Here is a 55899-nt window from a genome sequence, read left to right on the forward strand (position 1 = left end):
TATGTGGAAATTTGGGAAGCGACAAATGGCAACCGAAAAGTGTTAAATTTTAGAATATGCTGGTAATTAAAGATTTACACTCGGATATTTCTGATTAGTTTTGGTTGTTCTATGGTTATAAATACAAGTGTATTATTTATTAATAGGTAGTAGTCTGATTTTTCGGAAGTGTTATATACTTTAAAAGAATATATTGCAAAATTAGTAATTTATTGGATGTCTTTTGGATATATTTGCTACATTTATCATCTGTATTGTAATCTGAATAATATTTTAAGTATGAAAAAGTGGCTTTATTTAGTGTTTACTACATTGTTTTTCTTTTCTTGCTCTGAGATAGATGATAATATTCCAGACAATAATGATGGAGATAATAATGGCGATAAAGATAATATAGAAAATGAAAACGATATGCCTGTATTGAATCTGTATGTGAATACGGATCAGAAGAACATATTTGATTTAATGGAGTTTCAGATACAGACAGAAGGGATTATTATGCTTTCGGACTTACGTGCGCATTATGATTCTGTAGTCTGGAAGGTTTCAGGCTTGGATGGTAGTTATAAAATTTTTGAAAGAACAGATTTTAGTTCTAGTTTTAGTTTTAAATGGTCTCATAACTTTTTCTTCCCAGGTGAATATGAAACTTTCCTGTTAGGATACAAGGAGGATAAACTTATTTACAAAAGTGATACATTACTTATAAAAATAACAGATGATAAAGACTTTTTAGGATACAATTGGAAAGATATAAAAGGTTCTATCGGACATGGCACTGGATATGTAGATGTTCTTTTTAAGGATAGGGATATTGTGACCTTTCAAGATATGCATCAGGATACTCCATCTGTGGGATTGTCTCTTTTGTTAAACGGTAATCTGGATGAACAGGCATTTATATTGAAAAGTGAGAAAATACTTTTCGATTATATAAGTTCTTTATATTCATCTCCCATTTATGATTTTACGGATGATACTCTTGTAGAAAAATATAATAAAATATTTACTTACAAAAAAGAGAATGCATATCCTCAATGTATTTGGTTGACTCCAAAGTCAAAAATAGTATTACTAAAATGCTATGACAAATATTTTAAAGATTATTTTAAGTATGAGATTTATGCAGAGCCGGGAGATGAAATTTAAGTTGTATAACTTTGTTCCAAACATTAAAGAAAATAAGTAAGATATGGATTTCTTAGAACTTTCTAAAAAACGTTTTTCTGCAAGAAATTATAGTGCAGATAAGATCGAACAGTCTAAAATAGATTATATCATTGAATGTGCGCGATTGGCTCCTTCTGCAGTTAATTATCAACCATGGCATTTTATGGTTATCATTAGTGAAGAGCAGAAACAGAAGCTCCGTCAGTGCTATGATAGAGAGTGGTTTGCAAATGCGCCTGCTTATATTGTTATCTGTACTGATGAAACGAAGGCTTGGGTACGCAAATCGGATAATAAGAATCATGCTGATATTGATGCTGCCATTGCTACGGAACATATTTGTCTGGCAGCAACAGCAGTGGGACTAGGCAGCTGCTGGGTCTGTAACTTTGACTTGAATTTATTTAAAACGAACTTCCGGTTATCATCAGGAGAATATCCGGTAGCTATAATCTCCTTAGGGTATATTAAAGAACAACCGGAACGCTTTACGACTCGAAAAGATAAGAATGAAATTGTAACTATCTTGTAAGTTTTAAATAAAAGATCTGTGAGGCTGGAATGAAAAAAGCAGTTACAAATAAATGTAACTGCTTGATTTTCAGTGGTGCCACCAGCAAGAGAACTATTATCTTCTCTCTTTTGATTATCACCGTTTTATAGTTTCTTCCATTCGGAAATCCACATGATTTAGCACACGATTATGTTTTATCGTTTTGCTCGCTATAAGAACGATTTTTTTTCAAATATCTCATTGTTTATATATCGCTTGGGATTCTCCTTGCAGAGTTACCATGCTGATATTTAAAACTTTATATTTTTAGCTTCAAGCATATCCCATGATTTATCCCACTAATTTGCTACGTACTTTTGCGGTAGTTTGCTCATGGAGAATACGGGGACAAAGATAGTTATTTTTTTAATTACGTATAATCTTATCTATCTACTAATTGAATTTTTATTGTATAAAGCGAAAACTCTTTGCTCATAATATATGCTGTTGATACTATTTCTATTTTTCTCATACCAATCAATAAATTCCAAATTACTCTGTAGCTTATTTATATAAGCTAATTCTTCTTCTGTTGCGTTACATAATCTCCAAACGAAAGATGAATATCTAAATAAGTTAAGCAATTGATCAAATTGATTTTGTTTGTCCCAATATTGCCAAACTAATTTGTGACATTTATTCAATAAGGGTTTCAGACGTTGATAGAATGTGTAGCTATATGCAATATTTAATCCTAACAAATCACTTTCTGTAATTTCTTCAATTTTTTTTGTTTGTAATATAATTTCAGACTTTAAAACTATTGCTCTGATTTTATTGTACACATCTTTTCGGGATTCAGTGATAACTTTATCTAATTGCCTTAGCTGATTTTCATCTTTACTTAACCTACAAATTTCTAATATTATATTTGCTTTCAAAGTGGAATAACCCAATTTCTCAGCTTTAGACTTGATCGAGTTTAATTTATTTATTCTAAGATTTTTATCCACAATAAAACCAGCTATTACAGATTCTGCTGCCAAATATATGCTACTATTTTTATCCGTTTCATTTTTCTTTATAAGATTGGCATATTTTATAGCCTCTTCCTCATTATCCTCAGAATCATAAGCATATGCTATAGAAAGTCTTATGTCATTTCTTTCTTTCTTGTTCAAACTGTTCTTTTCATCATCGCATATTGATTTTAATATTGAAACAGCTTTGCTACGGAATGAACTCATTCTAAGATTCTCACCTAAACTTTTAGTAAGATGCACTTCAATGGTATCTAACCCCTCAAATGCAAGATTCTTGATTGATAACAAGGTTTCTTCTGCTAATAATATTGCATCTTTATACGCTCCTCTTCTTGAATAATATTCAATAAGAGACAAGGATACTCCTGCGATTCTTTGAGTTTCTAGTTCATTATTATCTTCTATACTATAAGATAAGATAAATTTAATCGCGATTTGAATATTCTGATAGATTATAATATCTAACTCTATATCTTTAGATGGAATTAATTTGACAGAACTTCTCCAATTATGCCCTAAATACAAATTACATGCCATTTTGTAGATCTCATTTTTATCAGAGTCTGTTAGCAAGGAAGATATGTAGTCTCTTATAGTTCTAGAAACTTTTATTATTTTTACAAGATCGCTATCTTCTTGTTTGTTCTCAAATATAGAATTAACTTGTATTGTTTCAATTAACTTGTTTTTTAATAGATATGATATATCATCAGGGTAAAAAGGTCTAGTTGGATCAAATCGTCTAATACGTTCAAATGTTTCTCCATTATGCAATAAAGATATAATCGACAACAATGCAAACCTGCGATTATCTTGTTTATCATCATTTTGACATAAATAGTTGATCGTATTTTTTACTGATTCTGGGAGAAAATTATCACTGTCACTATTAGGTAGCAATTCGAATTCCATATCACTAATATCGGATAATGGACGAAACATTAATTGCTCAATAACCCTGTCTATATAAAATGGTATACCGCTTGAAATTCTATGTATTTTCTCATATTCAAGGAATGTAAATGAACTATGTATTTCTTGAGAATGTTCAATGTACTGTTTTAAAGCTGGGATATCCAAAGAATATAACTCAACGTAATCAAAAGAGCGAATATTAGGAATAATATCAGAAATGATAATAATTTTAAGTGCTGGACAGAAATCAAATATTGTCTGCAAAAAACTCTTTAAATCAGCAGCATTATGTGCTAAATTTTCGTTTATCTTATTGAAAACTAATAGTGGACGATCAATTTCATTTATAACATCAAAGAAATTAGTAGCTTTTAAAGAAAATATTTTTGGAAATAATTCTATCAAATCTTCTATATTTGCAACTTCATCACAATTAATTGAAAAGCAGTTTGCTGAATTAATATCAGATTGACTTAAAATAGATCCAATGAATTCATCTTCTCCTAATCCAAATTTTGTTGTTATCCAACAGAAGTTATGAGATGTTAAATAACAAATTGCCTTATTTCTTTCTTGCGACCTAATATTGAAATGAGAATGAAGTTCCTTGTATATAGTTCTAGACAAACAACTATTTTTTAATATCTTATTACCGAAAAGATTTCCGGATTTTTCTTCAATTTTGCTTACAGAAGCCACAGGTAATTCATTAGTTTTTTCAACTAAAATAGAATTTGTTGACTTTAGAGAATCTCGAAGTATTTCTTTTAGTGAAGCAGTATCTTTATCCAAGTTAAATTCATCATTTTGTACAATTTTTAAAGTTCCATTTTTGGTACGTATAGAAATTCTAGGCCAAGTCGTTTTTGTTATTTTTTCCTGTTCAATATTATATATTCCAGCAGTGTAACCGTGAATTCTATTTTCTTGCTCGCCAAAATATTCTAATCCAAATAATGATGGAGAAATCCAATATTTTTTAGCTGGAAAACCATTTATTGAGGTTGAATTATATAAAGGTTCATGCATGTGGCCACACAAGTGTTCAATATAACTATTATCGCAAAAAATTTCTTGATTAAAATCATCAAAGGATTTTTTTTCAAACCAATCTGAAGAATGATGCGTTAGCAAAATTGAAATATCATGCATGCCTATCCATTCTAAATAATGTTCTTCAAATAAGCTATTTATTTGCTTATTATATATTCCAATCTTATTTCTTGCATCTCCTGCATAGAGTTGTAAAAATGAAGAATTAAGTCCGACCAATCCTAGTTTTAGACCATCCACAGTAATAGAACAGTAATGATCTCCTGGTACATATCCCCAATGGATATCTTCTGCCTTTTTGATAGAGGTGTTTTTGTACCAATTTAAATAATTTTGAAATCTTTGATTGATAAATTCTATATAATCATTAGGATTATTCCAGAAATATTCTTCCTTTATTTCTTTTTCATTAAGCCAATTTGATAAAACTTTTTGAATTGGATTATAACCATTACCAACTCGCTCTAAATCATGATTTCCTGGCACACAAACCAAATATGGATTTTGATTATTTTGCCTAAACAAATCCCATAAATCTATTAGAAACGACTCCAATAATTCAAATTCATCACAGCTTCCTTTTTGTACTAAATCACCAGTAAAAAATACAATATCAATTTTCCCTATTTTAGGAATTATATAACTTATATCATCAAACAGAATTCTTTTTGCTTGAGATATTAATCCTTTTTGATGTTTTTCACCGATATGTAAATCAGACAAATGTAAATAACCAATTTCTGCCATTTTTCAGTTTCTTAATTGATGAAGTGTATGAATATTGCAAATATAACAAAAAAGCTGTGAACCATGATATTGTTAGGTTTTCTTTTTTATGTATCTTTATTGGAATTGACTATTAACGCTTGTATCTTCTTTTGAATTTGATTTTCTGTTTCTTTGTTGCATCTGCTTTTTGTAAGTAACGTGCGCTTTGTGAAGCCAAAGAAATAAATAAATCAGCTTCTTGATATTTTTTTTGACTGAGGGTTAGATCACTTGCTTTCGTGTTTTTAAGATTAACCGATAGTAGATTTTGTTGATTGATTTTCACTTTCCTTTCACAGACTTGAATTCCTCGTACATGTGTATAAAGTTGTTCGGATGTAGAGCCATTCTTCATTATGTTGTGGTAATCGAATGATTCTGAAAGTTGGCGGTTGTAATTGAATAGCTTATCAAACCCCTGTTCTATCTGCTGGAACAGATTCACACGGTCGAAGCCACCTTTTATTATTCCGTTCTTTGTATTCTTATGATTGGTTAGTGGTGATAGTTTCTTTTTATTAGTTTGGTCTTTTCGGCTCACAATCAAATGGCAGTGCATATTAAGTTCGTTGTCGGAACGGCTACGGTCAAAATGAATCTTGCCGAAAAACTTTATATCCACCTCGGATAACCCTTTGTTGAAGTTCTTAGCGTATTCAGGTATAAACACCTCCCGAATATATCGTTTCATGGCTTCGGCTTTTTCCTGTTCGGTACTTCCCATCGCTTGCAGTTCCTTTTCCGATGGACTGACATGAATAGCGAAAAACTTAGCATCTGTTTTCAGCAGTTGCCCGATATTGTTATCTATACTATTAATAACTTTTGATTTGTAGATGTTATCATCTGTCAGATTGAAAAAGCTTTCGGTATAGATACCCTTTTCCATCCGTTCTAAATCTTCATGTTCTAAATAATTAGCTAGCTGTCGGCTACTGCCAGCATTATTATATGTTCCGTTGGATGGTGGGGCAAAATCGATGTGCATGGCTCTATGTATTCATCAGATTGATGATTTCTGATTTTAGGCTCTCTTTTCGTTTACTATCCATCACGCCACAAGCGGAAAGTTCAGAATAGAGTTGTATTAGGTAGAGTAGTTTCTTATAGTCCCGTTGGTGTATCTGATAAAGTGCATTTATCTGTTTGGATTGGTTGTTTATCACATCGGCATGATTGCAGAACTGTTCACTCAACTTTTTCAATACGGCTGTTTGCTTCTCCTGACTGATTTCTATTTGTGAGAGAATAAGAGTTTCCAGAGTTTTGCCGATAACATCGAAACGCAAAGCGATAGAGTTTGTTGCCCGTATCATGGGATTCAGTTGTTCTTCTTCATAGTGACGGATGAAGCGAATAATATCATCCTGTCTCTTATTTATTTTCGCCAGTTCCGATTTTACGGATTCAGGTGCTTCGGATGGGTTGATATGTGCCTTATCTATATACCCGAACGCCAACTTTACAACTTCACTCTTTTTCAGTGAATAGCGTTTGCATATCTTTTCTACCAAAGCTGCCGTTTCCTTGTCTATAGAAATGGTAGTGAATATCGTTTTCCGACTGTTATTTGGCATGGTAATTACTTTTTTATAGAAATATGAATGGCTAAATACTTGATAATAAGCGTTGCAAAGAAAATGCTTATTACAGGTGTCATTACAGCGTGTTCTTGTAACACGCTAAAGCCGAAGGCTTTGCCTCGCAGAGCAAGAGGGAAGAACAGGACTTGTCCAGTTCCCTCTTGCTCAATTTTGCGAAACGTGCGAAGCCGGAAGGCGTAGCTGTTTCAGCTAAATTAGGGTGGTAGCATAAAGTAGGAATAGTAATGCTTCATTCCTTAATTTGCTACCTTTTGCTTTCAGGGCTGATTCTCTAATTGATTGGCTTTTTCAAACTGTTTGTAGGTTTGGAAATCGGCACGTTCACGAACGAAAGATCGAATATCACCAGTACGATAATAAGTTTTCTTTCCGATGGTAAAGAAAGGTAGTTGCCCGCTTACTCTATAACGTTGAAGGGTTCGGAAAGATACTTTCAGAAGAAAGGCTAAATCCTGATTGTCAAGTATCTTTTCATTATCATCTAATACTTTATCGGTATTGATTAGGGATTTTAAATCTTTCCCTATTTCATTAAGTTTCTTGGATAGCTTCTCCATCCATTTTTCAAAGTTCTCGTTGTCTATATACATTTTGCTTCATTTTTTAGTGATACATTATGAATGTCAATCGATTGATGATGCAAAAATCGGCAGAATAGAGAATCAGAAAAAGAGGAGTAGTTACCTACTCCCCTGAAAGTGAAATTCAAATATCTGTAAATAAGAGATTTATAAGACCATTTTGTCTAATGTTTATTAGCACGTTTACGGGCTTCTTTGTTAATTGCATTCTTTAGAGCATCTAATGTTTTGGTTAGATTGAATGGTTTACGAATAAAGATAGCATCCAGTTTATCATATATACTTCCAAATTTTAAATTGAAAAGTACTTCAAAGCCGTGAGCCAAACGTACTAATGGGACGGGCTTTCCGTCTTTTCCGACTATTTCACCTAAATAAAATAAACCTATTACTATTTCAGCAATACCAATAATCCCCAAGTCATTTGACTTAGGGATTACATACAGTTCTGATTCGAATGTTGGTGAGGTGAGAGACTCAAATGATTCGGGATGCTTAATTTTTAGACTTAATAGTTCTAATTCTACATTGATAATAGCCAACACTTTGTAGATGTAAGAATTTTTAAGGGCATTTTTCCCCCTGCTCGCACTGATATAGCTCTTTTAAGGGTGCTATCTCAATACGAGTGAGATTCAGCATCCGAAAGATGTTGGAGTAATCTTTTGAACTGCTAATAGTTACTATGCACCTGATAAATTCGTCATAAGCATCTTGCATTTCTGTGTTAGTTACTTTTTGTGAGGCATCAGTCAATAAGATGATAATCCTCGTTTTTGATAAATCATTCATAGGCATGAAGTTTTTAATAATTAATGAGTATTAATAATCAGACCAAAGCCTGTTACATGTTGCTGAATGATTTCTATATACCTTTAAAAAATGAATCCAATCTTTACTGAAATAGCGTTATGGCTTAATTTTTCTGCAAACTCGGCTGTGTACAATGGTTGTTCTTTTGCTTTCACTCGTTCGAGTTTTTGCGATTCATACCCTAATGCAAAGAATAACTTCTTATCTCCGCAAACAGAATATTGTATCCCAATAGATGGATTCAGATAAAAACCTCCATTCGCATTTTTGTCTGGTGCAAAACTATATCCAACGCCACATTCTATATAAGGAGTGAATTTTCTTGGTTTTGTGATTGTGAATTTCGCATTAGCAAATAGCGGGATCAGTGCTTTCTCATAAATAGATAATCCTGTACCGATACCGACAGAGAACCGTTTGTTGATGGCATAATAACCCAGAACCTGCCATGTAAAAGGGGTAGCTGCTGGCTCGCTCATGTCAATCCCTGTTCCTACACTTGTCGCAAAAGTGAAGTGTTCTCTCTTTTGTGCTGTTGCCATTGCAACAGTACAGCTTGCTATAATTAATAGAATAATCTTTTTCATTGGATCGTTACAGTTATGCGTTTTACAATGTGTAAAGCTGTTGTCAGTTCGGATGTATCTTCATTGATCTCTCTCGAACTTCCATCAGGACTACTATGTCCAATCAAATTTGCTTCAAATGACTTTTCCCCTGACAGTAAATCGACATTGGCAGTATATACAATTGCTGGTTGTCCACTTCCTTCTTTACCACCAGAATAATTGGCTTCTCCTTCTTTGGCTGATTTGGGAAAGGCTTCATTGAAATCGGTAGAGTGATTGATTTCTATTTTTACTACGAATTTCTTTAAAGCTGCTGTCGGACTTAATTTAATATCAAAACTCCCATGTGGCGTTGCTCCTGATATGCCATCTGTTAATGGTTCTTTCTTTGTGGGCAAATAAAGTCCATCATCGTATTTTATCCCACGTGAATGACACCAATGAGGTAGAGCTTCTTTCCGTCGGTTTCCTCCCGATGCTTGCCATGATTGAGTGGCAATCTTGTGAGTTACATAAACTGTTGAAAGATAATTCCCTTGTGTATCTTCCAACCAGATAGCAATTTGAGGTGGGTTCTTCTTGTTGATACCTAAGAACAAAGGAAAATCATGTAACCATTGTTCACCCTGTTCGATGTATACTTTTACATCTCCTTTCTCATACTCAATCAATTCCTGTTGGCAGGAACAAAGGCTGATAAGCCATAAATAAATCAATGTCAATCCCATTTTCTTCATGTTAGTTTTATTAAATTGTTATTTTATTGTTGTTACTAATCGGGAACATGATAAGTAAAAAAATATTAGATTAATAATGTTTTAATCTCCTGACGGGGAGAATAGGGGATTTGCTTTGCATAACCAATTCTCATTATTAATGTCGGGTATTCCTTATTAACAGGTAATTTCTCTCGTAAGTCAGAAGCTAATGCTGCAACTTCGCACGGCTGATTAAGGAAAGCATAAGAAATCCCGATCTCAGTTGCTTTTAATAGAAAGCGTTGGAGAGTTCGCCCCAAGTTAATCCACTCTTTGAATGTATCTTGTTGCGTGGTGTATACAATAAAATGCGAAGAAGAATCTATTTTCTTTCTATCCGATTTGTTTTGCACATTGGGCTTTAAGAATAAGCTAACTATGGGACGTGCTAATATTCCGGGAAGTGGCGGATTCCCGAAAACTAAATAACTTAGTCCGTTATGTGTAGCTTCAACTTGTTTTTTATTAAACCTCATCCACGAAAGCAATTCATTCTTGAAAGCAATATCAGCCATTTGAATTTCATTTCCTTTCATTATGTACTCGGTTATTGTATCTGCAAATGGCGTATCTATTTCAGTGAAGTAGAATTGAATGCCATTTTCCTTTGGAATGGATTGAAGTTGTTGTAGAATTTCATTTGACATTTTATTCCCATTATAGATATTGCGGTTTGTTTGCCGCTTCTCAATTTGATGGAATAGAGAATCTTCAATTGTGAGGTCATTCTTTCTTAATTCAATAATAATCGCTTCTATGCTGCATTCTATTATATAAGTAGTGTAACCAAAATAGCTGGCAGCGATGCATAAGTTTTCGACAGCACAGCCTAAACTGATAAATAACTCCCGATTGTTTCCATCAACGACAGGTAATGCTACCTCTAAGTTGGGGACAATCGTAATAGTATCATCCGTAATGTGAAACTTCCAAGGCTGTGTGTTATGTCCCGAAGGAGCTTTGGAAGCATAACTGGCTATTTGTATGAAATCAGTTCTCATTTTGAAATACCTTATTTATAAAGACTTCAATTCCTTCGTTTATCTGTTCCCATCCCGAATTCTCATTCAGAGGAATGCCATTATAGACCGGACAAAAATCTTCCAGCATCACTAGATAAGTAATAGATGCAGTCAGCATAGAAGCCATTACTGCAATCTCCTTTTGTGGATGTCCTGTTAGCTCGCTTACTTTCTCTACAAGGTCTGTTCCTACTTTTTCCCGTTGCTCTCTTAGCTTTACAATCATATCATTGTTGCAAGATAGTTCCCAGCGATATAGTCTTTTCAAAGTAGGATTATTCCTTAGTTGCTCAATCTGTCCTTGGAACATACCTTTCACGAATGCAGGTAGTTCTTCACGACTGGGATATTCAAGTGGAAAATTGATCCAAAAATCATGTTGCCGTATGTAAGCAGCCATAAGTCCCTCTACCGAACCAAAATAACGGTATATCAATATCTTTGAAACACCTGATTGGGCTGCTATGGCATTAATGCCGATTTTCTCAAAGCCATCTTCGGCAATCATCTTGCCGATGGTGTCTAATAATCGCTTTTCGGTGGCTTCCCGATCTCTTTCTCCAGTTATGCTTTTCTCTTTCATTTTACATGGTGTTACTATTCGGGAACAAATATATGTTACTTATTGGAAACATGCAAAGTTTTCTTCTTTTATTTTCTTTGTTTTACTCAATAATAAGTAAATGAAGTCGGTAATTAGGTGATAATTGAAGACGTTGATAGACAGTTTAATCTTTCACTTGTTTTTCTCTATACATTTGCCGTCATGAAAATATCAAACATTGATTTATATATGGATATAGTAGCAATAGAAAGAGTTTCCTTTGATTCTTTTAGAAAGAAACTGGAACAGATTATATCATTGGCAGATAGTGGCTCTTTATCTTCCTTTGATATGTGTATTGAGAAAGAATGGATAGAGGGTAAGACATTGGCAGCTTCCTTAAATATTTCTCTGCGAACCTTACAGACTTTACGGGAGAGGGGCAAACTTTCTTTTTCGACCGTTGGCAAGAAAGTATATTATAAAATTGCTGAAGTAAAAAGTCTGTTAGAATTAGGCAGAATAAAAGTAACCACTAAAGAATAATTGCTTATGGATTTGTACACGAATGAAGATAGCCAAAAATTATTGCAATCGTTAGATAGGGCTTTATCTTATATTGAATATGCATTGAAAAATAATAAGCCTGTCTTTGAAGGGGAACGATATCTGACAAGTGAAGAACTTTGTTCTATCCTAAAAATTAGCCGTAGAACTTTGCAGTATTATCGGGATGATGGTATCTTCCCTTTTATTCAGCTTCCTGGTAAAGTGCTGTTCCGTGAATCGGATATTAGGAAGGTTTTAGAAGATAGGTTATGTTTAGCCTATGGTATAGAGTAATTTTATATTTATTGTATTTGCTAAATATTAAATGGATATAATACTCCGTTAAACAGTGAGTTATCTGCTTTGCTTGTTTATTAGTTTAGGTAAATCCATATCAACGATTTGCAGATTTAGTATATCTGCTTCTAATATTGTATATGATGGTATGTGTTCTAACAATAATTCAAAATCAACTTGCAATATAAATTCGTTTTTTGGTCTGACGACAAAGTGATATTTATTATCAAAAATATTTCCTAGATTGGTTCTATCAAATGAAGAAAACCCTTTTTTAGCCATTGATATAAAGGAATTTAAGTAGTTACTTTCTTGCTCTTGTCTATTTTCAGAGTTGTTGAATCTAGAATATAAGAATGATTCATTGAATAGTAGCTGTTCAACATCAAAAATATCAGGCAACTGACTTACAAGATATTGGATACGCGGTAAACTCTTATTGTTGTTAACTTTGTTGGGGAGTTCTCCACCTGCTGATGCTGCATGAATCCAAATATTATTTATGCGACAAAACCAATCAATATCTCTTGTTGTTGTATACTCTTTGCGAAGTTTCATAAGCTGGGAAATGTCGATTTACAGTTATTACAGTATTCAATTATCTCACGAGTCCTAGGACGCATGGCTACGCTAAAATAAATGTTTGCTAGATCCTTGCAACCAGTTTTCTTGATTATTTTATTGGCTGCATGTGGCTCTGCGCATCTACCAATTATGAAATTACAAATATTACTCTTTTCTCCAATTGTTCCCAGTAAACGTAGTTTGTTGGCTAATATTAGAGCTAAGTGCGAAGATTTTACACCACGTGAATAATCTTTTTCAATAAGAACAGGATTGTCATAACAACTACATGCCACAGCTGTGGCAGGATAATCCCAACGATATTTATTGAAATTACCATTTTGGTTCCACTTTACAGTTTTACGTTGCAATATATTTTGGTTTACAACTTCTCCGCAATAATGATAAACAGCCCTATCAAGTGTCTTCTTATTAACCATATCTTATTATTTGTTTTGGTAAAGATATAAAAGATGAATGGATAATGCAATGATTACATGATAATTATTGAGCAAGATACAATGGCTATCTATCTTCAATTTTCTAGATAGCCATATGTATGTATTTAGTTTGTTTTAGTAGAGAAATTTTCTCGTACATTCTGCATATCCCGAAGAATACTTTGATCCAATACTTTGGCATATCGCTGTGTCATTTTTGTATTGGTATGACCGAGCATTTTAGCTACATTTTCCAGTGATACATTATTCGCTAAGGCAATAACGGTCGAAAATGTGTGCCGTCCGGTGTGCGTGCTCAAACTCTTTTTAATTCCGCAGAAATCAGCAATTTCTTTCAGGTAACTATTCATTTTTTGGTTGCATGGCACGGGCAATAATGTATCTTTCTTTTTCGCCAGTGGATGCCCTTTGTATTTATCTAATATCTTTAAAGGAATATCTAATAGAGGAATGTTACACATGATCTTCGTTTTCTGTCTGGCTTTCCTTATCCACAAATTTCCCTGATTGTCCGGTACAAGGTGTTCGGGTTTTAATTCAGATACATCAATGAAAGCTAAACCAGTCCAGCATTGGAATAGAAAAATATCACGTACTAAATCCAATCGGGGAATATCAAATACTTTATTTTGCATGATCTCTAATTCCTCTTTGGTCAGGAACTCCTTGTGTACTTCCTGCTCATGAAAACGGATGTTGATAAATGGGTCTTTCTCCATCCAGTCATTAGCTAATGCCATATTGGTGATTTTCTTCACCACTTTCATATAACGAATTACCGTATTTTCCTGCAAGTCCTTTTGAGCTTTCAGGAAGTGAATATAGTCCTGAATGATGGCATGGCTTATTTCTTTCATGGGAATATCCTTTAGATGATACTTTTTCAAAGCCATTTCTTTGAAATACCTTAGACAAGTATCAAAGCGGGAGATCGTTACTTTGGCGTAATCCTTGCCAATCAGTTCACGGCATTTGTCATTATGTTCTTGAAAAACTTCAAAGAACATCAGGTGCTTTTCATCCAGTCCAAGAAAACGCCTTTTAATCTCCATAGGATTGATTAGTTTATTTTCATCTTCCAAAGTTCGATGAATATCGTACAAGCGTAGTTTTACCGATTCAAGATAGCGGTTTACCTCTACAGATTTAGCGTCTTTACCTGTACACCGTTCTTTAGCTTGCGACCAAAGTTCAGGCTTAACGGTTCTTTTTAGCTGCATTTCAGCTAATTGACCTTGAATTGTTATCCGCAACATGATAGGTGTCTCACCTGACTTTACTGTTCTTGTTTTGCGGATGAAGAACAGCACGTTGAAAGTCTGTCGTTTCATACTTCAAAAATTAATGTTTAAAGTTACTGAATCGTGCAGAATAGCAAGATTTAAACGATAAGACAATCAACGACTTAGAGTACAATTCGTGGACATTTCTTTCAAGACTAAAATTGTCCACGATTTAGCACTACGGAAGTGCGTAATTCTGCCAAAAATATGCGGATTAGGGGAAAAAGAAAATCCCTGAAATGTTTCATTTTCAGGGATTTCGCAAAACTATACTGAGTTTTGAGTGGTGCCACCAGGAATCGAACCTTTTGCTTTGGTTTATTCTAATTCCTTGAATGACTGCACATTCTTGCTTTATCTTTTATGAAAGCCATTGAATTAGCCTTACACTAAATTCATTGCTTTTCTTTATCAATTCAACAATCATTATCTCTTTGACGCCGCAAAGATAAGCAAAAGGTTCGATTGCCGCAAATCTTTATTGATTTTTTTTAAAGAGGCAATATGAAATTTTGCTGTATATATTTATAATTTTAGGAAATTTCGCTAGTTTTGTTGCAGGAAGACATGAAGGGTATAAAGTGATGTCGGTGCTTGTAATTTAATGAATTAAGCATTTATTGCAAATGACAAGACGAATCGTATCACAACACGTTGATTGTATCGCTCATTACATAATTTGAATAACAAGAAAGTATATGAAAACATTTAAAATCATTGGTGTACGACCATTGAAAGGATGTAATAAACATGTAATAAAGAACTTAAAGTCTGATACTTTTTATACATTTTACAATAATTATGAATTTAAAGATGAGAAAGTGATAAAAAGTGAACAGCAAGTTCCGGATAATTTATATGCATCCAATATTAGTCTGCATGCTATTGTCGGAATGAACGGTAGTGGAAAAAGTACAATCGTAGAATTAATTATCCGGATTATAAATAATTTGTCTTTTTATATATTAGGAGAACAATCCGGAACATACGCTGCTGAGTCATTGGTTCCCGTAAGACGCTTGAATGCTGAATTATATTATGAAAAGGACAATGTCATTTATAAAATTACAATTTCTAACGATAGCTTTTCATGGACAGATGAACGTGGCAATATAATGGGAAAAAATAGTGAGGATTTACAATCTCTATTTTATACGATTGTCATTAATTACTCACATTATGCCTATAACTCACAGGAATATCAGTCTGAAATCATGGGTAGATATAAGAAAAAGTTTTGGATAGAAGCCCTTTTCCATAAAAATGACGGTTACAGAACGCCTATTGTTTTGAATCCTTTCAGAGAACGAGGTAATATTGATATCAATGTAGAAACCGAACTGGCAGAACAACGTTCCATAGCCTTTTTTTCTTATTTCAAGCTTTACCACTCTATTCGTTTTCATCCTGATTATGACATTAAATCTTTTGCAATCAAATTGGATAAAGATGGTGTATCGCAAAAAATCAAACATGCGATAAAAGACTATTATCCCTATTTGGCTGAAATAAAGGATATGAGCTGGGAGGATATGGAAAAATCAATCAAGGAGGCTTGGGTAAAAAGATTTTCGTTTCTTAACAAAAACAATGAATATTCAGAATATTGCTATCAATACCTTGTCTATAAAACAATGTCCATCCTTGTTAAATACTCCTTCTTCCAAGTCTATTTCAAGGACAACTCTAAAAAAGAAAACCCATTTGATGAAGTTGTGACTATGTTAATAAAGGATGAAAGTCATATAACATTGAAGATTCATCAGATTCTTTATTATTTGGATGACCCTTATTATCGTGAAGGGAGATATTATTGGAGCGATTTGGAACCTTTCTTAAAGAAAAGGTCGGATTCATCTGTTCAGATAGATAAAATTATGTATTTGTTACCTCCGCCAATCTTCAAGACCAGTTTTTATTTATCTTATAGAACGGATAAAGGGCGACATGGAGTTGTTAATATAACTGATTTGAGTTCAGGAGAAAGACAATTGGTTTACTCAATGAGCTCGATATTGTATCATGTGCATAATATATATACCATAAAATATGCTGAAAATCGAAAGCCGTATAATTGTGTACAGATAATTTTGGAAGAAATAGAACAGTATTATCATCCTGAATATCAGCGTGTTTTAATAGCTACTTTAATTGAGTATTTGAACAAACTTAATATTGATAAGAATTTTAGGATAGACATATTGCTTGTTACCCATTCACCATTTGTGCTTAGTGATATTCCAATGGAAAATATTCTTTTTTTAGAACAAGGCAAGTCTGTCACGTCAGAAGTAAAAGAGAAACTGAAAGAATCTTTTGGAGCCAATATGTATGACCTCCTTCGTTTCAGTTTTTTCCTAAAGGAAAGTGCTATTGGAAAAGTGTCCTATGAGGTTATTAATAGTTTAATGGATAAGATAATGAACGATGCCTCTTTTGATATGTCCGTTTGTTACGGACAAACTCAAATTAATCAGAGGAATCTTAATAAATACGTCAAATTGGTTGGTGATACCTTTCTTAAAAATATTCTTGATAAAAAATTGGGAAATAATGTATCCACTGAAAATAACTAAAAATACAGAAAGATTAGCGTTGCAGCATTTCAATGATGTAAAAGAACGTTTATTGGCTGATATTCATCATTTTCTATCGGGTAAGCATAGAATAATGAGGAAAGTAAAAATAGCTATTCATGGAGATAAACTTTGCGAAGATTTATTGAGGCATTTGTCTAATGAAGAAAACTTGAAGGAGCTTATAGTATCCCATCCGGATAAATTAAGAGATATAATCTCACAACTGCATCCGGATGCTTTTAACCCTGAAAAGAAATTGAACCGTATCCTTTATCATATCTTCATTATTTTTGGATATGAAGATGATATATTTAATAAGGATGGTTTTTACCGACAAAGCCAAGTGGGAACCTGTCCTTATTGCAATATGGCAGATATCCATTATACTCCTGCAACAGCGTTGTCTCAGACAGAAAAAGGAGTATTGGATCATTTTTACCCCAAAGAAATTTACCCAATGTTGGGATTATCTTTTTATAATTTGATACCAAGCTGTCCTTCTTGTAACGATGTTCAGCATAAGAGTAATAAAGATGTTACATCAAATAAAGGGGATGCAAGCTTAACCTCAATGCGTATAATCAATCCATACGAGTATCAAGATAGGAATTTTTTCTTTGATTACAACTTAAAGTCCCACTGGGAAAATGCGGAAAACAGCGATGTGGATATATTAACAGCTGGAGATAAAGAAGTTGGTTATAATGCATTGTTAAACCTGAATGGTCGATATAATACAATACAGAATCGGGAGACTGTAATTTCCATAATTCGAAAATTAAACAGGTATCCTGACACTTATTTTGATTATTTGAATATGTTATCCATACCAGCCAGTTTAATAAAAAAAGAATTTGATGATTGGGGATTTCATTTGAGAAGAGATGAGATTTATAAATATCCTTTCAATAAATTCAAATTGGATATATTGGAAAAAGCGAGGGCTAATATGTAACTAAAAGTATCTTTTTATCCTTAATTAATAAATTCACTCATAATTTTGTTATAAATATAGAATATAAAAAGGAAAAGAAGATATTTGTCTTCCAAGCATCCGCGTAAAAAAATGGATTTGGAGGGATAAGCAACAGGAGGGCTGCGTACTGTGTGATAAAGTTGTGCGGTTGGTCATTTTTAGAGGTAATGTAGCCTGTCGGTTCTATTGCCACATGTTATCTGACGACTTTTGATGACATCTGACGACTTTGTTTTTCTCATTCCAGGTATTAATCTGTTCTTTGTCTTGTGTAGTAACAGTGAGTCGGTTCATGAAAAATGTCATGCTATGAACATACAGGAAGCAAAGAAAATCAGGCTTGTTGATTTTTTAGGAGGACTGGGGCATCACCCGGTCATACAACGCGGGAACAGTGTGTGGTACAAGTCTTCTTTCCGGACAGAAAAAGAGGCATCCTTCAAAGTTGACTTTCGGAAAGAATTGTGGTATGATTTCGGTCTGGGGAAGGGCGGGGATATTATTACCCTGGCTAAGGAAATTTACCGGACAGATGATATAAGTCATGTACTGCGGTGTATTGAAGATAAAAGGGCGGTTTTGAAACCGATTACAATTTCCTGTCCTGCTGAAGAGGCGATGCCCGCCTTTCAGGAGTTGAGAATCAGGCCACTTGCCAACCGCATATTGCTTGCTTATCTGAAGGAACGGTGCATTGATGTGGAAACGGCGGGGAAAATATGCCGGGAGGCTTCTTTCAAGCGGAACGGAAAAAATTATTTTGCCATTGCCTTTCCCAATATTTCCGGTGGGTATGAGGTGCGGAACAGGTTTTTTAAGGCTTGTATCTCCCCCAAGGATATTACTTGCGTCACGAATGGACAGGAAACGGGCAGGTGTTATGTGTTCGAGGGATTTATGGACTATCTGTCTTTTGAGCCGGCCTTTCCTCTTTGGCCGAAGGGGGATTGCCTGGTGCTGAACTCCGTCAGCAACTTGCCGAAGGCTTTTCCCTTTCTTTCACGATATGATGACATTTACAGTTGTCTGGATAATGATACTGCTGGAAATAGTACGATGATGGCGATGAAAGAAAAATATGGCGGCCACGTACATGACCTTTCACAGGAATATGCCGGTTATAAGGATTTGAATGAATATCTGTGCCGTAAGCGATGAAACGTATGATTGTTGGAAGGATTATGTGAAAGGGGAATTGAATGTCATTTTGAATAATAAAACTACAGAATCATTTTCATTCTTGATTATTTTCGTTATTTTTGTACCGATTATTAATTAAATAAAGATTTATATGAACGAATTGTTGACTCAAATACAGGATGTATATGCCGCATTTTCTACAGATGCTGCGCTTCAGATTGAAAAGAATAACAAGGCCGCAGGTACTCGTGCCCGCAAAGCTTCGTTGGAATTGGAAAAATTGATGAAGGAGTTCCGCAAGCTCTCTCTGGAAGAGTCCAAAAAATAATTTCTTCTTTTCTGATTATCTTTACTTGCAGTTGCGGGATGTCGGTTTGTGAAAAGCCGCTTGCCGCCACTCTTTTGATATTTTTTTGACAGTACAACCAAAACGGATATATCCAATAGGCTTGGATTATACCGGTTGCAGTCCGTAATGGTTGTATTGTCCTGTAAATATGGGTTAGGGATGTTCCCTGTCTTGTTCGTTTCCCGCCCACAATGTCCGGTAGTCTTGGCAAATCCTTTCGTAATCTTCCGGCTTCAAGTGCGGGAAATTAGTGGCATACATATATTGAAGGTCTTCCGGCGTCAGTGTCGGATCTTGTCTTAGGATGTCATGGATTTCATCCTCGCATTCATAGCGGTCATTGAATATGCCCGTATGCGGATAGGCAGCGGTACAATCCTCAATGATATGCTCTACAAACAACAGGCCTTTCATCAGGTCTTTCTTGACCGTTATCTCCTGGTCTGAATGGGCGTTGTAATAACCGCAACTCAGATTGATACAGCTGACATCCAGCCCGTTCCCTTTCAGGACCATTACATCGGTCAACAGCCCGTTGTTCTCCTTATAGCCCCATTCTTCAGGCTTTACCGCTTCTATGAACTCATCCGAACAAAGTTCCGAGAAACCGATGCTTGTAATCAGGTCGGAATTGCCTTTCCGGTCGGGCTGGATGACAAACCGTACGTCGTTGAAAAAGGGCATGTATGCGTTGGAACTGCCCGCGCATCCGGTTTCCTCCTCTTTGAAGAAGGCTATTTTAATGGTATCGTATTTTTTCAGGCATTCCAGACAGATGAATATTCCGTTCTTGTCATCCGCCCCCGGATTCTCAAACCGCCGTTTGCCCGGGGAATAGCCGAAAATGATGTCCTTTGTCTCTATCGCCTTGAAATCCTTGGAGTGGTGGCAGTGTGCCACCTGGTCGATATGGCTGACCAGGCAGGGATAGTTTTCCCCCGTCCCTTTTATCACATAAAGATTTCCGTATCGGTCCTGTGAGACGGATATGTCACCGGGGAGTGTTCCGATATAGGAACGGAGGAAACGTATCATATCCTGTTCCTTTCCGCTCGGGCTGTGAATGCTATACAGCTTTTTTAGCAATTGTGTATTCATGTTCTTTTTCATTAAGTTTGTAACCATAGGGAAGGTCGGTGCCGGGATTGAGCGTATCAAACGCCTCTTTGCCAAATATCCATGCCTTTCCGTCCTTTACCAATTTGTCCAATGTCCCGGCGGTGATGCTTGTATCCTTATACTTGTTTTCCGCATCCGTCCATACCTGAATCCGGGTGATGTCGTCCTCCTTTTCAAACCATTCATCGTCGTATTCGGAATAATACCAGTTCTTCCGCTTGAATTCCTTCTCCGCTTTTTCCATGCACTTGCCACAACAGTACTTCTCGCCGGTCAGGTGCGATTGCAGGGCATCCCTGTGCAATATCCATTCCTGACATTCATCACAAGTTGTACAGTCATCATCATGGTGGTATTCGTATATTGATTCTATCCATACAAAATCGTTCAGGTTTTCCGTATCCACATGGGTTTGCGTACCGTTCCTGTAGCACAGCCGGGTTTCTTCACAATAATATCCATGATAGTCATCCCATTCATCCCCGTCCTCATCCCCATTGAGGTTGATGTCTGTGGTGTCAAGGTCGTGAGAATATTCTTCCGGTTCATAATTATAGGCTTTTTTCTTACTATGATTATACCATTTGAAGGAATCCTGATAAGAGAGCGTGTCGTGTATATCCAATCGGCAATCGATTTCAAACTTCTTATTTTTAAGGGAGTTTCCGGAAATGTCCACAAAAGCATCCGCATCACGGCATGATGCGCCGATAACCTTATATCCGTCTATATATTCTCCATGAATCAGCTTGTCAATCAGCAGCCTTTTCAGCGTGTCGTCCTTATTGGAGGCGTATTGCCTTTCCAACAACCTCCATTTTTTACCGTGCTGGTCTGTCACGTCTGTAAACAGGATTGCCCTTGCTATGATATAATCATGTTCGTCTGTGATATAGGCGGCCTTGGCATTCACAGAATAGGCATAAAACTCATCCCTGTTCCTGCCCGTCATACAGGAACCGAAATCACCCTTGCATTTCCAATAGTCATATATCTTGTCAAACCGGTTGTCCACATGCAGTTTCAGACCGGAATCATGCCTATAGGCATAGGTGTACCATTGCCGGGTGAAGACATCTCCGGAAAGCCAGTTCAGGATTCCCGGGGAAAGCAGCTTTCCAATCTCCGTTTCAAGGATAAGCGTCCTCATGAATTTTCCGGATTTCATTTTGAAGGTCCGGTTCCGTTCAACATTGATATAACAGACTGAAAACCTGTCCATATCTTCGCAAATCCCTTTGGATTCATTTGTCCTGTACAATCCGGAGTGATAGGTTTCCCCTATCAGTTCCACCTTGTTTGTAAGCTTTCCGTCGTTCCTTCCGGACTCCTTGACAGCCTCGGTAACTTTTTTCTGCAAGTCTGCCATATCGGATATGTGCAACAGGCTGTAATCGTTGTGTTTCAAACAATACCGGAGCAACAGGGGATTCTTTAAATGTCCGAGCAATATTTTGTTCTTTCTGGATATCACTCCGTTTTCCCTTGTTGTAAGTCCGAACCGTTTTTTGAAATCTTCGTAGTTTTTAATTTGGTAGTATAACATATTTTCCAGTTTTGATATTGTCCATGAATAAAAAAGAGATATCCCTCCCGGGACATCTCTTTGGGGTGTTTTAAACCGTATATTCCCTCACGTTGGAGTAAGGGTCTGTATTTCCTGTTCAGGCAGGCATATACATCCGGACTGTTTTTTCATCCAGCCTAAGCAGTTCCTTTTCGGGCAGGAAACAGTCTGTTTCTTCCATCAACTCAAATCCTTCCGGTGAGTTCGGGTGGTTCCGTATGGCATACTCCAGTTCGTCAGAGGCAATTTTCATTCCGTCAATTTCGATGAACGGGTACTTTATTCCGAAAAAGTGGAGATATTCAATCCGGTTGTTGTCCGCCACTTCCGTTTTGTAATTTTTCATTTCTTTCGTTTGAACCATAATCTTTCTTTTTTGATTAAACATGACCGGCTTGGCAAAAGCCGGTATTTCCATTTCTTATATGCCCCGGTTTGCTTTTTGCCGTGATTGCGCAAGGCTTGGAAGGAAAAAATACCGGAGCGAAGCGAGGATGATTTTTTCCTTCCAACCAGTCCGAAGGACCGCCTTGCCCAATCGAAGGCAAAAGGCGACCTTTGCAGGTAAGAATTGAAATACGATATGAATGGCGGTCTGCCATGGAGAAGAGAAGCCGTCCGGTAGGCAGAGGCGGTACAGGATTCAGTCGAACGCTTCCATCCGGTTGCTTTCCAGCAATGCCAGGACATCTTTCTCCTTGTACAATAATTTGCCTCCTATCTTGTAATAGGGTATTTTTCCGTTCAGGCGGTAGTCCGCCAGTGTCCTTCGTGTCAGTTTCAGTTTTCCGGCAAGCTCGCTGTCCGTCATGTAACGGTCGCCGTTCAGTAGCGGACGGAACTTTTCTGCCCGTATGTCCAGAAGGTGGGACAATGTGTCAATGTTCCGGAAAAACTGCCTGATTTCCGGACTTTCCTTGGTCAATAGGGATTGTGCCATTGTATCTTGCCGATTAAAGGATTACCTGACGAATCGTATTTTCCATAAAGCGGATGATGTCCTGACGCCTGTAATATACTTTACGGTCTATATGGCTGTAAGGGACTGCCCTGCGTCTTCGGAGCTGTAACAGTTTTCCGGGGGAGACTCCCATCAGCATACATGCTTCCTGGTTGTCTATCCAGTCATCCATACTCTGGGAATTTTCCCCGCATATTTCCCGCACTTTTTTTGCAAGGGCTTCCAAGGCCCTGTTCATTTCCAAAAATGTCTGCGCTTCAATGGTTACGATTTCCATAGGTTTCTCTTTTTTGTCCGGTACGAAAATAGGGATGGAATCCCTTTCCTCCAAAAAGGTGTCTGTAAATGTCATCAGACGGCATCAGATGGCAAGGGGAACGAAAATGTGAAATATTTAAATGCCCCCGAGAAAGTAGCAAGCAGGAATTGAACAGGATTTTAGTCCCTGTTTAAATTTTCTTCAAAAGGGAATGACTTGCAGGTCTTTTCCGATAAAAACAACTATATTTATCCGCCATCAGGATTTTAACCTTTGAAACGTTTATATTATTATGGAATTGATTGTGAATTTGTCGGTAAGTATTCGATAAACTCCCTCGTATATTGGGTAACGTATGTTCATAATGTCGTTTATTCATTTTATCGTTCTATGATTTATTGTTACATCAATTCAACCCAAAGATGTGCGGGTTCTATAGTAATTGATATTATCCCTACTAATGGAGCGGATAAAAGGAAGTTTTTCCCCTTTGCCCCTTATTTTCCTGTGACAAATGTGATAAAGCGATATTTTTATCCCTACTTTCCCGCCATAATTGGTATAAAAGGGTATTCTTTCCCTTATTTTCCCTATTTATCGGGGATAATGAAGATAAAAACGGCACTTTATTCCCTTTTTTCCCGTCTTGATTGGCATAAAACGGTAGTTTTCCCGTGTTTAGGCGAGATTTACGAAGGTATCAGGAGTCTTTCTTGGGAGATTCCGGTGACGTAACGGATAATATCTTGCCCTTGGATAACAGATTGTCAGGTAACAATTCGGCCAGATCCATCGAGTAGTCATCGTCATAATCATGTATATGTTCAAGGAAGTAGATCAGCCACGTGCGGAAGTCAGCCCCGGCAGCCTTGCAGCAGCCGAAGAACGAGTAGAGCACCGCCGCATCTTCAGCGGCATCATTATTGCCACAGAACAGGTAATTACGTCTGCCGCACGCGACAGGCCGCACTTTATTTTCTATCTCGTTATTATCCGGTCTGTAACGACCGTCCAGATGGTACCTGGAGAGTTTGTCGAACCTTCCGTATGTATATTTTATGGCTTTTCCGATCGGACTGTCTTTCATTACTTTGGGATATTCATTGACCAGCCATTTCTCGAAGCGCACAAGTATGGGATATGCAAGACGTGCCCTAAGTTCAGCCCTCTGTTCGTAAGTCAGGCGTTCATCGTCAGCCTTACGCTCCACGTCATAAAGCAACTGTATCTGTGCGAGCGCATAGTCGGCACGCTGCATGTCATTCTTTCTTGCCTCCCAAAAATGTCTGCGTGCATGGGCCCAACAGCCAAGAAGGATAATACCTTTCTTGGCGTCCAGCATCTCGTACCTTTCGTATCCGTCCGTCTGTATGGCTCCCCGGAACTTGCCGAAGAGTTTCAGCACCACCTTTCCACTTCGGGAACCCTTGTCATAGTAAAAGAACTGACGTCCGGTCATGACACTGCGCACAAGCCAGATATAACCTTTGACCGTCTTGTGTCTCTCGTCATTCATCACGGGGATTGTCGTTTCATCCGACTGTATGTAGTCAGTCTGCATCACCAGCTCCCATAATCGGAAGTAAAGGGGCCTTAGCAAATCCGCCACATCCTTGAACCAGTCGTTGACCGTTGACGCGGGGAGATGTACCCCCACACGTTTGAACTGTTCCAGTTGCCTGTGGAACGGTATGTGATCCACATATTTCCCTATCATCATGTCTGCCAGCAATGAGGCAGAGGCATAGCTCTTTGCTATTGGCATGACGGGAAGCGGGCCGGTCTTGAACTCGTTTGTACCCTTCCGTTTGGCTGTATGGCGCACTATCCTGCGGATATAGAACTTCTCGGGCTCGTGCATAAGGATCTCGGTCACTTCCTCTCCGGGAAGGAGCGTCCACTCTTCCGGATTATACCCTTCGGGATATATATGGACCACCTCACGCTCAAGATTCTCCGGAAGGGATTTTCTCGCAGGATGCTGCTTCCCCGCTTTTTTACGGGCGATGATCGCTTCTCTGGTAGCCTTCAACTCCTTTTCTGCTTCTTCTGCGGCTTCAGCCTCCTGGGGAAGCATGTCAAAGCCTTCAAAATCCAGCCAGCGGTCCTGGGCGTCAGGCTTTATGAACTTTTCCGCCTTCTTACCGTACAACTGCCGTTCAAGATAGGATACACGTTGCTCCAGACTGTTGATTTTTGCTTCCTTTTGGGCGATTATGGCATCCTTGTCAGACAATAAAGCCTCATACACCTCTTTGTCCGCAGCTTTAAGGGGCTGCGTGGACACCATCTCCTTCAACCGGCTGTTTTCTCTATACAGACAGTCGCATTTGTGCATGAGATCCTTTATCAGTAATTCCTTATCGGTTGGCATAATCGTTTAAATATGATGCTAAGATACTAAAAAACAGCCGGAATACGGCATTGTATATGTTATAATTTGTTACAACTACAACCCATGGAAACCACTCCTTTTATAACGCCTGACCTTGCTGCCGTCCATTCCTTGAACCATCATCACAAGGTCATTCCAGAAGGTTTCAATCGCTTTAATCCGACCTTCCTCCGTATTTATGACCGGCAGATGGAAGTGCCCATGTTCCAGCCTCATATGGTATATCACCAGACCACCATATTCCATATGGAGGATTTTCATACAGGTACAATTCGCATTGATAAAAATGAAAGCGTCACCGTCCCGTACATTCTTTCCCATCTGGTTGGTCACGATGCCGCTAAGCGTATAAAAACTCTTACGCATGTCTGTCGGATACGGGTAAAGATAATATCTGTTGGATTCATTCAAAGAAAACATAGGCTAACGGTTTGAATTCAAAAATATCAGGGTTTGCAATACCTCCGGTGACAAAGGGCTGTTCAAGCGGACTGTGACGCCATTGGGATAGGAGATCTCACATAGCGGCTGGGGAATTGGCGACGGGCTGACCGGAGGGGCAGACAGCAGGGATTTCTCCTTATGGGGAAGACTGACCTGGCCCTTACTGTTTACCTTTACCGGGATAAAGCCGCCTTTGCGCAACAGCTTGGAACGCCACTCGTAGAAACGTTTGGGACGAATACATTCATTCGAACAAAAATCCATAACTGACAGTCCGCTCGACTTGAAACGGGAATAAATAGATTCAAAATCTTCCATGGTCCATTGATGTGACATAACAATTGAGCTTTTTTACTTTGATTACAAAAGTAATATCACATTTTTAGAATGAAAGGGGGAGTTTATCGAATGCTTACATTTGTCGGTGATATCGGTTTTTATCGGACTCTGGATGTATGCCCGGTATTGGAGAAGAATGTGTGGGAAGGCGTTCTGCCAATATGCGGCCGCCTGCTGCGGGAGAGAGGAGAGGGAAAAGCTGATGCGGTATGCCATAATAGCGGGAAACCGTCATGCACCCTTGTTGTATGCGTTGACTTATCCCGAACGGTTTGACAAGACCCGGCCGTTACGCTTGTTTGAATTCAGGGGAATCCGCTGTGTGTTTGCCGGATATTATTTTCCTCAGCGTTATGAAAACTGGCTTTGTGACGACCAGTCCGGATTTGTCCGGAAGGTGTATGATTTCAAGGAAGGGAGAGACCCATGCCGGAATTGTTTCTCGCAGGCGTTCCGGATTCTTTCCGTTACCGGAGATGTGACCGCCATGTTTATGCCATGCAGCACTTCCCGGCGCTACCATCGACGTTTTTCCGGTATAGCCGCTTTTCTGGAGTCCGGTGGCTATGCCCGGTCAGGGCTGGATCTGATATGTATCACGGAAGACAGGGAGAGCAAACACACTTCCGGAAGACGTTCCGGAGTGGATACGGCCAATTACATGATGGCGAGGGGGCTGCGGGGAAAACGGGTCGTAATCGTGGATGACCTGCTGACCAGCGGTGACAGCCTGTTGGAGTATGCCCATAACTTGGAAAGGGTCGGCGCCATAGTGACAGGCGCTGTCTTTCTGGCCCGTACGTTCCGGATGCCCCCGCCGGCAACAGTCAGACGGGTTGTCTGGAAACATCATTTATCGGCACTGCTGACAGGAAAGTAAGACGGCTGGTATGACTTGTAAAGTTTACAATACACCTTTTACAACTTTACACTTTGTTTTTTACAATAAGACGCGGAATAAAATTTGTATTCTTTTCTAATTATTTTATAATCAGGATATTCGTTTAAGATTTTTATGAAGTGCCGGCTGACGGCACGTTTTTTTCACTATGAATGGCATATACTCTTACAGTGCGCACAAGAAAGGGTATTCCAGTAATAACCTTTAAAATACAGGAGAGACATGCCATGATGTATATAGACAATGAAGTGCTTGAGAAAATGATTATGACCATAGTGGAAGGGTTTGACCGGATGGAAAAGAAGCTGGACAGTATGATGCGTGTGAAGGACTGCATGGATGGTGACAAGCTGCTGGACAACTATGACCTGGCCAGACTGCTCGGGGTGTCGTTGCGGACAGTGGCCCGTTACCGGGAGAAAGGGCTGATCCGGTATTATCAGACGGATGAGAACGGGAAGAACTTTTATCGCAGTTCGGATGTACAGGAGTTCCTGCAACAGCGTGGGAAGAAAAAATAGAATATGTTTTATTTTACTATGAGGAAGTTATGTTAACTTTGTACCTGAAATACATGTTATGAAGACGGATATGAAATATGCGGTGGCGGTCCTGGTGGACGGTGACAACGCATCCTTCGAGAATTTGGAGGATGTGATGGGGTTTGTCTCCCGCCACGGAAATGCCATTATCAGACGGATATACGGCGACTGGACGCGGAAATCGCTTTCCGGCTGGAAGGATGCCGCCGGAGAACACGGTTTCCGCCTGGTACAGGCCTCTTCCTTTACCTCCGGGAAGAACACCACGGACATTGCCCTGGTCATAGACGCGATGGATATTCTGCGTGACGGACTTGCCGGCTGTTTTTGCCTGGTTGCCAGCGACGGTGATTATACCCTGCTTGCCCAGCGGATACGGGAAGCCGGCCTGCCGGTGTTGGGATACGGTGAAAGCAAGACCCCGGCACCGCTGGTACGCGCCTGTACTGAATTTTTGTATGCGGACCGTATGGAAGGGAAGCCGGTGGAGAATACGCCCGGGTTCTTTCTCCGGCGGGACATGGAATATTTTGACAGGGCTTTCGAGGAGGCTGCCGACGGTAAGACGGAAGTTCCTCTCTCACTGATCGGAACCGCCCTGAAGAGGATGATGCCCAAGTTCAAGATAAAAAGATACGGTTGCAAGACTTTGGGAAAACTGTATGAGAAACTGGAGCGTTATGAGCTGGTCCGGACGGAAAAAGGGGTGGCGGGCGCCGTGCGGTTGAAACGCTGAACGTTTTTTATAAAGAGTGACCGAAACTCCAGTTTAGCCCGGATGAGCTTTTGATTTGAAACTTGAACATTCTTAAAGGCAAAAAGAAGAGCCGTATCATTGCTCAAAACAGAGCTTGATACGGCTCTTTTCAGGTCTTGCAGTTGCAATCTGTAGCTTTTCAAAGAGTCATTTTAATTTTGACACCCTCTGGATTTTTCAATTCGGTCATTATGACACTCTCTTTTCCGTGTTATACCGGGATGGGATTCACCCGCAATGTGTCAAGGTTGAGATAAGCCCCCCGGTAAAAGGTCCTTCCTTCCCTGAACATGCGCCAGAGGATGTCGCAGCCGGTTTGTGCCAGCATGGAGTTGATGAAGAGGTCCTGCTTCTGCAATGCTTCCGCCAGCGAACAGCTCGGTCCGGATTCCTTCTCCTCAATGGTGGAATAACTTGTCTCCTCGGTAATCACATTCATTCTGGGTATGGTGTGGTACTCGTTGGAGGCGGGCTGATGTATCTTGTTCCGGATATTGCCTATCAGAACCTGCCCGGTTGTCTGGGCGTTGCCGAAATCCATCCAGTAAATCGGTGTCTTTTCGTCATTGTGCGTATTCTTCCTGTGGTGCTTCAGGAGTCTCCACAAGTCAAGCCGGGAACGGATGTTGTCCGTGCAGGTAATGATTATATTCGCCAGTCCGGGGCTGCCACCGTCGTGTTTCCGCCTTGACGGGAAACTGCTTCCTTCCGCTTCCCAGGCGTAGCCGAAGAACCGGTTGATACGGGTGACAAGCGCCACCGCCTTGTTCAGTCCGGTTTCCGCCTCGCTGAACAACTGGCGTCCGATGTTCGCTTCGGTAACGGTATCGGGGTCAAAAACCGTGACATGCAGTCCCGGATGGCCGAGCGCCTGCAATGCCATGCCCATACGTGCCAGGCCGGTGACGACCTGGGAGCCTGTGCCTCCTGCCCCGATTACGAAAACGGTTACCGGATGATAGGGATTGAGGAGGTATTGGTCTGTATAATGTATCTTTCTCATGACAGTATATCTTTTAGCTGTTTGTTTGCCGGTTTGAGCTCGTCATTGTTGAACGACCGCTCCCGTGCCTGCTCCGTTACCAAGACCAGATTGCCGCGTGTCGGATTTTCACTTCCTCCCAGGTGCGAGAATTCGCTGAGCCAGAAGCGTTTCTCCCAATATTCCAGAAGTGCGTGGAAGTCCATATTTTCCGGTTTCTTCAATGTGGAGCTGCCCAGGCACACACTTCCGCGCGTCACATTGAAGAAAGGCGCCAGATAAAGCGGTGTGTCCTCTTCCGGCATCCGTCCCTTGTAGGCGAATATTGTCATTCTCTCGTTTTCAATGATGTAGACAACTCCCGGCAGATGGAATACGCCATCCTTGATGTTCAGGCTGTCCTTGAAGAACATCCTCCGTTTCCCCGGCGGGTTGTACCATATATATTTCTCATGCCCTTTCCGGGAGTCGCACCATAACATGTTGGAAGGCATCCTGCCGTGGGGTACATTCTGTCTTTCGTCCGAATAGGATTCCACCAGGGCGTTCATGAACTCATACGTGACCGGAATGCCCGCTTCCATTCTGCCCGCCTGGTTGATGGGACGGAGCTCAAGGTAATTCTTTCCGGTTGTATAAGTGCTTTCCCTGTATTCATAGGCGATGAGCGCCGCTTTGGGCACCATTATCTCCTGCATCTTCTTGGTCAGTTCGTTCATCTTTATCTGATTTTTGATTTGAAATTTTGATTTGGGAAATTAAAAGGATTTGTTTATATGCTGCATGAACCTCTGTATCCACTTTGAGAGTCTTTCCGGGTAATCGTCCATGTGGAACAGCCTGTCCGTTTCCGGTGTCAGGTACATGTATGTGACCGGGGTGATGGTATAGGTTTCACGGCAGTCCGAATTGAAATAAGACTCCATGTTTTCTGCCAGCATATCATTGTTGGAGTATGCCAGCATGATTTGGGTGCCAAGTTCTATCGGTGGAAAATTCGGTTCTTTCTCATACGCCCAGTCGTAATAATACTGTATGAGACACGGGCTGTCCGGTGTTATCAGTTCCAGCCCCTCGCTTACCAGTCCGAGGAGTTCCCGTTCCGTCTTCGTTTCTGTCCGGCATTCCCGTATTTTGTCCTCCAGCCGTATGCAGAACGGCTTTCCCTCCATCCGCTTGAGCGCTTTTGAGATTTTTCCGTTTTCATAGGATTCCGCCAGCAGGTTGTTTCGCCTGACTTCCTGCGGCGAGGCGTCCGGGTCACGGTTCTTCCAGTCACGCAGTTCTTCCAGTGCCAGTTCGTAATACCATGTTTCATTGACCATGTTCAATCCGTGGTGCCGGATGAACCGGCGGATGAACTCGCGGACGATACCCCGTACCGGTACGGAGATTTTCTCTATGAAGTCAATGGGAATCCAGAACAATGTGTAATCCGGCCATTCATGAAACCTGTACAGGCAGAAGTAAAGCCTTCCCGCCTTTTCCTCCAGATTGACCTGTTCGGGCAGCGCCTCGTCCATTGCCCGGTACAGTCCGGCGATGTTCATGCGGGGACTGCCCCCTTTCCGCGGACGGAAAGGGAGTTTTATCCCCGCCAGTCCGGCATATCTTAATGCCGACCGGTAGAGGAAGTCAAAATTCTCGGATGTCGTGAGATTTGTTTCGGTTTCATCCGTATTGCTTTCCATGTAATAATCGGTCGCAATGGGGGGAACTTTCCCGGTCAGAAAAGCATTAGGCTTTCTGCCGGTGGCAACCTCCGTCTTTTTCGGGAGGTCACACCCCGGCTGACGTTTGAGGAACCGGCTTCCCTGATAATCAGGCCTGCCAGGTTTTCCGTCAGGGATTTCGGTAATAATCTGCATGTTTCCTTCTTTTGGTTGTTTCTCTTTATTTTCGCCATATCCCTATCCTTTTGTCCCGATGGTTGTCTTGAACCGGTAAACCGTCCTGTCATTCTCCCATTCCGGCCCGTGCACGGTAGCCGTGGTCAGTTCGGGATAGGTCATGGAATAGAAGTCCATCACTTCGGAAGGGGACATGTTGCTGTCCGGATCTGCCAGCTCCATTTCTATAGAATTTTTCTTCATTTTGAATATCCTCTGCAATCCTTTGATTTCAAGTGCCATAATTTTTTTGTTTTTATAAGGTTTAACAACATACCGTTTCCATTTGCGCCTCATCTTTCATCCGGTATTCTTCCGGAAAGTCAAGATATTCGGCATAAGGGTCCTCCCGGAGGAGTTCCCTGTCACATTCGTCATCCTTGTCAAAGCTGTACATTTCCGCCGGCTGCGGTTGTGACCTGTACTCACGGTTCCCGTTGTCTCCCGGTGCGGCCTGTACGGGGACATTCTGCGGTTGCGCCGGGACCGGCTGCTGCCATTGTCCTCCGTACACGGTCTGCTGCGGCATGTGTACGGGCTGATGGAACTGTATGGCTTGCGGCATGGACTGCGATGCCTGCACGGGCTGTCCGGGGGGCATCTGTCCCCGTTGTTCCGCATAAGGATGAGGGTAAGCCGGTCTTCCGTCCGTTCCATATTGGACCGATGGGGCAGGCTGTGCATATTGTACCGGTTGCGGAGGCTGCTGTTGCGGTACGTTTTGCGGCATGGCTGCTGCCGGTTCCGGCTCGAAAATCTGCGCCTGTCCGTCTTGCCTGTACGGCGGTCGTGCTTCCTGTCGCGGTTGTGGCGCCTGCATAAGCGGTTCCTCTCCGAAAAGGCTTCCCTCGGAGGCTTTTTTCTGCACTTCCGCCATTTTTGCGTCAATGTCCTTCTGTTTTTCAGGCGTGGCGAGTGCCTTCGCCTGCCTGAGCCACGTCAGTGCCTCGGAATAGCGTTTGCAGGCGGTCGCCTCATCCGCTTTTTTCAGCAATTTTTCCATTTTCTCCCGTTTTTCCCTGACCTCCTTCGGTTCCTTTTCCAGTGGGGATTTGGCGCCCTTGTTCTGCGACGCCGCCTGTTCCGCCTGTTTTTCGAATGTCTCCAGGTTGGTGAGGATGCCCTGCGCTTTCTGTACGGGAGTGCTGATGGCTTGAAGGAACTCCGCATCCAGTTCCTCCGGAGTGCCGTTCAATACCAGGGGGACGATTTGCCCCCCGGCTTCGCCTTTCAGTCCGGTGCGGCGGGGCATGACAGCCACGGTCAGACGGTTGTTGACTTGCCGGATACTGAAACTCAGGTCAGTGCCGGCTGTAATCATTCGGTTGATAGCTTGAAAAAACATAGTGGTAAAATATTAAGTGTTATACATTCGTTTCGTTAAAGAAATCCTTCAGGATTTGCCGCCTGTCGGGTTTTGAGGCGATGCCTCTCAACGGTTCCAGATAGTAACCGATATGTTTCGGTCCGTCCACCGTGCCGGGGATACGTTTTCTAACAGGTCTGATACGGTGTGTGGCGGGCCATGCGGCCGGCATGACCGGAGCCGGGGAAGAAAATGTCGCTGTTCTCATGTCTTTAAAGGATTGAAGGTTATACGAATATGCCTGCCAGAAGCAGGACAAGAATTATTTTTATGACAAAGGAGAGTGTCCTGAAAAAGAATCCGATGATTGTTCCCGAGAAGAGGAACAGGACGGTGGTGTACACAGGGACGATCCCCTTGCTGTAAAGCAGGCATATTCCTGCGAGCAGGACCAGCGCTACCGCTTGTCTGCTGATTTTTTCGATGAGTTGCAGTTTCATGTTCTTTATAATTTTAAGTATGAATAATCCCATCGGGATATGTTTTCCCGATTTTATAGGCTCCCGGCCCTTGGATTGCCTTTTTGCGCAAGGCTTGGGGAAAGAAAATACCGGAGCGGAGCGAGGATGATTTTCTTTCCCCAACCAAGCCCCTGAAAGGGGCCGCCTTGCAGCAAATAATGAGGCAATCCAAGACCTTTGCCGCTTAAAAGCGGAAAAACTATCCTGCCGTTTTGTCCGGACCGGAATCAGGCCGGATCTCTAAAAAAGAAAAGAGGCACGGACCTCTGATGATGCCTGTACCTCTTTCCTCTTTTGTCAGTTTGAAATCCGGATGGCCGGTAAACCTCCTCGGGTCATTCCTCCGGCCGTTGTATCCGGCGGATTTCACCGGTGATCCCCTTCACCAGTTCCAGTACACCGTCCAGAAATTCCTCCGGTGTCCGTTCGCCCCGCTCTATCTGTGCCAGTTCCGCTTCCCAGCCTGAGGTGAGGGAGGCGTCGGCTATTTTCATGCCCCGTACCGTTTCGTAGAAAAAGAGCCCCTTGGGAGTCGGAATGACGTATTTCCCCGAATAACGGATATATTTGCGTTCGAGCAAGGTGCGGATGATGTTGGCTCGTGTGGCTACCGTTCCCAGTCCGTTCCTGTCCATGAATCCGACCAGTTCCGCGTCCGTATAGGGGGAGGGCGGCAGGTTTCTCTTGCGGATGATGCTGCAACCGGCCACCTCTACCAGTTCGTCCCGGGACAGTTCGGGAAGGGAGAGACAGGAGAAGCCCTCTTCTGCGATGAGGTTTTCACGTCCCAAGACACCGGTCCATCCTTTTTCCAGTATGCGGTATGTCCGGGTACGGAATTTCTGTGCGGCGCATACCGCATCGACCGTGGTGTATTCCACCTTGCAGGATGGCGAGAAAGCTTCGAGCATCCTGCCTACGATGAGCGTATAGACCTGCATCTCCTCCCTGGCCAGGTCACCGGGTGGCATGCCGGTGATGATGATGGCATGGTGCTCCGTCGTCTTCAGCGGGTTGACGACGGCTTTTGCGCCGGCAATATCCAGCCGGTCCGCATACGTCCGGAACTCCTTGCACGCCAGCATCCTTTCCATGACGGCGGGAAGCGTGGCATACACATCCTCCGGCAAAAACCGGCAGGCGGTACGCGGATAGGAAATCAGTTTCTTCTCATACAGGCTCTGTGTGATTTCCTGCACCTGTATGGCGGTCAGGCCATGGTAGAGGTTCGCATCCGTCTGAAGTCCGGTCAGGTCATACAGAGCCGGAGCCCGAACCTCCTCCGTCCTGCGGCTGACCGCCGTGATGCGGGCTTTCCGTGCCGCCTTGCAGTCCTCGTACAGCTCCGTCGCATTCCGATGCTCCTCAAAATCTTCGGTGCGCCGCATCTTGATTATCCGGTTGTCTTTGCAGATGCTGATGAATACCGGCCAGCTGTCGGCACCTATATGGTTCTCCCTTTCCCGATAACGTCCGCTTATGGCCGCCAGCACAGGTGTCTGCACCCTGCCCAGCGAGTTGTTTCCGAAGCCTACCGCCTTGCACACGGCGTAACTAGAATTGACTCCCAGCATCCAGTCCGCCCTGTTGCGGCTGTCTGCCGCCAGGAACAGGTTGTCGAACTGATGGCACGGGCGGAGGTTCGCCATGCCCTCCAGAATGGCCTCATCCGTCAGTGACGAGATCCAGAGGCGGAGACAAGGCTGCTTGCATCCGAGGAAGCGGTAAAGGTGGCGGAACAGCATTTCCCCCTCGCGGGAGGCGTCGGTGGCCGCAATGATCGTGTCGCATGCGTCGAACACTTTGGCTATCACTTTCAGTTGGAGCACCGCGTTGATGTCGGGATTCCATCCGGTATCCGTCTTCATGTTCTTCACCGTCAGGTAAGGAGGCGGGACCAGCGGGAAATCCTCCCATTCCACCCTCGCTTTTCCGGAATCCTTCGGCATAGCCAGGGAAAGCATGTTGCCGAATGTCCATGTCACCATGTAGCCGCCTCCGGTCATGTAACCGTTCTCTTTCTTATGGGCGCCTACCACTCTTGCTATCTCTCTGCCCACGTTGGGCTTGTCAGTCAATATTGCAATCATATTCTTTTTTTCTTTTTATGTACTCCGTACCGTCCGGCACGGAGTATGTGTCCGACTTCTTCCGTCTTATGCTTCCGGTTCCTTTTCCGGGCTGATTCCCTTGATTTCCAGGACCGGTTTTCCACCGGGTCCGGGTACCAGTCTCAATGTGGCGTCCATGCTCAGGTCGATGACCGGGGTACGGAACTTCAACGGAATGGCTTCCGTCTCCATGCCTTGCAGCAACCGCTCCATACTGCCGTCCGCCTCCAGCTGTTCCTTGCTGAGCCCGAGGGTCTTCAGAACGTTCCACTCCATATCTTCCGCCTTGAGGCGGGTCTTCTGATTCGTATTCATACGTTTCTTGATTTTGGGGTTGTTTGTAAAGTCATTTTCTCTGTCATTTCCGGTATCATCCTACATGGCCTGTTTCGCGCTTTTCTTCTGCTCCTGTTGTTGGGCGTTGTCCGCCTGTGTCGCCCGGCGGGAAGTGTCCCTCCGGACATCCGGATTGTCCTGGAAATACTGCAACTGCCCGGAACCGGGGTTGACTTTCAGGTAGGAGCTGAACTGTTTTCCGTTGCTTTTCAGGTCGGAAATGAGAATGGACTTTCCGTCCTGGAGGTTTGCCCTCTCCTGTGCGGTGAACACATGGCCGTACACTTCCGCCGGGATGCGCGGCGCCTGCTGCTCGTTGAACCCGTCCGGGGTACGGGAGTATTGCGGGTTGCCGGTGGTCATGTTCAGCTTGACAAAGGCGGAGAACTCCTCTCCCTTGCGGTTGATCATGTTTTCCAGATAGACCGGCTGTCCCTTGCGGAGCAGCTCCTTGTCCTCGTGGGTGAGCTGCACGTTGCAGATCTCCTTCGGGATGTAGATTTCGCCTGTCTCCGGATTGTGGCGGGTATAGTTCGGACGTCCCGTCACCTTGTCCAGCGTGACGAATGAGGAGAACACCTCGTCGGAGTTCCTGCGTTTCATGTCCTCGACCAGGATGGTGTGCCCCTCGCTGAGCATTTTCAACTGGGTGGGCGAGAGCTGTACCCCGCCGAGGGACTGCTGGTTGAACGCCTGGTCCTTGGGGAAGATGAACTCCAGCCCCCTGCGTTCGGCGCTGTACTGTAGTGTCGCGCTGAATTCTTTCCCCTTGTTGGAAATCATCCCGTCCACGAACACCTGTCCGCCGTTCTTGAGGGTCTGTATCTCGTCGGGACTCAACTTGACACCCCTTACCTCATCCTGCACGTAGACATGCTCCTGGCGGACGGCTACCAGTTCGTTGGTGTTCTTGTCGATGGAGATCAGACAGGGTTCCGTCGTGCCTCCGCGCAGGTTCAGTTCCGCCACACGTCCCATGTTGCCGCTCTCGCGCAGGTTCTTCTTGTCCTCCTCGGTGAAGATATGCCCGAAGTACGGGCGTTCCAGCTGCGGCTCCTTGCGTATGCCGTGGATGCCGAGCCCGACCTGTCCGTTCTGCATGGGTATCAGTGAAAGGCGCGCGTCCATACGGATGGTGGCGGCATCCAATGTCAGCGTAAGCGGTACCAGTTTGTTCGTCTTGTAGCCTTTCAGCATGGAGTCAAGCAGCCCCTCCTGTTCGAGCGACGCTTTGGAAACACCGATCTTTTCCAGTGCGTTCCAGTCAATCATGTCTTCGTTGTAGCGGTAACGCGGTGCCTGCGGCTGTTGTTCCGCCTGCGGTACCTGCGGCTGCGCGCCTTGCGCCGCCTGTTGCACCTCGCTCTGTTGCAGGGGTTCCTGCGGTTGTTGCGGCTGTTGCTGTTGTTTTTTTGCCATCGTTTCTGTTTTTTCTTGGTTTACATTCTGTTCCTTCCTGTTCTCTTTGGGACGGATTTCGTAGCGCTTGAGGAACTCCTTCACCGCGTCCGTCTGTTTTCCTTCCGCCAGGTCCTTGATGGCCTGCTTGTTCATCTTGTAATCGTGGACGGTCATGCGGATCAGCCGGAAATGCGTGGGGTTCTTGAGCTGGCTCCAGAAATTCTTGATGAAATTCTCAAGGATACTTGAGTTCTTGTCGAATTTCAGGAATGAATTCTCGTTCCGTTCATCCGCCGGAACAGTTTTCACCTTTCCTTGTCCGTCGATTCCGCTGACCGCCCGCACGCCCGCTTTCGGATCGTTCTTGTTGTGAACCAGCATCAGTTCGGTAATCTGCTCCACCGGAAGGGCCTCGTCTTTCGCCTTCGGTTTCCTGGTCCGTTTGGGTTTCTCGTTCATGTTCTTTTCTTGTGCCATACATCATCTTTTTGAGGTTAATGAATCGCTTTGACACTTCAAATGTATGAGGATATTTTGGATAAAATGCTGATTTTCAAAAAGGTGACATCGAACGTCATCAGATGTCATCAGATGTCCGGAAAGGTGCTTCAAAACAAGTAGGAAACACAAGGACGGCAGGAAAAAAAGAGTATGGGCAGGCGAGGGGACGTACCGCAGGGAAAAGGACAAACGGCGTGCATGGCACGGAAGAAAAAAGGAGCGGGTACAGCGGCCCATGCAGAACAGAGGGAGCTGAAGCCCCCTGTTTTTTCTTGTGGTCCGTCATATACTTATAAGAAGATTTCAGGCGGAACGGGATATGGTATGGTCAGTATTTGATTTTCAGGGAATATAAGAAACGGCTCCTCCGGAATATCTCCTGTATGTATTGCCCGTGCGTCACGTCGGTCGCAGTTTGCCCCTGTAATCATCCTTCAAATCGAAGCGGGATTGCCGCCGCATTCTTTTTCGCGGCAATTTTCCCCGGCGCCAGCCGCAAGGAAAATTGCCACGAAAAGAGTGTGGAAAATGCGGCTGGCAAGACCGGTTCGATTTTCCTTTGATGGAAGGGGAAACTGTCCTGTATATTATTATCCGGTCCTTTCAGACCTGTTCCTTGGTAATCCCGTACATGCCCATTTTCTTGTAAAGGGTCGGGCGGCTGATGCCCAGCAAGGCTGCCGCCTGTGTCAGGTTGCCTTTGGATATGGTGACCGCCATTCTGATCTGTTCCGCATTCCGCTGTTCGTCTTTTAGCAGGCAGTTGTTTATCTTTTCTTCCTTCGCAAGATTCAATATGGTCTTTCCCGCCTGCTGCAACCGTAAGCACTGAGGGGTTATCAGTTTTCCGCCACATATCAGCACCGCCGCATGGACAACCTGTTTCAATTCACGGACATTCCCCGGCCAGCCGTAGCCCAGCAATATTTTTTTTGCCGCCTCGTCAAAATCCGGAATCTCCTTTCCCAGTTGTCCGGCAGACTGGATACGGAAAAAATCAGCCAGCGGGAGTATGTCTTCCAGGCAATCCTGCAACGTGGGCACGGTGATTGTAAAATCCTGCAACCGGTATAGCAGGTCCTTCCGGAAGCGTTTTTCCGCGACGGCATCCTGCAAGTCCTCGTTGGTGGCGGCAATGACGCGCACGTCCATCCGCTTGTCCTGCCTTCCGCCCACGGGGCGGTACCTCCGTTCCTCCATCGCACGCAACAGCATCTGTTGTATTTCTACCGGCAGATTCTCCACCTCGTCCAGGAACAACGTGCCTCCCCGCGCTTCCTGGAAATATCCCGGTTTTTCATTCGTCGCCCCCGTGAACGCCCCTTTGACATGGCCGAAAAAGGCGGATGCCGCCAATTCCCTTGACAGGCTTCCGCAATCCACGGTTATGTACGGCTTGTTCGCCCTCAGGCTCCGCTTGTGGATCTTGCCCGCCAAATGCTCCTTGCCCGTCCCAGTATTTCCGAGTATGAGCACCGTCATGTCCGTGGGGGCAACCAGGCGGATGTAGCGGTCCAGCTCGCGGAAAGCGGCGCTCTTGCGTTCATAAATCACTTTGGCGAATGCCTCGTCCGCCATCCTTATCTTTTTCAGTGCGGGGAGCAGCTTGTCTTCGAGCAGCGGTTTGAGGATATAATCCTCCGCTCCCAGTTTCATGGCATGTACAGCCGTGTGTATCTCCTCATAGTTCGTCATCATGATGAACGGATGGGTGTAGCCCTGTTCCCTCATCCATTCCAGCAGTGCGGTACTTTCCCCGTCCGGCAGTCTCAGGTCGGCCAGCACGATGTCATCCTCCCGGACGGAACGGGCGATGACCTGCCGCGCCTGTGCCAGCCGGTATGCCTTCACTGTCTGGTAATCGGCATTCTGCAAGAAATTGCAGATATAATCGCAGAACAATATATTGTCCTCAACCACAATCACTCTCATAGCTTTCCTTTGCCTGTTGTGCCAAATCAATTATTTCCTTTCCCTTGTCCAGTACTTTCCGGACCGCCCGGCCGAACTCCTCCGCCGAACATTCCCCGTCCTCCTGAAGCAGCATGAACAGGTCCCGCAGGGGCTTGCCGGCATGGATTATCTCCCAGGAACTGCTCAGGTGGTGGGTCCATTCCCTGAGCGACTCACAATCGTTCCTTTCCGCACTTTCCGCCATCGCCGCGATATCGTCCGTTGTCTCCCTGATAAGCGTTTCCAGCATTTCCAGCCTGTCGCCATACTCCAGCAACGCATGGAAATCGACCTGCTCCTGCTGCCTTTCGTCACCCAGGCATCCCGTGCAGACTTGCAGCAGCTCCTCCACGGAGAACGGTTTTTTCAGGCAGGCCGAAAACCCCGCCTCATGCAGGTCCGCCGTATTGCAGCCTCCCGAAGCGGTGGCCGCAATGACCGGAATGGTTCGCGAGTTTCCCACATTGGCTGTGCGAAGCAGTTTCAGCACGTCGAACCCGTTCATCTGCGGCATTTTCAGATCGGTAATCAGCAGGTCATAGTTCTGACGGCGGATACATTCCATCAGGTCACGTACGCACCCGCATGTCGTGCACATCACCCCATGGTGCGCAAACATCTCCTTGACGGCGGCCAGCAGGACGGTATCGTTGTCCAATGCCACAACGGTAAAAGGCTGTACGAAAGGCCGGGTGTCGTTTTCTTTCTTTGCCGTGTCCTCCGCAGCTGACACAGGCAGGAGCACCGTGAAGCAGCTTCCGGACCCTTTTCTGCTTGTCAGTTCTATCGTGCCTCCCAACAGTCCGACCAGCTCCTTGACAATGGAGAGCCCCAGTCCCACGCCCTCCTCGGCCATCGCGTTGGGCAACCGTTCGAAAGCGGTGAAAACGCGTGCCTGCTCCTCCGCGCTCATCCCTGTACCGGTATCCTCAACGGAGAGCTGCAAGGTCTCATTGTCGAACCGAAGGCGTAATGTGACCGTTCCCCGCTCCGTGAACTTGATGGCGTTTGACAACAGGTTATGTCCTATCTGGACAATCCGTTTCTTGTCCCCGATGACCACCCTGTCCCTTGGACTCTCCATATTCAGGAAGAGGTTCTTGTCCGCCGCCAGCGGCATGAAATCCGCTTCCAGCGTCTCGATGACGGTATGCAGCCTGAACGGAACCGGATCGACCTCCTCCTTTCCGCTCTCCAGCCGGAAAAATCCCAACAAAGTGTTCAGCATGGCCTCCATGTGTCCCGCCACCCGGCGTATCGTCCGGTTGTATTCTTTCCGTTTGGATATCTTTTTCTCCGTCGCGAGCAGTTCCGCATAGCTGTTGATTGTCGTAAGCGGTGTACGCAGGTCATGGGTCACGGTCAGCATGATTCTTTTTCTTGCCGCAATCAGCTCCTCGTTTTCGGCAACGGTATGTTCCAATTGCCCGATTGTTTCCTCCAGCCTTTTCTTGTAGCGGTTTATGCGTGCCATGTCCCGGTGTATAATCATGTAGGAACCTCCGAGCAGCAGGAACATGACTACCACCAGTCCGGCAATTATAGTCAGTGACCGTTCGCCTGTACTGCCCAGCTTCTCCTCCCGCTGCTGTATCTCCGACTGAATGTTCCTGTCCATGTGTCTGATAACCTGTTGAAGCTGCTCGTTGAGCAACCTGTTGCGGGAGGCGAGGATATGTGCCTGCTCGGAGAACTGGAGCGCATATTGCCGCTGTCTGTCCGCAATGGTCCTGTTGAGGACATGGAGTGCGGACGCGTTCGGGGAGGTTTCCGTCTTCTCTTTTTTCCCGAACAGCCTTTTCAGGAACCCTCCCTTCCTGCCTGTCTTTTTCGGGAGGCTTTGTCCGGCCATTTGCGAAAGTTGCCCGGTTATTTCCCTGCCGGCTTGCTGCTGCTTGCGCATAATCTCCTTGATTTGCAGCATGGACTGTTCCTTGTCCCTCCATAAGATGCGGATACTGTCTATCCCGGCGTTGGGATGCAGTTCCTGTAAACCGTACAGCAGGCTGTCAACGGCCGATTTCTGTTTCAGGTACGTGTTGAAGTCCTTCTCGTCCCACTCCGTGAATGTGTCGCAGAACAAAGAGAGTTCAAGCATTTTCATATATACATTGCGTATGGTACGCTTTTGTCTGTTTATTTGCCGGACATTCGTTTCTATTGATTTGATTTCCCGCCATTCGTGGATACCTATATATATGATACAGCCAACCGTCAGGAGCACGGTGATATACCCCGCCGCAATCTTGGCAAGAAGCGACCGCGGGTGTGAAGTCTTTCTTATCAGTCTGTTCCAATTTATCAATGTATGAGCCTTTTTACATTTGTTATACCAGTTTTAAACAAGCGGACAATAAAAACCGACCAGTCGGTATTTTTATTGTCCGCAAAGATAAACCTTTCCAAATAATAACAAAAGAAAAAGTATTCAAATGCAAGGCAAATGTGCCGTTTACATTAGAAAAATACGGCTTTTAAGCGAAGAGAAGCGATTATTGTATTTGAAAAAGCAGTGCTCCAAAAGTCTTTCCTATGGAATTTTCGAACAATTGCCGGCTGAATGCCTGTGTGTCGTCCACAGACTGCTTGTGAATGACAACGACCGCATTGAAAAGAAAATCCTGTTCCCTGGCAAGAAGTTCGCGGTACATTTGCGGAAATTCGTCCATGTATTCGTTGGCGGAGGATACGAACTGCATGTAATACATCAATCCGTTGCCCTCCAGTTTTTCAGGAAAGCTGTCGATTACCCGTTCAATCGGATTTTTGTAGGACCGGAGAAATTCGTCCCATCTTCTCCCTTCCAGGTAATCCATTTCCGGAGAGAGCTGTGAAGCCGGGAAAAAGCGCATTTTCACGACAGTGTCAATCAAATGCCGTTTGGATGAAAAATAGTGCATGACCGCGCCTTTGGACTTATGCACGGCTGCCGCCACATCGCAGAATGAAGTCTGTTTCATGCCTTTGGTAAGGAACAGTACATACGCCTCGTCAATTATCCGCTGTTTCAAGTTTGGATCCATATCACACCTGCATTATATAAAAAATAGCACAGATGCAATCAACAACCCAAACGTGGCAGTGGAAAAGCCTAGAGATGAAGTCGACGCACCCGTGCTATATGTTTTGATATAGCGCAAGCTGTCATATCCCATCTTCTCTCTTTGAAATTTTCCACTTTTCGTTTGAAAGATGTATATGATACTATACTATTTTATCTTTTAGTTTTGCAAAATTAAGCTATTTATTGCTTATTTCCAAACTTAAACACTTAAACTACACTTAACAACACAGTTCCATAGGAGAAGCGTCCGCTTTCCGGAACAAGCAACAGGATTTTTTCACCGGACTTCAGTTCGTGTGTTTTCCAGAATTCATCCAATATGGCGAAGATGGCGGCAGAGGCTATATTGCCTACTTTGGACAGGTTGGTAAACCACTTGCTTTCGTCAATTCCGATTCCAATCCCTTTTAATTCATTTATTATCTTATCATAAAAAAACATGGATGAAACATGGGGCAGTACATAAGAAATGGATTCCGGTGCCACATTGTGTTTCTCAAGACAATATTTTATGTGTTTCGCCCAATATGGGACGGCATTCCTTTCCAGTAATTTAATATCTTGCTTTACAGTAAAAAGTGAGCGGTCTGTCAATTCCTGACTGCTGAAACTTTTCCAACTTTTCAATTCTCCGTTTTTTTCTTTTTCCGCTCCCATAAACATACATGTCGGCAATTCATTGGCATACGAAGTCATTTCCACCCATTCGATATGTAGAGCTTTTCCTTTACCCGGATTATCCTGTAATAATACCGCACTGGCACCATCACTCAGCATAAAGCGTAGAAAATCTTTTTCCAATGCCATGTATGGTTGTATTCCAAGATTGGCGCATTTTTCGTATTCAACATCAAAATTTTTGGAAAGCAACCCCGCTGATGCCAACTCGGAACAACTACAAACAGCATTACGTTTATTGCCTGCTAAAATGCTTAAATATGCAATCTTGAAAGCTTGAATGCATGACAAACAGATACCAGACGCTGAAAATATTTCCATTGGAGCATTTTTCAGCAAACCATGTACCATGGAGGCATGTGAAGGCAGCACTTGGTCAGGACTGGCAGTAGCACATGCTAAAAGTTCTAATTCTTGCAGAGGCAGTAAAGCTTCCGCTAAAAGTTTTTGTATCGATAATTGTGCCAGTTCCGCATTCGTATGCGTCATTTCCTGCTTTGTATTGACGGCATAAAAACGTTGTTTTATTCCATTTTGTCTGAGTACAATATTTTTAACACGAGAATGTACTCCAGAGATTAACCCTAAATAATCTTCCATAGAATTATTATCTATCGGAGAATTCGGGAAGTAAGAGGTTACTGTTGTTATAAAAACTTCCTTTAACATTTTAAATTATATTTTTATTAAGCTATATATAAACATAAACTGTTCCTTCAACAGAGGAATATTCAATCCATTTATCAACGCATCATTATAAGATTGTCCAAAAAACACGTATTTGAACTGTTTGGCGATATTTTTGCAATTGTATTGAGTTCCAATTTCTCCTTTCTCTTGTGCATGTTTCAATATCCTTTCCCATAGTAATAGCTCTTTTTGGGTAACTATCGTTGTTTCTTTTGTAAAGTTTGGATAAAATTTTTCCGCCTGTAATATCAGACTCATATAAGCCCTTGTTCCGTTGGTATTGGCGTTCGGCAATATGAACTGGTATAGATAGTCCATTGTACGTTTTACGTTGTCAATGTAATAGTTGATAAAATCATGCAGTGATAGACTTTCGGAATTTTGCATTTTATTATCTACATCTTGTTTTCTCAAGATATATTGATCAATCACATCCATAAACAATTCTTGTTTGGTCGGATAATGATAGGACATACAACCTCTTGACAGGTTGAGACTTTGTTCAATATCTTTCAAGGGGACCATATTATACTCCTTTGTCAGAAACAACTTGAATGCGGTCTCCCTTATTAACGCTTTTGTTTCTGTTCCTTTTGTTCCTTTCATAAATATGTATTTTAAAAACAAAAATAGAACATTTGGTTGAATATCCAATCTTTTTTGCATACTTAGTTTGGAGCGAATAAGAGTTAAACTACATACGTTAACAGTATGATACTTAAATCAATTCCATTATTTTGGACAGTTTTGCTTCAGGCAATATGGGGGTCTTATTTTTTTTTGTTACATTTGCTTTTAATAAAAACCGACTAATCGGATTTTATTCAGGCGTAGAGAAGAACTCAAACGAAAAGTGGAATTTATTGTATGAGATGATTCTCTATGCCTTTTTTAACTTACTACTCCCCCCAAATTATGACTCTTCCGCGTAATTTTGTTTTCATCTAAAATTTGAAAACCGAATCATGCCTGTTGTCAATCCGTTGAATGGATATCAACGAACATAACTGCGACAATCTCAGGTATTGCTGCAATCAGCGGTATGACCAATTCCTTAGCACAAGTTTTGTATATCATAATCTTTTCATATAAACCGTCCAGTCGGTATTTATTGCAAAAATAAAAACATTTGGAATAAAAACAAAGGGAAAGATGAAACTCTATGTTAATAAACATTTCATCCTTCCCTTTTGACAAGTGCTGATTTATCAAATTTATCTTGGAGTCATTTTGACTTTAACCTGTACTCCCATGGAGTTTAAGACGCGAACCGGTGCTTTTTCGCTGGCTTTCAAATAAAAAAGAAGGTAGTCTTTTGCCCGTTGGGATTCGAAATAACCTTTTTCGTGGTATTCGGCAATCCACTTTTGAATTACCGGAACCTGCCAGCGGTTCATTAATACATAGTAACCGAATTTATACTCCAAGTCACTCAAAAAAATATTGAGTTTCAGGTAATCCCACCAAAACTGTTGCTTCTTTTTGCTTTTGGCGTTGAGTATGACCACCTGATGGTCAAAGGTGTCACGGGGATTTTCCCAATCTTGGCGGGAGATAAATACATCCGGAAGCGCATTGTCCGCGTTGTCCTTTGCCGGAATGAAAGGGGATAACGCCTCAATGGAACCTTTCATCTTTTCATATAATGCCGGCTCATATTCTTTGTTATACAATATGACGTCTCTCAAGCGGGTGGACGTAAGATGGGTTACTACCGGGCGTCCGCTTATACAATGTTCAGGGACAGTCATCCTTGAAGCCAGTTTTTTCATAAACTTGACTTCCGCCGTTATCTGTTCTTCCTTATCCGTTTTTTTGAAAGGGTAGTCCGTGCAGGCTATTTTCCGCATACCCCGATGCAGTTCCGTAAGCTGTAAGGCTCCATAAGCGCAGAAGATGGAAGCACGGATAATCTTGAAGATAGGGGTACGGTCGCCCTCGTGTGCCACATACGGCAGGTCTGCCACACCAAAAAGCATTTCATTTTCCACTATCAAGTCGGCGGAGATTGTCTTACCCTCTTCCAAGCGACCCTTGATTTTGAAATTACGTTTTTGCCATCCCCAGGTGTGAATGGGTTGCGTAGCCAGCAGTGTCACACAATAATTGCCATTGTGCGGCGTGAAATCTACATTTTGCGGGGTTGCCTTGGACATCAGCTCATTCAGCAACTTGATTTTTTGGATATTGTCCATAAATAAATTGGTATTAAGTGAAACATCTTGTTAACAGTGCAAATGTAGGCATCGGCTTTCGTACCCGAGTTCCGTTTTTCGCCGAAAATCACTGCAAGGTCAACCAATTATTCGATATTTATTCTATTTTCGATTCTCAATATATAGTTTGTTTCCAAGAAAAATCGTTCCATTTATCCGTCCATTGCGGAGGCCGTTTCCTTGAGCGGACCGAAATACCTAATCTTGACTCTATTCATAGAGTTGTTGTATAGACCATGTGCAAATATAGTGTTTCTAAATGAGATGACCTAACGAAGGTCGTACCTCATTTGCCTTGGACATAAATACCTTTCCAGTTGTCCGGAAAATGCTTTTCCTCCCACATGTAATTGAATCTTTGGGGTGAACAAAAGGAACCTGCTGCATAAAAGACAGAATAGAAGACAGAATATGAAGGATTTCCTTTATAACCTTCGACATCAGCTAAAATCTCATCCATGGTTCTGTTGAGTTCTTTTTCATCCTTTACATATTTAAATTCGATTGCGCATTCCAATGAAGGTATTAATATATCCGGATTATAGCATTTGGCTGTTTTCTGAAATTTGAAGCTGCAAGATTTATTATCAGGAAATGCTGTTTTGCAGATATTAATCATAGGTTTGTACACCTCCGGTTCGGATTTTGGTTGTATGTCAAAGTCTGCAAGTAACGTAGCTGTACTGTTTAAAATATTCTCCAGAATTTCAAATTCTTTATGAGCACCTGTAATGCTGAAATCATCGAACGCGTTCAAATATTTTCTATAAGCAAGTATCAGTTCGCTATCCATGTCTTCTGTACCACCTAGCATTCTTTCTTTTTCGTAGAATGGTGTAATTTCTGTTAGAAAAGAATTATAATAATCCGGAAGGTGCTTCGCTTCAATATACGCTTGTACTAAAGGACGCAATTTTTTTGCCATGTAGATTAGGGAATCCTTTCTTTCTTGTTCGTCCATTTCATAATCAAGACGTTCTTCTTCGGACAATTTAGAAAAATCGGGCATTCCGTATTCTTCAAACATCATATACTCGTAGTGGCTACGGCTGAATGCAGCCATTAATTCTTTTATTTTTTCCGCTAAATGTTTCATATCTATTTTTTTATAAACAAAATAGACCAAACGGTCTGTCTGCAAATATATTCTTTTTAATCTATGAAAAGAAATAGAAGTACCATTTTTTTGAGGTGAAAATATGAATTTAGCAAAACAGAGCGCAACTGAGAATGAGGCTTGAACGGGAAGACACTGAGGCTTATGTATTGAGTACATCCGACAGGGGTGGGAATGTTTTTTAGATTGATTTGGATTATGTGTCGGAAAAACATTGTATCTTTGCACTAATAAGAAGAAAGAAAGGAATTTATGGACTTTGAAGGAGAATATACCATGCGGACGGCTTCCAACCAGCAGAGTTATGAGCCGGATACCGTATATCCGGACGCCGTGCTGAATATAGCCCGTGATTCGGCTTCCGTGTTTCAGCTGAAGCGGAAATGGGAAAAAACTCCTCCGATGTTGAATCTGACTCCCGATTTCCAGCGAGGGCTGGTATGGAAACCCAAACAGAAAAGCGAACTGATAGAATCCATACTGATGGGTATTCCCCTGCCTCTGATTTACGTGAAGGAGGATGAAAAGGGAGTGTATGTCATTGTGGACGGCAAACAGCGCCTGAGTACATTGTTCAGTTTTATCAATAATGAATTTGCTCTGGAGAAACTTACCATCTTGAAGGACAAGAATGGTTCCCGGTTTGACAAACTGACTCCATTGGAGCAAAATAAGATAGAGGACTGCTCCCTGACCTTGCATGTGATTAAGGCTCCCACCAGCGACCGGGTCACTTTTGATTTGTTCGACCGGGTGAACCGGGGCGGGACGCGGCTAAACAACCAGGAAATGCGTAACGCGCTTTATCAGGGCAATGCCACGAAACTGATTAACCGGCTGGCTGAAAAGGAGGCCTTTGTTGAAGCCACGGAGCATTCCATTCCTGCCAATCATATGAAAGACAGGTATCTGGTACTCCGGTTTGTGGCTTTTTATCTGTGGCAGCAGCATGTCACCATAGACCCTGACACTGACGGGCCTTTGGACTATCGAAGTAATGTGGAGGATTTTTTAGGGAAAACGATGCGTTTTCTCAACCGGTTGGAGCCGGAAAACGGTTTGTTCAAAGAGCTGGACACCCGATTTACCCGTGCCATGGAACTTGCCATACGGCTGCTTCCGTCAGGTGGCTTCCGGCTGCCTTCGTCACCCGGTAAGAAACGACCGATAAACATGGCTTTTTTTGAGAGTTTCAGCTACCTCCTGTCCAGACTGAATGGGGAAGGGGAGCAGCTCCATTGTCGGATTCAGGAAGTTTATATGCAATTAATATGTGACGCTGCCTATTTGGATTCCCTTACCCGTTCTGTGGATAGCGGCAAGCAGACCGAAAAGCGTTATGAAATTATCAACCGACTTATTCATGAATTGAATTTATGCTAAACAATTTGACCATAAACAATTATAAATGTCTAACAGATTGTTCGTTGGAGTTAAAACCTCTGAACTTGTTCGCCGGTCCGAATTCATCGGGAAAATCTACCGTGTTGCAAGCCCTGCTGACCGCTTCGGATAATGTGACGGAGAAAAAAGGGAAACACGGTTTGAAGAACCGGAGGACAGAAGCGTCGAACTTCAATGACGTAAGGAACTTTGTAACCAACGCCAAGTCATACGAAATCGGTATTTCGTATAATGGTGAAGAACCGACCGTGCTTTGTTTTACTCCAGGAGATGACTCTTACCAAACTACTCTTGTGGAACAATCGGCTGACGCGTCTTCGGATTTATTGGGAATCCTCGGAAGTGATAACCTGCTGTATCTGCCTGCCACACGTCCCGGTGGCGCATACGCGCAACCCATCAATCCCGATTCGGAAAACAAACTGGGACGTAACGGAGAATTTGTGATTGACTATTATGCCAAGCACCGTCTGGAGCCACTGGATGCCGCTTTGATTCTGGCTCCCGGTACTCAAACCTTGGAAGGGCAGGTAAATCACCAACTGGATAAACTGACCGGCTATCGGTTGGTGGTGGAAACAGTAGGAAACAATCACTATGTGAAGTATGAAACGCGTAGCGGCAAACAGCTTTTCCCTTATCATGTCGGTACCGGAGTGAGTTTTATTACGGAGGTCATCATTGCCTGTTTTGCCACTCCGAGAGGCGGTATGGTGATTACGGAAAATCCGGAAATCCATCTGCACCCCAAAGCGCAAGCCGACTTGATTGATTTTATGGCGAAAGTGGCGCAAGCCGGTGTGCAAATTATCATAGAAAGCCATAGCGACCACCTCTTCAACGGTATCCGGCGTCTGATTAGCCAGGAAAAGTTGGCTTTGTCCGATGTCTCCGTATATAATTTCAGGCAGGACGGGAACGGACTGACACGTGCCGAACGTGTGGAATTTACTCCCCAAGGAGGAATCCGGTCGTATATCCCCGGGATGTTCGAGCAGTTTGATATTGACCTGGATGCTATTTTGAAGCTATAAGATTATGGACGGTATCATTATCAACGAATTGTCATTGAGCGGACAATTTCATGACAGCCAGGATTTCTGGAAGAACGGAATGCCTCCTTTTTACAAAGCATTGCAGGATGCCCGTTCGTTCGGAGTGGGGTATCTGTTCAAACAAGGAAGTTTTTACGGGGCACAAGCCACTCCTGACAAGACTCTTCATGATTTGCTGACAGCACCGGAAGCCCGTATCATAGACGAAGCGAAACGGTACAAGAGTACATTGGCACGTGCCATCTGTAATCCGTTTTGGGACGATGCACCCCAGCAGGATTCGAATGCACATTATCTGGCAGATGAAGCAGATGTGTCCGGCAGTTCCGTTGCCGAGGCTACTGCCCGTGCGGTCTGTCTTCTGTCGTTTATACGCTCCTTGTATGAGAAGCATCCGGTTGTTGTAACCAAAGACGGAGTTGCTATTCCGGTGGGGAATATATGGAAGGAGAAGCAGTTGTATTCCATCTTGTTTGAAAGGGGAGAATTGCCTCTCAAGAAATATATCATAACCCGTTTCAGCGGAGGGAAACTTGATTTCAGCCTTGTTGATGACACTCATGGATTTTCCCTTATTGACAATGAGAACCAAAACGAGTTTATTGATTCATTCCGCAAATTTGAAGAATTGGATTGGAATGCCATAGCAACGGACAAAGGATTGGATTACAAAACGTATAATAAGAATAAGAAAAGCAAGCGTTATTTTTCAGATGAGCAATGGAAGAAAGGCATTAAGAAATTCAGGATCACTCAGCGGAACAGGTGTTTTGGTTATGTGGATAATGGTATTTTTTATGTGTTGAGGTTTGATTTGGACCATGAGCTAAGCGATGTGGGATAATGTTTTTATAGTCTTGGTATTATTTTTATAGATATAGAAAACTGTCCAAAAACTCATATCCTGTTTATACATACTATACTATGTGTTCGATAAGAGTTCTTGGACAGTTTGAAGTATATTCTATCCCTTTCCTATTTAAAGTTTACTAAAAAAGCAAGCAATTGCAAATTTATAAAGATTTGAATCCTGTTTATCTCCATATACTTTCAAATCAAATGTGTAATTCAAAAAAGCTTCTTCTAATCTTTCTATTTCATCAACAGACAAAAAAGGTTCTTTGAAAAATAGAAACTCTACAGATTTTACTTTTCCGTACGAATCACAAATAAATGTAGTGGCTATCTTTTCAGATTTCAATTCTTCCAATCTTGCCGGTGATAATACTTCTATGTATAAGTTATTGACTGGTGTCGTTTGTTTGGCTACAAAATTGTCCAGTATTTTATCTTGCTGAAAACTTCTATTCAAAGTTTGACGATAAATCTTCTGGTTCTTATAATCATATACATAAGATTTGCCATTGGAAACTTTAACTTCGTTTTGTGCACAAATATTATTTGTAAAAACAAATAATGCGACAATTACTGAAATGAAAAAACTTAATGTCTTCATAATATCTTTTTTAAATACCGTAATTATTATTTATATAATCAAGTAGCGAAGGTTGCATACTATAAATGATACCTTTATTATAGCCAGGATCTTTAACTTTAAAAAACTCCATATAGTTGTAATAACCATATCCAGCATATTTAGTAGATAACACTTCTGATAGAGAAGGAAATTTTTCATCAAGAAAACCATCTTCACATAACAACATAATCCATCTTGTATAATCATCGGCATGTGTCGGTCCTGCTCCTAAGCCACCAAATCCATATCCATTAGCGCAATATATAAGTTCTTGAATAATCTTTGCTTCAAATTCTATGTTTGGAGTTCCTTCTTTACCTGCATATTGAAGAATTCCATTGAAATATACTCTATCTTGTGCGGCATGTATAAACTCCTCCTGTATTGAATTCGTTGCGATTGTTGAGCCTGTTTTCAACAATACCTCATTCGTTTTTGCATTGTACGAAGCTGGTGCTGTGCCTGTATCGCCTCGGGATATTTTTGATACCTTTTTAGTTGTCAGTTTCTTGAAAACACATCTGTATCCTTTGCCTAAAGGATTACTTTGTAATTCCTCAAGAATGGAATTGACAGAACCTTGGTCTGTTAAACTCAACGACACATTGCTAATAAAGCTACTCATAGGATAAGTCAATGAAGCTCTACCCGAAAGACCCCTTGTGGTAACATCATCTTCATAGGAGAAAAGTAAATCATCTCCAGAGCATGAAACCATAAATAAAATGGCTATGCATGAAATAAATTTGAACATCTTTTTCTTCATAATGTTTTTCAATTAAAGATTAATATTTAATTAGAGTTTACACTTTCTTAAAGTTGATATACTAGCGAATTGGACTGCCTTTGGTTTAATGTCGTTGAATTTAACGACATTAACTATATGATCTAACGTACCTAATATAAATTTCACTCTTATTTAAAACCGATTAGTCGGTTTGTTTTTGCAAATATATAAGTTAAAATCAAAAAATGAAAACCTATCCTTGGTTATTTTCAAAAAAATATCAAAGGGTACTAACGGAAGCTGAGTGATGCAGAATATCTCTCAGAAAGAGGGTGTGTCAAAACTAAAATGACTACTCTCCAAAGTTACAGATTGTAACTTTAACACTTAAAAGGGTCGTATCGAGCACTGCATTAAGTAATGGATACGACCCTTTCTTTTGCCTTTTAGGATGCCCAACTTTCAGATTATAAGTTCATCTTTTCAAAAATTGAGTTTTGACACACCCTCAAGAAGAAAAAAGGAATTATGGATTTTGAAGGAGAATGTACCACGCGGACGGCTTCCGTATTCCAGTTGAGGCGGAAAGAGGAAAAGGTTACTTCAATGCTGAATCCAACTCCCGATTTCCTGAAGGTTTAGTATGGAAGTCCAAACAGAAAAGCGAATAGATAATTCCCGATTTATTTACCCGTATCATGGACTTGCCATACGGTTACTTCTGTCAGGTGGTAAAAAACGGCTGATAAACATAGCTCTTTTGAGAGTTTTAGCTGCTTGTTCAAGCAAGGGAGTTTTTAAGGGGTGTAAACCACTTTCGATAAGACTATCAACGATTTGTTGACAGCACCGGAAGCCCGTGCCATAGATGAAGCGGATGTGTCCGGCAGTTCCGTTGCAGAAGCCACCGCCCGTGCGGCCTGCCTTCTGTCGTTTATACGCTCCTTGTATGAGAAGCATCCGGTTGTTGTAACCAAAGACGAAGTTGCTATTCCGGTGGGAATATATGGAAGGAAAAACAAATGCGAATATATACGAATATCTTTGTTCAAGGACAGGGCAACCGCATCAAAATTTGTAATCATCAGTGAAGTGTTTATCTTTGCCTCATGAATCCATCCAAGTATTTTTCAGAAGTTACCGATCCTCGTGTAACAGGTCGTTGTCTACATTTGTTGTCAGACATATTAATGATAGGTTTGTGTACTTACCTGACAGGCGGAACAGATTATGAGGATATGCGTCTGTTTACCTTGGAACGTGGAGAAAAACTTAAGGATATGCTTTCACTTCCTCACGGTGTGCCTTCAAAAGATACGTTTGAGCGTGTGTTTCAACGCATAGACCCAACCGAATTAGAACATTGTCTTTGTAGTTATGGGAAGTCAATCCTGTCGGATTTATCAGAAAAACAGATTGTTATAGACGGGAAGAAGCAAAGTGGGACATTGCCGACCTCTCGCGGGAATAAAGGTCTGTACATTTTGAATGCCTGGGTAAGCGAGAACGGATTCTGTATATATCAGAAAAAAGTGGAAGACAAGTCCAATGAGATAACAGCCATTCCCGAAGTGTTGTCAGCCATAGATATTGAGGATGCAGTTATATCCATAGACGCTATGGGAACGCAACGTGAGGTTGTAGACTTGATATTTGAAAAGAAGGGGCATTATCTATTGTCGGTAAAAGGTAATCAGAAGTCTCTATATGAGTATATTGAATGTGCTTTTAAAGTACACGGCGGCCTTGATTCGGATACGACTGTGGGAAAAGACCATGGAAGGATAGAAGTCAGGAAATGCAGCATTCTTCCGGCCGTGGAATATCTGCTTCCGGAAACCATTCAATCTTGGAAAGGATTAGGGAGGATTGTAAAAATGGAATCAAGTAGGGAGATGAACGGGAAAACGGCTCTTGAAACCAGATATTATATCAGTGACGAGCAAGGATTAAGTGTGTCTTACTTTCAAAAAATAATAAGAGGACACTGGAGTATTGAGAACCAACTGCATTGGCATTTGGACGTTACTTTTAAAGAGGATGATTGCAGAGCGAGGAAAGGATATTCATCACAAAACCTGTCAGTGATTAGAAAAGTGGCTTTACATATCATCTCTGAACAAAAGGATAAGTTAAGCCTCAAAAAAAGACTTTACAAGGCAGCTTTGGATATTAACTATTTAAAAAAGTTATTGCAGTTCTGACCGGATGATCTGAATCATAAAAAAGAGGCCTCTTTTTATAAGAGACCTCTCATAAGATCTTACGAATCATAGTCGAAAGACTTTGGTTGTAAAATCGCCACGTAAAAAAATCCAATCGCTAAGGTTGTTTTTCATAGTTAAGGTTTTGCTGTCCGCAATATCCGCTTTACTTCCCAAATAACACATTTTTTTTGGAACTATTTTAACAAACCTGTTGCAAAACATATTATGAATGGAATTTTGGTGCGGTTGCCCTGGTTCAAGGATTGTATATATATTCTTTATTAGAATAGTAACTATTTAGTGGGTATTTTCTCATTTGATATATTTGTCTATAAGACTTTTTAATCAAATGAGAAATGGGAAAATAGAAGTGTAGATAGATAAATTTTCTACTTGTTCCATATGTAACTGACATAAAAATATTGATTCTTAATAAAATACCCAATTAAATAGTTACAATTACTAGTATGATAATTAATTCTTTTTTTTTGCCCAATTATTATAACGAGAACTTAATATGTTTCTCCATTCTTCACTTGGACATTTTTCTATGAGATTTTTGTATTTATCACCATTAACTTCTAATGACTCAATCAATTTCAACAAAGACCATTGTAAATCATAGAAAGCGTTTTCAGGAAATAAGTTTATTAAAATTTCTCCTTCATCATATGTGATGGGGAGCGTTATTTTCTCCAAAAGTGAGTCATATGAATTTACTACATTGTCTATATTTTCATCATCATTAATTGATTCATTGGGCATTCTTCCTAAATCTTGTAATTCTAATATTTCTTTTCTCATTTTTTTGTGATTTTAAAATTTAGTGACAACTATTTTTAACTATATCCAATGATAGTTCTCCCTTTTTTAATTTTCCTATATTTTCATATTCAGAAATAATTTGTTGGATAGAATTATCGAATTTTCCACCTCCAATTTTATGTAAATCTATTAAGTCATCTTTTAGGACATCTTTAAATGCTCTGTTTTGATCAATAGCTGCTGTAACTCTACCTTTTGTTTTAAAGGTTCTTGTTTTAGCATGGTCTGCATCTGTCATAACAATTGCAATCCCTTCATTTCTTGGTAGATGTCCTAATTTATCTTGAGGTATATGATGAATTTGAAGACCATCAAGACGGTCAGAGGCTTTAGATAATGCTCCATATGTGCCAACTTGACCTTCAACTACTGTTAATCCCCATATGTCAATCCACTTATTCGTATTTTCTACATATCCATAAAATGTTGGATTAGAGCCTGCTAATCTTATAGGATCTTGGGATATATAACAGTTCATGAGACTATCATAATATCTAAACTCCTTATACTTCCGTTCTTTAAACTCTCAAAACTTTAAGGTCAGAGATTAAAAAAACAGTTCCCACACTGCCTCACAGTCCAAAACAAACTCAAAGAACACAAAAAATCCGCAAAAAGCCAAAA

59 protein-coding genes are annotated in these 55899 nt (G+C 41.8%); 16 read left to right on the forward strand and 43 right to left on the reverse strand.

Annotation, left to right across the window (positions count from 1 at the left end; all coding sequences use genetic code 11):
* The first annotated feature begins 279 nt into the window (after nt 1–279).
* Together M1P97_RS24620 and M1P97_RS24625 are read left to right on the forward strand one after the other, a co-directional pair.
* Nucleotides 280–1149, forward strand: coding sequence for a hypothetical protein (locus M1P97_RS24620; protein ID WP_249390463.1), 870 nt, complete (start codon nt 280–282; stop codon nt 1147–1149).
* A 43-nt stretch (nt 1150–1192) separates the two neighbouring features.
* A complete protein-coding gene (locus M1P97_RS24625) occupies nt 1193–1702 on the forward strand; it encodes a nitroreductase family protein (protein ID WP_195375411.1) in 510 nt (169 codons plus the stop codon).
* A 407-nt stretch (nt 1703–2109) separates the two neighbouring features.
* Here the strand turns inward: M1P97_RS24625 and M1P97_RS24630 are convergent, their stop codons facing one another.
* From M1P97_RS24630 to M1P97_RS24675, 10 genes are all read right to left on the reverse strand, one after another.
* Nucleotides 2110–5421 (reverse strand): metallophosphoesterase family protein, encoded by a 3312-nt coding sequence (locus M1P97_RS24630; protein WP_249390464.1) that lies wholly within the window; start codon nt 5419–5421, stop codon nt 2110–2112.
* A gap of 112 nt (nt 5422–5533) precedes the next feature.
* Nucleotides 5534–6430: a DUF5712 family protein gene (locus tag M1P97_RS24635; protein WP_249390465.1), complete on the reverse strand. Its 897-nt coding sequence runs from the start codon at nt 6428–6430 to the stop codon at nt 5534–5536.
* A 4-nt stretch (nt 6431–6434) separates the two neighbouring features.
* Nucleotides 6435–7019: a BfmA/BtgA family mobilization protein gene (locus M1P97_RS24640; protein ID WP_249390466.1), complete on the reverse strand. Its 585-nt coding sequence runs from the start codon at nt 7017–7019 to the stop codon at nt 6435–6437.
* Nucleotides 7020–7303: 284 nt separating this feature from the next.
* Nucleotides 7304–7636, reverse strand: a complete 333-nt coding sequence (locus tag M1P97_RS24645) for a helix-turn-helix domain-containing protein (protein ID WP_249390467.1) — start codon at nt 7634–7636, stop codon at nt 7304–7306.
* 155 nt (nt 7637–7791) lie between these two features.
* A complete protein-coding gene (locus M1P97_RS24650; protein ID WP_249390468.1) occupies nt 7792–8172 on the reverse strand; it encodes an RteC domain-containing protein in 381 nt (126 codons plus the stop codon).
* Between the two features lie 19 nt (nt 8173–8191).
* Nucleotides 8192–8419 carry a hypothetical protein gene (locus M1P97_RS24655; protein ID WP_249390469.1) on the reverse strand — a complete coding sequence of 76 codons (228 nt, stop codon included), beginning with the start codon at nt 8417–8419 and terminating at the stop codon, nt 8192–8194.
* A gap of 83 nt (nt 8420–8502) precedes the next feature.
* On the reverse strand, nt 8503–9027 hold the full coding sequence (locus tag M1P97_RS24660; protein WP_249390470.1) for a hypothetical protein: 525 nt from the start codon (nt 9025–9027) through the stop codon (nt 8503–8505).
* Nucleotides 9024–9746, reverse strand: a complete 723-nt coding sequence (locus M1P97_RS24665; protein WP_249390471.1) for a DUF2271 domain-containing protein — start codon at nt 9744–9746, stop codon at nt 9024–9026. Before M1P97_RS24665 ends, M1P97_RS24660 begins: the two co-directional genes overlap by 4 nt.
* 65 nt (nt 9747–9811) lie before the next feature.
* Entirely contained in the window at nt 9812–10768 is a 957-nt protein-coding gene (locus M1P97_RS24670; protein WP_249390472.1) for an Acg family FMN-binding oxidoreductase, read from the reverse strand.
* Entirely contained in the window at nt 10758–11372 is a 615-nt protein-coding gene (locus tag M1P97_RS24675) for a TetR/AcrR family transcriptional regulator (RefSeq protein ID WP_249390473.1), read from the reverse strand. Before M1P97_RS24675 ends, M1P97_RS24670 begins: the two co-directional genes overlap by 11 nt.
* 210 nt (nt 11373–11582) lie before the next feature.
* Here M1P97_RS24675 and M1P97_RS24680 point away from each other — a divergent pair, with 210 nt between their 5' ends.
* Nucleotides 11583–11879 carry a helix-turn-helix domain-containing protein gene (locus tag M1P97_RS24680; RefSeq protein WP_249390474.1) on the forward strand — a complete coding sequence of 99 codons (297 nt, stop codon included), beginning with the start codon at nt 11583–11585 and terminating at the stop codon, nt 11877–11879.
* A 6-nt stretch (nt 11880–11885) separates the two neighbouring features.
* Nucleotides 11886–12176 carry a helix-turn-helix domain-containing protein gene (locus M1P97_RS24685; RefSeq protein ID WP_249390475.1) on the forward strand — a complete coding sequence of 97 codons (291 nt, stop codon included), beginning with the start codon at nt 11886–11888 and terminating at the stop codon, nt 12174–12176.
* 60 nt (nt 12177–12236) lie between these two features.
* Here M1P97_RS24685 and M1P97_RS24690 read toward each other — a convergent pair whose 3' ends face one another.
* The 3 genes from M1P97_RS24690 to M1P97_RS24700 all read right to left on the reverse strand — a co-directional run bounded on the left by M1P97_RS24690 (nt 12237) and on the right by M1P97_RS24700 (nt 14535).
* Nucleotides 12237–12737, reverse strand: a complete 501-nt coding sequence (locus M1P97_RS24690; RefSeq protein WP_249390476.1) for a hypothetical protein — start codon at nt 12735–12737, stop codon at nt 12237–12239.
* Nucleotides 12734–13183, reverse strand: a complete 450-nt coding sequence (locus tag M1P97_RS24695; protein ID WP_249390477.1) for a hypothetical protein — start codon at nt 13181–13183, stop codon at nt 12734–12736. Before M1P97_RS24695 ends, M1P97_RS24690 begins: the two co-directional genes overlap by 4 nt.
* Before the next feature lie 125 nt (nt 13184–13308).
* Nucleotides 13309–14535 carry a site-specific integrase gene (locus M1P97_RS24700; protein WP_249390478.1) on the reverse strand — a complete coding sequence of 409 codons (1227 nt, stop codon included), beginning with the start codon at nt 14533–14535 and terminating at the stop codon, nt 13309–13311.
* Nucleotides 14536–15185: 650 nt separating this feature from the next.
* On the opposite strand from M1P97_RS24700, the gene M1P97_RS24705 reads away from it, so the two are divergent.
* From M1P97_RS24705 to M1P97_RS24720, 4 genes are all read left to right on the forward strand, one after another.
* Nucleotides 15186–17063 (forward strand): AAA family ATPase, encoded by a 1878-nt coding sequence (locus M1P97_RS24705; protein ID WP_237475965.1) that lies wholly within the window; start codon nt 15186–15188, stop codon nt 17061–17063.
* Nucleotides 17041–18021 (forward strand): HNH endonuclease family protein, encoded by a 981-nt coding sequence (locus M1P97_RS24710; RefSeq protein WP_237475964.1) that lies wholly within the window; start codon nt 17041–17043, stop codon nt 18019–18021. The genes M1P97_RS24705 and M1P97_RS24710 overlap by 23 nt, the downstream gene beginning before the upstream one ends.
* 330 nt (nt 18022–18351) lie before the next feature.
* Nucleotides 18352–19200 (forward strand): toprim domain-containing protein, encoded by an 849-nt coding sequence (locus tag M1P97_RS24715; RefSeq protein ID WP_249390479.1) that lies wholly within the window; start codon nt 18352–18354, stop codon nt 19198–19200.
* Between the two features lie 133 nt (nt 19201–19333).
* Nucleotides 19334–19510, forward strand: a complete 177-nt coding sequence (locus M1P97_RS24720) for a histone H1 (RefSeq protein WP_057279579.1) — start codon at nt 19334–19336, stop codon at nt 19508–19510.
* 174 nt (nt 19511–19684) lie between these two features.
* On the opposite strand, the gene M1P97_RS24725 is transcribed toward M1P97_RS24720, so the two are convergent.
* The 8 genes from M1P97_RS24725 to tnpA all read right to left on the reverse strand — a co-directional run bounded on the left by M1P97_RS24725 (nt 19685) and on the right by tnpA (nt 26612).
* A complete protein-coding gene (locus M1P97_RS24725) occupies nt 19685–20629 on the reverse strand; it encodes a hypothetical protein (protein ID WP_237475962.1) in 945 nt (314 codons plus the stop codon).
* A complete protein-coding gene (locus M1P97_RS24730; RefSeq protein ID WP_237475961.1) occupies nt 20598–22196 on the reverse strand; it encodes a hypothetical protein in 1599 nt (532 codons plus the stop codon). Before M1P97_RS24730 ends, M1P97_RS24725 begins: the two co-directional genes overlap by 32 nt.
* 118 nt (nt 22197–22314) lie before the next feature.
* Nucleotides 22315–22581, reverse strand: coding sequence for a hypothetical protein (locus tag M1P97_RS24735; protein ID WP_229045448.1), 267 nt, complete (start codon nt 22579–22581; stop codon nt 22315–22317).
* A gap of 279 nt (nt 22582–22860) precedes the next feature.
* Nucleotides 22861–23157 carry a helix-turn-helix domain-containing protein gene (locus M1P97_RS24740; protein ID WP_237475960.1) on the reverse strand — a complete coding sequence of 99 codons (297 nt, stop codon included), beginning with the start codon at nt 23155–23157 and terminating at the stop codon, nt 22861–22863.
* A gap of 13 nt (nt 23158–23170) precedes the next feature.
* A complete protein-coding gene (locus M1P97_RS24745; protein ID WP_249390480.1) occupies nt 23171–23455 on the reverse strand; it encodes a helix-turn-helix domain-containing protein in 285 nt (94 codons plus the stop codon).
* A gap of 682 nt (nt 23456–24137) precedes the next feature.
* Nucleotides 24138–25811, reverse strand: a complete 1674-nt coding sequence (locus tag M1P97_RS24750) for an IS66-like element ISBf10 family transposase (RefSeq protein ID WP_004312011.1) — start codon at nt 25809–25811, stop codon at nt 24138–24140.
* Nucleotides 25812–25886: 75 nt separating this feature from the next.
* A complete protein-coding gene (tnpB, locus tag M1P97_RS24755; protein WP_004312010.1) occupies nt 25887–26252 on the reverse strand; it encodes an IS66 family insertion sequence element accessory protein TnpB in 366 nt (121 codons plus the stop codon).
* 3 nt (nt 26253–26255) lie between these two features.
* The gene (gene tnpA, locus M1P97_RS24760) at nt 26256–26612 is read right to left on the reverse strand and encodes an IS66 family insertion sequence element accessory protein TnpA (RefSeq protein WP_004319780.1); all 357 of its coding nucleotides are present in this window, start codon (nt 26610–26612) and stop codon (nt 26256–26258) included.
* A gap of 115 nt (nt 26613–26727) precedes the next feature.
* Here tnpA and M1P97_RS24765 point away from each other — a divergent pair, with 115 nt between their 5' ends.
* From M1P97_RS24765 to M1P97_RS24775, 3 genes are all read left to right on the forward strand, one after another.
* Nucleotides 26728–27495 carry a phosphoribosyltransferase gene (locus M1P97_RS24765; protein WP_249390481.1) on the forward strand — a complete coding sequence of 256 codons (768 nt, stop codon included), beginning with the start codon at nt 26728–26730 and terminating at the stop codon, nt 27493–27495.
* 248 nt (nt 27496–27743) lie between these two features.
* Nucleotides 27744–28037 carry a helix-turn-helix domain-containing protein gene (locus tag M1P97_RS24770; RefSeq protein ID WP_016271540.1) on the forward strand — a complete coding sequence of 98 codons (294 nt, stop codon included), beginning with the start codon at nt 27744–27746 and terminating at the stop codon, nt 28035–28037.
* A gap of 58 nt (nt 28038–28095) precedes the next feature.
* Entirely contained in the window at nt 28096–28794 is a 699-nt protein-coding gene (locus tag M1P97_RS24775; RefSeq protein WP_237475915.1) for an NYN domain-containing protein, read from the forward strand.
* Between the two features lie 232 nt (nt 28795–29026).
* Here the strand turns inward: M1P97_RS24775 and M1P97_RS24780 are convergent, their stop codons facing one another.
* The 10 genes from M1P97_RS24780 to M1P97_RS24825 all read right to left on the reverse strand — a co-directional run bounded on the left by M1P97_RS24780 (nt 29027) and on the right by M1P97_RS24825 (nt 37838).
* Nucleotides 29027–29818 (reverse strand): PRTRC system ThiF family protein, encoded by a 792-nt coding sequence (locus M1P97_RS24780; RefSeq protein WP_237475914.1) that lies wholly within the window; start codon nt 29816–29818, stop codon nt 29027–29029.
* Nucleotides 29815–30516: a prokaryotic E2 ligase family D protein gene (locus tag M1P97_RS24785; protein WP_237475913.1), complete on the reverse strand. Its 702-nt coding sequence runs from the start codon at nt 30514–30516 to the stop codon at nt 29815–29817. The genes M1P97_RS24780 and M1P97_RS24785 overlap by 4 nt, the downstream gene beginning before the upstream one ends.
* A gap of 39 nt (nt 30517–30555) precedes the next feature.
* The gene (locus tag M1P97_RS24790; protein WP_237475912.1) at nt 30556–31665 is read right to left on the reverse strand and encodes a hypothetical protein; all 1110 of its coding nucleotides are present in this window, start codon (nt 31663–31665) and stop codon (nt 30556–30558) included.
* Between the two features lie 42 nt (nt 31666–31707).
* A complete protein-coding gene (locus M1P97_RS24795; RefSeq protein ID WP_138299154.1) occupies nt 31708–31929 on the reverse strand; it encodes a PRTRC system protein C in 222 nt (73 codons plus the stop codon).
* A gap of 22 nt (nt 31930–31951) precedes the next feature.
* Complete coding sequence (locus M1P97_RS24800; RefSeq protein ID WP_237475911.1) at nt 31952–33031, reverse strand: PRTRC system protein E; 1080 nt, start codon at nt 33029–33031, stop codon at nt 31952–31954.
* Between the two features lie 19 nt (nt 33032–33050).
* The gene (locus M1P97_RS24805) at nt 33051–33260 is read right to left on the reverse strand and encodes a hypothetical protein (RefSeq protein WP_151853663.1); all 210 of its coding nucleotides are present in this window, start codon (nt 33258–33260) and stop codon (nt 33051–33053) included.
* Between the two features lie 19 nt (nt 33261–33279).
* Nucleotides 33280–33492, reverse strand: coding sequence for a hypothetical protein (locus tag M1P97_RS24810; protein ID WP_117741601.1), 213 nt, complete (start codon nt 33490–33492; stop codon nt 33280–33282).
* Between the two features lie 356 nt (nt 33493–33848).
* Nucleotides 33849–35603 (reverse strand): DNA topoisomerase, encoded by a 1755-nt coding sequence (locus tag M1P97_RS24815; protein ID WP_151853664.1) that lies wholly within the window; start codon nt 35601–35603, stop codon nt 33849–33851.
* A gap of 66 nt (nt 35604–35669) precedes the next feature.
* On the reverse strand, nt 35670–35939 hold the full coding sequence (locus tag M1P97_RS24820) for a DUF4099 domain-containing protein (protein ID WP_005682873.1): 270 nt from the start codon (nt 35937–35939) through the stop codon (nt 35670–35672).
* A 60-nt stretch (nt 35940–35999) separates the two neighbouring features.
* Nucleotides 36000–37838 (reverse strand): DUF3945 domain-containing protein, encoded by a 1839-nt coding sequence (locus M1P97_RS24825; protein ID WP_237475910.1) that lies wholly within the window; start codon nt 37836–37838, stop codon nt 36000–36002.
* 174 nt (nt 37839–38012) lie between these two features.
* Between M1P97_RS24825 and M1P97_RS24830 the strand changes: the two genes are divergently transcribed.
* Nucleotides 38013–38201, forward strand: coding sequence for a hypothetical protein (locus tag M1P97_RS24830; protein ID WP_117741562.1), 189 nt, complete (start codon nt 38013–38015; stop codon nt 38199–38201).
* Between the two features lie 264 nt (nt 38202–38465).
* Here M1P97_RS24830 and M1P97_RS24835 read toward each other — a convergent pair whose 3' ends face one another.
* The 7 genes from M1P97_RS24835 to M1P97_RS24865 all read right to left on the reverse strand — a co-directional run bounded on the left by M1P97_RS24835 (nt 38466) and on the right by M1P97_RS24865 (nt 47559).
* Nucleotides 38466–39794 carry a sigma-54-dependent transcriptional regulator gene (locus M1P97_RS24835; protein ID WP_151853666.1) on the reverse strand — a complete coding sequence of 443 codons (1329 nt, stop codon included), beginning with the start codon at nt 39792–39794 and terminating at the stop codon, nt 38466–38468.
* Nucleotides 39775–42120: a hybrid sensor histidine kinase/response regulator gene (locus M1P97_RS24840; protein WP_151853667.1), complete on the reverse strand. Its 2346-nt coding sequence runs from the start codon at nt 42118–42120 to the stop codon at nt 39775–39777. The genes M1P97_RS24835 and M1P97_RS24840 overlap by 20 nt, the downstream gene beginning before the upstream one ends.
* 187 nt (nt 42121–42307) lie before the next feature.
* Nucleotides 42308–42838 (reverse strand): TetR/AcrR family transcriptional regulator, encoded by a 531-nt coding sequence (locus tag M1P97_RS24845; protein WP_151853668.1) that lies wholly within the window; start codon nt 42836–42838, stop codon nt 42308–42310.
* 248 nt (nt 42839–43086) lie between these two features.
* Nucleotides 43087–44226: a StlD/DarB family beta-ketosynthase gene (locus M1P97_RS24850; RefSeq protein ID WP_151853669.1), complete on the reverse strand. Its 1140-nt coding sequence runs from the start codon at nt 44224–44226 to the stop codon at nt 43087–43089.
* Between the two features lie 6 nt (nt 44227–44232).
* The gene (locus M1P97_RS24855) at nt 44233–44853 is read right to left on the reverse strand and encodes a TetR/AcrR family transcriptional regulator (protein WP_151853670.1); all 621 of its coding nucleotides are present in this window, start codon (nt 44851–44853) and stop codon (nt 44233–44235) included.
* Nucleotides 44854–45461: 608 nt separating this feature from the next.
* Nucleotides 45462–46442, reverse strand: a complete 981-nt coding sequence (locus M1P97_RS24860) for a pseudohemocyanin (RefSeq protein ID WP_117965536.1) — start codon at nt 46440–46442, stop codon at nt 45462–45464.
* Nucleotides 46443–46749: 307 nt separating this feature from the next.
* On the reverse strand, nt 46750–47559 hold the full coding sequence (locus M1P97_RS24865; RefSeq protein ID WP_151853672.1) for a PD-(D/E)XK nuclease domain-containing protein: 810 nt from the start codon (nt 47557–47559) through the stop codon (nt 46750–46752).
* A 273-nt stretch (nt 47560–47832) separates the two neighbouring features.
* Here M1P97_RS24865 and M1P97_RS24870 point away from each other — a divergent pair, with 273 nt between their 5' ends.
* From M1P97_RS24870 to M1P97_RS24880, 3 genes are read left to right on the forward strand one after another with little or no spacing between them, the layout of a single operon-like run.
* Complete coding sequence (locus M1P97_RS24870; protein WP_151853673.1) at nt 47833–48963, forward strand: DUF262 domain-containing protein; 1131 nt, start codon at nt 47833–47835, stop codon at nt 48961–48963.
* On the forward strand, nt 48957–50018 hold the full coding sequence (locus M1P97_RS24875; protein ID WP_151853674.1) for an AAA family ATPase: 1062 nt from the start codon (nt 48957–48959) through the stop codon (nt 50016–50018). The genes M1P97_RS24870 and M1P97_RS24875 overlap by 7 nt, the downstream gene beginning before the upstream one ends.
* Before the next feature lie 4 nt (nt 50019–50022).
* Nucleotides 50023–50883: a hypothetical protein gene (locus M1P97_RS24880; RefSeq protein ID WP_151853675.1), complete on the forward strand. Its 861-nt coding sequence runs from the start codon at nt 50023–50025 to the stop codon at nt 50881–50883.
* A gap of 135 nt (nt 50884–51018) precedes the next feature.
* On the opposite strand, the gene M1P97_RS24885 is transcribed toward M1P97_RS24880, so the two are convergent.
* From M1P97_RS24885 to M1P97_RS24895, 3 genes are all read right to left on the reverse strand, one after another.
* The gene (locus tag M1P97_RS24885) at nt 51019–51495 is read right to left on the reverse strand and encodes a hypothetical protein (protein ID WP_054349505.1); all 477 of its coding nucleotides are present in this window, start codon (nt 51493–51495) and stop codon (nt 51019–51021) included.
* Between the two features lie 10 nt (nt 51496–51505).
* Nucleotides 51506–52282: a hypothetical protein gene (locus tag M1P97_RS24890; RefSeq protein ID WP_117741554.1), complete on the reverse strand. Its 777-nt coding sequence runs from the start codon at nt 52280–52282 to the stop codon at nt 51506–51508.
* 758 nt (nt 52283–53040) lie between these two features.
* The gene (locus M1P97_RS24895; protein ID WP_237475908.1) at nt 53041–53328 is read right to left on the reverse strand and encodes a hypothetical protein; all 288 of its coding nucleotides are present in this window, start codon (nt 53326–53328) and stop codon (nt 53041–53043) included.
* Between the two features lie 24 nt (nt 53329–53352).
* Between M1P97_RS24895 and M1P97_RS24900 the strand changes: the two genes are divergently transcribed.
* Nucleotides 53353–54447: an ISAs1 family transposase gene (locus tag M1P97_RS24900; RefSeq protein ID WP_151853676.1), complete on the forward strand. Its 1095-nt coding sequence runs from the start codon at nt 53353–53355 to the stop codon at nt 54445–54447.
* Between the two features lie 477 nt (nt 54448–54924).
* On the opposite strand, the gene M1P97_RS24905 is transcribed toward M1P97_RS24900, so the two are convergent.
* Together M1P97_RS24905 and M1P97_RS24910 are read right to left on the reverse strand one after the other, a co-directional pair.
* Nucleotides 54925–55254 (reverse strand): hypothetical protein, encoded by a 330-nt coding sequence (locus M1P97_RS24905; RefSeq protein WP_151853677.1) that lies wholly within the window; start codon nt 55252–55254, stop codon nt 54925–54927.
* A 19-nt stretch (nt 55255–55273) separates the two neighbouring features.
* Entirely contained in the window at nt 55274–55753 is a 480-nt protein-coding gene (locus tag M1P97_RS24910; RefSeq protein ID WP_249390482.1) for a hypothetical protein, read from the reverse strand.
* Between the last annotated feature and the right edge of the window lie 146 nt (nt 55754–55899).

Source organism: Parabacteroides leei, from assembly GCF_023369805.1.
Lineage (GTDB): Bacteria > Bacteroidota > Bacteroidia > Bacteroidales > Tannerellaceae > Parabacteroides > Parabacteroides leei.

Excerpts from the sequence above, each read along its gene's own strand:
- M1P97_RS24620 (WP_249390463.1), top strand. The coding sequence starts at position 280 with ATGAAAAAGTGGCTTTATTTAGTGTTTACTACATTGTTTTTCTTTTCT.
- M1P97_RS24625 (WP_195375411.1), top strand. The coding sequence starts at position 1,193 with ATGGATTTCTTAGAACTTTCTAAAAAACGTTTTTCTGCAAGAAATTAT.
- M1P97_RS24630 (WP_249390464.1), bottom strand. The coding sequence starts at position 5,421 with ATGGCAGAAATTGGTTATTTACATTTGTCTGATTTACATATCGGTGAA.
- M1P97_RS24635 (WP_249390465.1), bottom strand. The coding sequence starts at position 6,430 with ATGCACATCGATTTTGCCCCACCATCCAACGGAACATATAATAATGCT.
- M1P97_RS24640 (WP_249390466.1), bottom strand. The coding sequence starts at position 7,019 with ATGCCAAATAACAGTCGGAAAACGATATTCACTACCATTTCTATAGAC.
- M1P97_RS24645 (WP_249390467.1), bottom strand. The coding sequence starts at position 7,636 with ATGTATATAGACAACGAGAACTTTGAAAAATGGATGGAGAAGCTATCC.
- M1P97_RS24655 (WP_249390469.1), bottom strand. The coding sequence starts at position 8,419 with ATGAATGATTTATCAAAAACGAGGATTATCATCTTATTGACTGATGCC.
- M1P97_RS24660 (WP_249390470.1), bottom strand. The coding sequence starts at position 9,027 with ATGAAAAAGATTATTCTATTAATTATAGCAAGCTGTACTGTTGCAATG.
- M1P97_RS24665 (WP_249390471.1), bottom strand. The coding sequence starts at position 9,746 with ATGAAGAAAATGGGATTGACATTGATTTATTTATGGCTTATCAGCCTT.
- M1P97_RS24670 (WP_249390472.1), bottom strand. The coding sequence starts at position 10,768 with ATGAGAACTGATTTCATACAAATAGCCAGTTATGCTTCCAAAGCTCCT.
- M1P97_RS24675 (WP_249390473.1), bottom strand. The coding sequence starts at position 11,372 with ATGAAAGAGAAAAGCATAACTGGAGAAAGAGATCGGGAAGCCACCGAA.
- M1P97_RS24680 (WP_249390474.1), top strand. The coding sequence starts at position 11,583 with ATGGATATAGTAGCAATAGAAAGAGTTTCCTTTGATTCTTTTAGAAAG.
- M1P97_RS24685 (WP_249390475.1), top strand. The coding sequence starts at position 11,886 with ATGGATTTGTACACGAATGAAGATAGCCAAAAATTATTGCAATCGTTA.
- M1P97_RS24690 (WP_249390476.1), bottom strand. The coding sequence starts at position 12,737 with ATGAAACTTCGCAAAGAGTATACAACAACAAGAGATATTGATTGGTTT.
- M1P97_RS24695 (WP_249390477.1), bottom strand. The coding sequence starts at position 13,183 with ATGGTTAATAAGAAGACACTTGATAGGGCTGTTTATCATTATTGCGGA.
- M1P97_RS24700 (WP_249390478.1), bottom strand. The coding sequence starts at position 14,535 with ATGAAACGACAGACTTTCAACGTGCTGTTCTTCATCCGCAAAACAAGA.
- M1P97_RS24705 (WP_237475965.1), top strand. The coding sequence starts at position 15,186 with ATGAAAACATTTAAAATCATTGGTGTACGACCATTGAAAGGATGTAAT.
- M1P97_RS24710 (WP_237475964.1), top strand. The coding sequence starts at position 17,041 with ATGTATCCACTGAAAATAACTAAAAATACAGAAAGATTAGCGTTGCAG.
- M1P97_RS24715 (WP_249390479.1), top strand. The coding sequence starts at position 18,352 with ATGAACATACAGGAAGCAAAGAAAATCAGGCTTGTTGATTTTTTAGGA.
- M1P97_RS24720 (WP_057279579.1), top strand. The coding sequence starts at position 19,334 with ATGAACGAATTGTTGACTCAAATACAGGATGTATATGCCGCATTTTCT.
- M1P97_RS24725 (WP_237475962.1), bottom strand. The coding sequence starts at position 20,629 with ATGAATACACAATTGCTAAAAAAGCTGTATAGCATTCACAGCCCGAGC.
- M1P97_RS24730 (WP_237475961.1), bottom strand. The coding sequence starts at position 22,196 with ATGTTATACTACCAAATTAAAAACTACGAAGATTTCAAAAAACGGTTC.
- M1P97_RS24735 (WP_229045448.1), bottom strand. The coding sequence starts at position 22,581 with ATGGTTCAAACGAAAGAAATGAAAAATTACAAAACGGAAGTGGCGGAC.
- M1P97_RS24740 (WP_237475960.1), bottom strand. The coding sequence starts at position 23,157 with ATGGCACAATCCCTATTGACCAAGGAAAGTCCGGAAATCAGGCAGTTT.
- M1P97_RS24745 (WP_249390480.1), bottom strand. The coding sequence starts at position 23,455 with ATGGAAATCGTAACCATTGAAGCGCAGACATTTTTGGAAATGAACAGG.
- M1P97_RS24750 (WP_004312011.1), bottom strand. The coding sequence starts at position 25,811 with ATGCCAACCGATAAGGAATTACTGATAAAGGATCTCATGCACAAATGC.
- tnpB (WP_004312010.1), bottom strand. The coding sequence starts at position 26,252 with ATGTTTTCTTTGAATGAATCCAACAGATATTATCTTTACCCGTATCCG.
- tnpA (WP_004319780.1), bottom strand. The coding sequence starts at position 26,612 with ATGTCACATCAATGGACCATGGAAGATTTTGAATCTATTTATTCCCGT.
- M1P97_RS24765 (WP_249390481.1), top strand. The coding sequence starts at position 26,728 with ATGTATGCCCGGTATTGGAGAAGAATGTGTGGGAAGGCGTTCTGCCAA.
- M1P97_RS24770 (WP_016271540.1), top strand. The coding sequence starts at position 27,744 with ATGATGTATATAGACAATGAAGTGCTTGAGAAAATGATTATGACCATA.
- M1P97_RS24775 (WP_237475915.1), top strand. The coding sequence starts at position 28,096 with ATGAAGACGGATATGAAATATGCGGTGGCGGTCCTGGTGGACGGTGAC.
- M1P97_RS24780 (WP_237475914.1), bottom strand. The coding sequence starts at position 29,818 with ATGAGAAAGATACATTATACAGACCAATACCTCCTCAATCCCTATCAT.
- M1P97_RS24785 (WP_237475913.1), bottom strand. The coding sequence starts at position 30,516 with ATGAACGAACTGACCAAGAAGATGCAGGAGATAATGGTGCCCAAAGCG.
- M1P97_RS24790 (WP_237475912.1), bottom strand. The coding sequence starts at position 31,665 with ATGCAGATTATTACCGAAATCCCTGACGGAAAACCTGGCAGGCCTGAT.
- M1P97_RS24795 (WP_138299154.1), bottom strand. The coding sequence starts at position 31,929 with ATGGCACTTGAAATCAAAGGATTGCAGAGGATATTCAAAATGAAGAAA.
- M1P97_RS24800 (WP_237475911.1), bottom strand. The coding sequence starts at position 33,031 with ATGTTTTTTCAAGCTATCAACCGAATGATTACAGCCGGCACTGACCTG.
- M1P97_RS24805 (WP_151853663.1), bottom strand. The coding sequence starts at position 33,260 with ATGAGAACAGCGACATTTTCTTCCCCGGCTCCGGTCATGCCGGCCGCA.
- M1P97_RS24810 (WP_117741601.1), bottom strand. The coding sequence starts at position 33,492 with ATGAAACTGCAACTCATCGAAAAAATCAGCAGACAAGCGGTAGCGCTG.
- M1P97_RS24815 (WP_151853664.1), bottom strand. The coding sequence starts at position 35,603 with ATGATTGCAATATTGACTGACAAGCCCAACGTGGGCAGAGAGATAGCA.
- M1P97_RS24820 (WP_005682873.1), bottom strand. The coding sequence starts at position 35,939 with ATGAATACGAATCAGAAGACCCGCCTCAAGGCGGAAGATATGGAGTGG.
- M1P97_RS24825 (WP_237475910.1), bottom strand. The coding sequence starts at position 37,838 with ATGGCACAAGAAAAGAACATGAACGAGAAACCCAAACGGACCAGGAAA.
- M1P97_RS24830 (WP_117741562.1), top strand. The coding sequence starts at position 38,013 with ATGGGCAGGCGAGGGGACGTACCGCAGGGAAAAGGACAAACGGCGTGC.
- M1P97_RS24835 (WP_151853666.1), bottom strand. The coding sequence starts at position 39,794 with ATGAGAGTGATTGTGGTTGAGGACAATATATTGTTCTGCGATTATATC.
- M1P97_RS24845 (WP_151853668.1), bottom strand. The coding sequence starts at position 42,838 with ATGGATCCAAACTTGAAACAGCGGATAATTGACGAGGCGTATGTACTG.
- M1P97_RS24850 (WP_151853669.1), bottom strand. The coding sequence starts at position 44,226 with ATGTTAAAGGAAGTTTTTATAACAACAGTAACCTCTTACTTCCCGAAT.
- M1P97_RS24855 (WP_151853670.1), bottom strand. The coding sequence starts at position 44,853 with ATGAAAGGAACAAAAGGAACAGAAACAAAAGCGTTAATAAGGGAGACC.
- M1P97_RS24860 (WP_117965536.1), bottom strand. The coding sequence starts at position 46,442 with ATGGACAATATCCAAAAAATCAAGTTGCTGAATGAGCTGATGTCCAAG.
- M1P97_RS24865 (WP_151853672.1), bottom strand. The coding sequence starts at position 47,559 with ATGAAACATTTAGCGGAAAAAATAAAAGAATTAATGGCTGCATTCAGC.
- M1P97_RS24870 (WP_151853673.1), top strand. The coding sequence starts at position 47,833 with ATGGACTTTGAAGGAGAATATACCATGCGGACGGCTTCCAACCAGCAG.
- M1P97_RS24875 (WP_151853674.1), top strand. The coding sequence starts at position 48,957 with ATGCTAAACAATTTGACCATAAACAATTATAAATGTCTAACAGATTGT.
- M1P97_RS24880 (WP_151853675.1), top strand. The coding sequence starts at position 50,023 with ATGGACGGTATCATTATCAACGAATTGTCATTGAGCGGACAATTTCAT.
- M1P97_RS24885 (WP_054349505.1), bottom strand. The coding sequence starts at position 51,495 with ATGAAGACATTAAGTTTTTTCATTTCAGTAATTGTCGCATTATTTGTT.
- M1P97_RS24890 (WP_117741554.1), bottom strand. The coding sequence starts at position 52,282 with ATGAAGAAAAAGATGTTCAAATTTATTTCATGCATAGCCATTTTATTT.
- M1P97_RS24895 (WP_237475908.1), bottom strand. The coding sequence starts at position 53,328 with ATGATTACAAATTTTGATGCGGTTGCCCTGTCCTTGAACAAAGATATT.
- M1P97_RS24900 (WP_151853676.1), top strand. The coding sequence starts at position 53,353 with ATGAATCCATCCAAGTATTTTTCAGAAGTTACCGATCCTCGTGTAACA.
- M1P97_RS24905 (WP_151853677.1), bottom strand. The coding sequence starts at position 55,254 with ATGAGAAAAGAAATATTAGAATTACAAGATTTAGGAAGAATGCCCAAT.
- M1P97_RS24910 (WP_249390482.1), bottom strand. The coding sequence starts at position 55,753 with ATGAACTGTTATATATCCCAAGATCCTATAAGATTAGCAGGCTCTAAT.